This is a genomic window from Raoultibacter timonensis, from assembly GCF_900240215.1.
Classification (GTDB): Bacteria; Actinomycetota; Coriobacteriia; order Coriobacteriales; family Eggerthellaceae; genus Raoultibacter; species Raoultibacter timonensis.
This window is the reverse complement of record NZ_LT964679.1, coordinates 2,574,788-2,632,458: the sequence shown is the minus strand read 5'-3', so window position 1 is coordinate 2,632,458 and position 57,671 is coordinate 2,574,788. Positions and strand designations below refer to the sequence as shown.

Sequence of the window (57,671 nt, the reverse complement as noted above, 5' to 3'; positions counted from 1 at the left end):
TGTCGTCGCTGGTTTCGATCGTGCTCGCCGTGCCGACGGCAGATACCCTCGCTTTCGTGACCACCGTGTTCTTCGTGGTCCGAGAGGTGAAGAAGCTCAGGCGGTTGCGCGACGATGCCGACGACGCGATACGTACGGTGGCTGCGCGCCTGTAGGGGATGCGCGGCTGCTGCCTGCGAGGGCGTTCGTCTGCGAGGTTGCTTGCTTGCGCATGGCATCTGACGCTGATTCGGGGCTTCGGGCGAATATGGGCGGGCATAGGGCTGCTGATTCAGCGCCAGGCATGGCTATATTGGCTCAAAATGACGGGTTGGCGAATACATGTAAGGTATTGAGTAAACGCCATCAGGGGTTTTGGGATCGGTAATCCCGCAACAACCCAAAATCCAAGCCCATGCATTCGCCAACCCGTCATTTTGAGCCAGATCCGAGGGCTCCGTTGCGTACCGTATTGTGCGGCCTGCACGCCTTTATGCGAAGACCGCACAATGTTTTAGGATCGAATCGTTTCTGATGCGGCTTCGATCGGTGGAAGACCTTCGCATTCGGGTTGCCGCCACCTGCGCACGATGCGCGGCGAAGAGCGTTTCACAAGCGCTTCTACCCTTAATTTTTCTTAATTGAGTTTCAGCAATCTTAAACCCGAATCGGATTGAAATCCCGAGTAATAACTCCATAATAATTTTTGTAAACGGACTCGACGACCCGCTGAGCGGCTCGCCGATCCGCACAAGACGAGAGAGACGAAGTACGAGGGAGAGGAATTATGGGGAAGATTCTCGATTCCACCATCGGCAGCGATATCAGCTGAAGGAAGTTCCTGGCGCTATCCGCAGGAGCCGCAGCGCTCGCTGGAGCCGGTATGGCCGGTTGCAGTCCGAAGAAGGAAAGCGCTTCGACGGTTACCGAGCACACCGAGCCGATCGATGCCGAAGAAGGCGCTACCTGGGTTACCGCCGCTTGCTGGCACAATTGCGGTGGACGGTGCCTGAACAAGGCACTGGTGAAAGACGGCGTGGTGCTGCGCCAGAAGACCGACGACACGCATGAAGACAGCCCCGACTATCCGCAGCAGCGTGCGTGTCAGCGCGGCCGTTCACAGCGTATGCAGGTGTTCGGTGCCGACCGCTTGAAGTACCCCATGAAGCGCAAGAACTGGAGCCCCGAAGAGCCGCACGGCGAGCTTCGCGGCGAAGACGAGTGGGAGCGCATCAGCTGGGATGAGGCTTACGAGCTGGTTGCGACGGAGATCAAGAAGATCTACGACGAGTACGGTCCTGAGTCGGTGTTCGTCCTGGGCGGCTCTGAGCTGCCTCGCGTGTTCCAACTGATGGGCGGCTATACGCCCCGTTGGGGCCAGGTGTCGTGGGGCGCATGGCCCGACGCTTATGCGATGATCATGGGCAGCCCCGGCTATTCTTCCGACGCCCCCGATCGTTTGACGCTGCGCAAGCAGAAGCTTGTTATCCTGTGGGGCGCCAACCCCGCCAACTCGAGCGCGGGCAATCCTACCTACAACTATCTGCAGGCCAAGAAGGCAGGTACGAAGTTCGTCGTCATCGACCCGCGCTACAACGAGACCGCCGAAGCGCTCGACGCGCAGTGGATCCCGATTCGCCCCTCTACCGACACGGCCATGATCCTCGGTATGATCAACCACATCATCTCGCAGGGCCTTCACGACAAGGAGTACTTGGACAAGTACTGTGTCGGATTCGATAGCGAGCACATGCCCTCGGGCGAGTATCCCGAGTATACCTACAAGCCGCTCGAGCGCAACGAGTTCGTGTTCGCTTCCGAGCCTGCTGATCCTTCCCAGAACTTCTACGATTACGTGATGGGCGAGGGCGCGTTCGCCTCCGAAGGCGCTAAGACGCCCGAGTGGGCTTCTGAAATCTGCGGTGTCGACGCTGAGACGATCAAGCAGTTGGCTGAGGAGTACGCCACTACCAAACCAGCCACCATCTTTGCAGGCGGCGCTCCGGCCCGCATCAACGAGGGCGAGTGCCTGCCGCACGCGATGCTCACGCTCGGTATGGTGTGCGGTCAGATCGGGCGCGACGGTGCTTCGGTTAGCGGCACCATGCACAACTCCGCTTCGAACGGCGGCGGCGCGCTCGTATCGCCGGGCGGTGCAGGCGTCAAGGTCGAGCTTCCTGCCAACCCGTTCCCGCAGAAGCAGTACGCTCTGAACAACGGCGAAATGTGGAACGCGATCCTCAACGGATCCCACACCATGTACAAGGGCGAGACGCGCGACGTCAACATCCAGATGATCTATCAGGGTATGGGTGGGGCGCTTAACCAGCGCCAGGCCATGACGCAGGGCATCGAGGCCCACAAGAAGGTCGAGTTCGTGCTCACGATGAACTACGTGCTGAACACAAGCGCGAAGTACTCTGACGTCGTTTTGCCGGTCACCACCGAGTGGGAGCGTCCGGGCACGCTTTTGACGGGCAATCGCGAGATCCTCATTTACGGTCAGCACATCACCGATCCCCTGTATGAGGCGAAGAGCGACCAAGAGATTGCCATCGGGATCGCCGAGAAGCTCGGTTTCAAGGCTGAAGAAGTGTACGACATCGACGAGACCCAGCAGCTGTTCAACAAGCTTGCCGGCTGCACGGTGCTCGGATCCGATGGTGCGACGAAAGAGCCGCTGCTCACCATCACCCAGGACGACATCAAGGAGATGGGCGTCACCGGCGAGCCGCAAGAGGGCAAGATCGCGCTCGCGGAATTCAAGGACAAAGGCATCTACCAGGTTGAGCGCACTGAAGGCGATGCGTACACGAACCTTCCCTTCGCGAAGTTCATCGAAGATCCCGAGGCCAACCCGGTTGCCACCGCAAGCGGCAAGTTCGAGATCTGCTGCCAATCGCTTGCGGGCTACATCGATCATGTCGGTTTCAGCGAGAAGGACCCGCTGCCCAAGTACGTCCGTATCACCGAGGGCTACGAAGACGGCGTCGAGAACGATCGTCCCTTCCAGCTGCTCACCCAGCACTACCAGCGCCGCTCGCATCATGTGTTCGACAACGTGAACTGGTTGCGCGAGGCGTGGCCGCAGGAGCTTTGGATCAACGCATCCGATGCGGCGGAGCTCGGCATCGAAAACGACGATCCCGTACGGCTTTCGAGCCCCTACGGTTCAGTGGTGCGCCCGGCGTTCGTAACCCAGCGCATCATGCCGAAGACGATCGGTTTGGGCGAGGGCGCGTGGGCCGAGCTCAATGCTGACGGCGACGATATAGCGGGTGCGACGAACACGCTCTCTTCGCCGATTCCGACCGGCCAGGGACATACCGGGTTCAACTCGAACAACTGCATCATCGAAAAGTATTCCGGCGAACTTGACCCCGACTGCGAATGGCCGCAGCGAGTCATATTCGAATAGCCACAGGGAGGATGGTTTAAGTCATGGGACAAATGGGATTCTATTTCGATCAGACTGCCTGCATTGGCTGCAAGACGTGTCAGATCGCGTGCAGGGATAAGAACGCCCTGTACAAAACCGGTGAGATTTTCCGCAACGTCGACACGACCGAAGTGGGCGAGTTTCCGTCGGTCCGGTATTACAGTACGTCGATTTCGTGCAACCATTGCGCATCGCCGGCCTGCGTCGCCAATTGCCCGTCGGGCGCGATGTACAAAGACGAGGAAACCGGCGTTGTGCTGCACGATGACGATATGTGCATCGGTTGCGAGACGTGCGTAAGCGCATGCCCGTACAGCGAGCCGGTGTATATGGAGGACGAGGGGATCGTGCGCAAGTGCGATTCGTGCTACCTCCTGCGCGAGAAGGGCGAAAGCCCCGCATGCGTGGCGGCATGCCCGATGCGCGCCCTCGATTTCGGCGATCTTGAGGAACTAAAGGTGAAATACGGGAGCGATCTGGTGTCCGATATCAACGGTCTGCCCGATTCTTCGCAGACCACGCCGAGCCTGCTGATCAGCGCACGCGACGCAGCGCTCGCGTAGCCGACGATTTTGCAGCCCCCTGGCCCATCCGTGCTGTATCATGGCATGGGGCTGGGGGGCTTTGCTGCATTGATGCCGAGGGATGCGGGCGGTTTACAACCGCGGTATTCTCGTCATGATACGATTCTTATGGGGTGAAAGACGATGGATGACATCATAGTAAAAACGGCGCTTGTCGCCCGTACCTATCTCTATCGCGTGTTCCAGGCGGTCTTTGGCGACGATCCGACCGAAGAGGTGCTCGCCGCGCTGTTCTCCGATACGACCGACCAGGCGGTCGAATGCTTCGAAGCGGTCGATTCGATCGATTTCGCCAAGGCCCTCGCCCTGTTTGCTGCTTGCCGAAAGGGCTATGCCGAGGATCCCGCCGGGTATCTGGAAGAAGCAAAACAGGACTACATGCACGTGCTCGTAGGCCCCGAGGACCTTAAAGCGCCGCCGTGGGAGTGCGTGTATCTGACAAACGAACGGGTGCTTTTCCAGGAGGCCACGCTCAAGGTGCGCGAGGCGTATCGGAGCGAGAACATGCTGCCTTCGCAGTATCCGCGCGTGTCCGACGATCACCTTGCCATCGAGCTCGATTTCATGGTGAAGCTGAGCGAGAAAACCCAAAAGGCGTTCGACGAGGGGGATGCGAACGAATATCGGCGCCTGCTTTCGGTGCAGCGTTCGTTTCTGATCGATCATCCGCTTGCTTGGGTTGCAAACTATGCATCGGATCTGTCCGACGCTGCGCCGGGATCGTTGTACGAAGGCGTCGGCGCCCTGTGCTCGGCGTTTCTTCCCATCGATGTCGACGTGATCGGCGAATTGCTGGAAGAGGGCGAAAGAGGCTAGGTTGGAGCGCGTCCGCTTGAAACGAGCGGACGCGTCTGCGTTGCGAGCACGCGTTCGCGCGGAAGGTGGTGTACGATGCATGCGATTCTGGCGAAAAAGATGAAGCTTCGAGGCAAGACGACGATCATCCTGATCGTCCTGCTGGTCGTGGCGGTTGCCTTGAACGTCGTATGGAGCGATTACACCCAGCGCGAACAGGCCGAAGCCGAAATGCTCGAAAAAGCGCGCATACTTACCTACGAGATGGACGCCGTGTGGGAGTTCATGGACATGAACCAGGCGCGCATCGACACCGATTCGGACGGAACCTACAACTTCAAGGGGCTCTACTGCGCCATCGCCGGCAAGAGCATCGCCAAGATCCTTGAACGCGATACCAACTACATTATCCAGTACACCAATCTTGAACCGCGCAAAAAAGCCTCGATGTCCGACGAGTACGAATCTGATGCCATCAGGATGTTCAAGGAAGGCACGGCGAACGAAAAATACGGCATCGAGACCTATGAAGATCAAGAGGTGTTCCGCTACGTTTCGCCGATCTACCTCAAGGAATCGTGCCTCGATTGCCATGGCGATCCGAAAGGCGAACTCGATGCCACGGGATATCCCAAGGAGGGCATGGAGGTGGGCGATCTTATCGGCGTGACGAGCATCATCATGCCCATCGACATCTACATGTCGGGTATTCAGGATAACGTGACGCGCCAAATCGGATACTTCTCGTTTATCGTGATCATGGTCATCCTCATCCTCTATTTTGCGATTACCCGCATGATCACGCATCCCTTAACCGAAGTTGAAAGCGCTGTCGACCAGATCGAGGGCGGCAACTTCGAAGTCGATCTCGACGGCATCAAGGGAAACGGGGAGATCAAAGATCTTGCCATCAAGTTCGATTCCATGGCAAAGCAACTGCGCACCCTGTACAACAATCTCGAAGGTCAGGTGGAGATGCGAACCGCCCAGCTTGAATCGGCGAACGAGATGCTCGAAGAGCAGCGGAGTCAGCTCGCCCAGGTCAATGAAGAGCTGCAGGCGGAAAACCAGTACAAATCGGACTTCCTGGCCATTATGAGCCATGAACTGCGCACCCCGCTCACTTCGATCATCGCCTTTACCGAGATATGGCAGAATGCGAACACCGAGCGCAGCGAAGACGAAACCGCCGCCGTCAAAGAGGTGAAGGAGAACGGGCAGCTGCTCTTGCAGATGGTGAACAACATACTCGAGATGGCGCGGGTCGAAGCGGGACGAACCGATCTCATCATGGAGCCGTTCGATATGATGGACCTTATCGGACTCGTCGAGCGCAGCATAGGCTTTTTGGCCGATCAGCGCCACATCGCGCTCACCACGCTCGTGCATCCGGATGTGCCCATCATCACTGCCGATTGGGAAAAGATCCGGCGCATCGTCGAGAACCTCACGTCGAATGCGATAAAGTTCACGCGGAAGGGCGGCAGCGTGCATATCGAGGTCAGCTACGACGAGCGGAACGAGCGGCTTGCCATCGCTGTCACCGATACCGGCATCGGCATCAAGGAAGAGGACCTGCCGCTCATTTTCGAGCGTTTCACGCAGAGCGATAAATCGTCGTATCGACGCTACGGCGGCAGCGGTCTCGGTTTGGCGGTGGTGAAGGAGCTTGTCGAGATGCACGAGGGCAGCATCGAGGTGGAGAGCACCTACAAGCAGGGAAGCACGTTTACCGTTTTCATTCCTACGGGAAACAAGGGTGAGGAAGGATAGGCTGTGGCGAAAATACTGCTCGCAGACGACGAACCGAGCATGCGAAACCTCATACGGCGCATCGTGGTCGGCGGCGGCCACGAGTTCTGCTGCGCCGCCGACGGAAAAGAAGCGATCGAGGTGTACGGGAGGGAGCAACCTGATCTGCTCATACTCGATGTCATGATGCCAAAGCTCGATGGGTTCCAGGTTTGCCAGGAGCTGCGCGCATCCGGAGCGATCGTGCCGATCGTGTTCCTCACGGCGAAAGGGGATATCACCGACAAGGGTACGGGCTTCAACGTTGGGGGAGACGACTACCTTGTGAAGCCGTTCGACCCCGACGAGCTGCTCTTGAGGATCGATGCCCACCTCAAGCGCAACGAGCGCATCATGCCGAAGCAGCAGGACGATTGCGTCATGCTCGGTGGTTTGGAATTCGATACCAAGCGCTACCGTGTAACCACGGGGGATAAGCGCATCGATTTCACGCCCAAGGAGTTTCAGATACTCTTTCTTTTAGCGAGCCATCCCGGCGAGGTGTTCACGCGCGAACAGCTCATCGAGGCGGTATGGGGCGAGGAGTTCGTGGGCGAGACGTCGAGTCTGCCGGTGTTCATCCGCAAGATCAGGGAGAAGATCGAAAAGGACCCGTCGCATCCCGAATACCTGCAGACGGCGTGGCGCTCAGGATACCGGTTCGGGAGTTGACGATTGATCGGCTTCGTCCGACCGTTCGTCAGCCGCGTGGGTGCGGGCCGAACGATTGGCCGCAGTTCGCGTACCGTTTCGAAGTTTGCGCGGAAGCTTTCCAGTTGATCGGATGGCGAAGCAATACCATTGCGCCGCGCGCATCCTTTTTCGGGAGGATGTTCGCGCGGCGCAGAGCTTGACGTCCTAGCGTTCCGTAATCGGATCGATGGGCGGGATATCCCAGTTATCGCCTGCAAGGCGGGGCTCCATATGATCCTCGTCGCCCGCGGCCTTGAGACGGGCGAAGTAGTCCTGCGTCTCCTTCACCACGACGCCCGACAGCGCGATGAGCGCGATCATGTTCGGGATGGCCATGAGGCCGTTGAAGATGTCGGCGATGGTCCATACGGCGGCTACCGTCATGTAGGGGCCGATGAACACGGCGGCAATGTAGAGCCAGCGGTACACCTTGACCGATTTCATGTTGCCGTTGCTGAAATACTCGAGGCAGCGCTCACCGTAATAGTCCCATCCGAGGATGGTGGTGAAGCCGAACAGCACGAGGCACGCCATGAGAACGAACGAAACCACATCGCCGGGGATGAACGGAAGGCCCGCCTGGAACGCCGCGGTGGTGACAGCGGCGCCTTCGAGGCCCGGAATCTGGTAGGCACCCGTCATGACGAGGGCGAGGCCCGTCATCGAGCAGACGACGATCGTGTCGAGAAACGTGCCGGTCATGGAGACGAGGCCCTGGCGCACCGGCTCCTTGGTCTGGGCGGCAGCCGCGGCGATCGGGGCTGAGCCGAGACCCGCTTCGTTCGAGAAGATGCCGCGAGCGATACCCTTCTGCATGGCGATGATAATGGCGCCGAGCATGCCGCCGGCAACCGCCTGCAAGCCGAAGGCGCTTTCGAAGATGGTGGCGAAGGCGCTGGGCAGCTTGTCGAGGTTCGTGAAGATAAGCACGAGCGAGAAGCCCACGTAGAGTACGACCATTGCAGGGATCACGCGTTCCGACACCTTGGCGATGCGCTTCAAGCCGCCGATGACGACGAGGCCCACGAGTACCGCGAGCACGAGCGAGCCGACGACGGTTGCGATCGAGTAATCCATGCCGAGGATGTTTACGGTAGCCGACTTGTTCGGGTCAAAGAAGCCCGTAATTGCTGTAGAAATTGAATTGACCTGCGTAAACGTACCGATTCCGAACAGGCCTACGCACATGCCGAAGAAGGCGAATATCTTGGCGAGCCAACGCCAGTTCTTGCCCATGCCTCGCTCGATGTAGTAGAACGGGCCGCCGAGCACGTGGCCCGTTTTCTTGTCGATGCTGCGGTACTTGACGGCAAGCAGACCTTCTGAAAACTTGGTCGCCATGCCGAACAGCGCTGCCAGCCACATCCAGAACATAGCGCCGGGCCCACCTGCTACGATAGCCGTGGCAACGCCGACGATGTTGCCGGTTCCGATGGTGGCTGAAAGCGCGGTGCACAGCGCGCCGAAGCTCGAAACTTCGCCTTCGCCGCCCGTTTCGTTTTTGAACATGTAGCGCAGCGCACGGGGGAGTTGACGAAACTGGACGCCGCGCAAGCGCACCGTCAGGAGGATACCGCCGAACAGGATGAGCACCATGAGCGGTATGCCCCAAATAAAGTCGTCGATAGCGACGAGCGCCGAATTGATCGCGTCGAAAAAGCCTTCCACTGTTTTCCTTCCATCGTAGAGCAACGTTGCAACACTTCTGCGAAGCCCGTAGAAGCGAATCGAGGCGATCTGGAAGAGGGAAGACGAGCGTATGCTCGCGCAGAATGCGGACGCATACGTCAAGCTGAAAGCTTTGCTCTGTCCTTTGGCCTGAGAGTTTCGGCGTTTCCGCCTTGCCCCTTCGGCATCCGGTCTGGTGACCGGAATTCTCCAGAGGCCCCTTCTCGTCCTGTCTCGTATCGATTCAGGACGCATCAACGGGGTGACGCTATGTAGTTGTGCAGGCGAATTGTAGCAGCTAAATGCTTAGTTGTGAACTGGTTATTTCCCTTTTTACAGCTTGAAGGAGCTTGTTTGCCCCGCTTCGGAGCGCCCATGGCGTCCCGAAGCGGGGCATCGGCAGTCTTCGGCCGAACGGTGACCGCCACTGCCTGCTGGGCTTTTCGGCGTCGGTTTAGTGCCGAGAAGTCTTGCTGTCGATGTAGACGGAGGCATTTGCCTTGAGGCGATCGAGCACGTCGAGAAACGTATCGATTTCTTCTTGGCTGATGTTGTCGATAAGCCGGTCCGCTGCATCTTCTGCAACCGATTCTACCTGTTTGAGCAGGGTGCGCGCCTGGTCGGTCAGCGTGATTACGTGAGCCCGGCGATCGTGTTCGTCGCGGGAGCGGACGACGAGCCCCTTGCGTTCGAGCGTATCGAGATAGCGGGTGATGGTGGCCTGTTCTTTGCGCGTCCGTTCGGCGAGCGCTTTCTGGGAAAGGGCGCCTGCCCGATCGAGCTGATTGAGCAGGTTCCATTGCCCGGGCGTAAGATCATGCGGCTTGAGGGCGACCTCAAGCGTGCGATGCATCAAGCGTTGGGCATCGTAGACTTTATATCCGATGAATTGGTTGTGCTTGCCGACCATCATGACCTTTTTCACGCGAGCCGCTCGGCGGCGATAAGGTTATTTCCTCGGCAACGGTTTCGGTTAAGCCAAAACGATTGCCGAGGAAATACGTATCTATCTAAGTAATCACAATCGAACTTGCGCCGTCAAGCGATGAGGGTTTATATCGTCCAAAACTCCACGCAGACGGCAGCGCCGCTCGCAAATTGTCGAGTCTGGTTTACCATATACGGCAGACTAGATTTTCGCGTACGGAAACAGGGCGGCACAGCGCGTTGCTGCCGTCATCCGTATGCGGCAAGGCGGATATCCAGGGGGCTGCAATGGATCTGAAGACGTATCAAAAAGCGTTCGACGAGGTTGCTTCAGACTACGAGCAAACCGTTTCATCGTTCGGGCTGCCGTTCGAGCGCGAGGAATCGCAACCCCGAAGCAGGCGATTCGAAAATCCTGCGTGGGCATGTGAAAACTGCGGGAAAAGCCTGGTCGGCGGAAACGGCTGGATGTCTCCCGGGTGCATTGCTTGTCGAACAGGCGAGAAAACGGTGACGTTCTTTATTTCGCTTACCTGTCCGAAAAACTGCTATTTCTGCTTCAATCCCAACCAGGAAGACTACGAGCGGTATTGCCGAGAAGATCGAGACGCCCTTGGCGAGTTGGAGCAGGCTCATGCTGCGGGAGCTCGGCTCGATTGCATTGCGTTGACCGGGGGCGAGCCGATGCTCCGGTTCGAAAAGACCCTCGAATTCTTAAAGCGCGCTCGCGAGCTGTACCCCCAGGCCCATTTGAGGCTCTACACGAGCGGATACCGGCTCGATGAGGATGCGATGGATGCGTTGCGCGAAAGCGGGCTCGACGAGATCAGGTTCAGCATCAAGCTCGAGGATGGCGATGACGAGCGCCGAGTGGTCGAAGAGCGCATTCGTGAAGCGGTCGATCGCATCCCAGCGGTTATGGTGGAGATGCCGGTGATCCCTGGAACGATCGACGACATGAAAGACCTGCTCATGAAGCTGTCGGCATGGGGTGCTCGGGGGATAAACCTGCTTGAGTTCTGCTTCCCCCTCAGCAACTCCGAGGCATTCGCAGCGCGCGGGTTCTCGCTGCGCAAGCAGCCGTTCGACGTGCTGTATGACTACTGGTACGCAGGCGGTATTCCCGTGGCGGGCAGTGAATCCGAGGCGTTGGAGCTTCTGCGGTTTGCCCATGAGAACGATCTCGACCTCGGGGTGCACTATTGTTCGTCGGACAACAAGAATACCGGCCAGCTCAATCAGCAGAATCACATGCTCGGCCGATTGCAGCAGGCGACGGGTTCCTACCAGGAGTACCGCTTCGACAAGCGCTCCTACTTTATCGTGTGCGCTAAGGCGTTCGGCCCGTCTGTCGATGACGTGCGGCGCTCCCTTGAAGGCATGCTGCCCGATTCCTGTGGGTCGGTCTCGTTCGATGATGGGGTGCTCTCGTTTCCGGATACGCGCATCAACGACGTTTTGTCGATGGTGCCCGATGCCGAGATAGGCATCAGCCTCAATGTGATCGAGCTGGCCGATGAGGGACCGCGGTTGCGCGAAGTGGGCCTCGAAGTCGTCCAGCGATAGAACCGAACAAAGCGTCGATGCTGCGCGGCCCTCTTGGATGGAACGTCGGGGGTACGCAATGTCCTGGCCGTCCAAAGCCGGAGTTGCAGCCAGGGATGCGATGGGCGCGAGTGTGCTGAGCGAACGGAGTGACGCACGATCCGGCGGGGTGTCGTTTTATTGATAATGCGTTTTTGCGCGAAAACGGTCGCTTGATGGCGGCGAACCGTCGTTTTGCGAAACTCGAACCCGTCCTCAACGCCTACATCGCTCAGTTTGGAAAACGTGACCTGGGGTTTTCCCGAAACCTCCGCTAGCAGCAAGTTTGTCGGTCGTCTCGTTTTTCGCAAAACGACGGTTCGCCGCCATTTCGCATGGCATTTCGATAAAAACCTAATGGTTGATTGCTCGATCCGGCTTCGCGGCAATCCTGAATACTCGACAAGCCTCGCAAATTCGACGAACCGGCGAACCGGCAAACCCGGCGAACCGGCAAACCTGCGAGCAGGCAAACCTGCGAGCAGGCAAACCCGCAAGCTCCGCGACCGATGGAAACCTGCAAGCCCCATTGCCCATGCAAACGCGATAGATCCGATGCCCATCGCGCGTGCGAGGCGGCTTTTCGGCAGTGCGGGCAGAGGTTCGGCTGCAACCTTACGAGATTGCATTCAAAACCTTACATGTTTTACCCCGAGACCTTACGGAGATTGCCCTCAAATCATACGTTACAATTTGCATATAACCAGATGAAAAGCGCTTTTTATCCTATCCTAGACCGCCATTCCATGATAGCCTTGCCGTATGACGATCATTCTCTGCGACATATCGGCTTTGGAATTCTGGCGTTTCGATCGTGCCGCCAAGCATCGGCGATGCGCGTACGGCGGTGCGCTGCGGAAAAACTCTGCATCGTTCATCAAACCAGACAAAAAACAACTCGAGTCGCTTCGCGCAAACGGGTTCTCGTTTCTTTCGGAACCGATTCACGTACTCGTTCCCGATGCCAGTTTACGACCCAAGGACGCCCGAATCCGTTGCCATGTGAGACCCAAACAGCTTCCGCGCGATTCTTTCATGCGGATTAGCGAAGACGTTTTCGTGTGCCGCGCAGAGTTGGGCTTTATCCAAAGAGCGTCGGGGCAATCGCTTGCCCGACAGGTGCTCGATGGGTTGGAGTTATGCGGAACCTACCGTCGGCCGGTAGGCGGTCGTCCTACCGTGTACCAGGTGCAACCGGTAACGAGCTTCGCCGAACTCGCTTCGTATGCGGCAAAAGCCGGCGGTATACACGGTGCCGTTCTCGCACGTCAAGCTCTCCGCTATTGCATGGACGGCTCGGAATCGCCGATGGAATCTATCCTCGTCGTCCTTTTCTGCTTTCCCGTGCGCCTTGGCGGCTACGGCTTTCCGTTGCCTGTGCTTAATTTCAGGATGGACGCGACCGATCTTGCGAAGAACGCAACGGGAAAGAGTGGATTCCGGTGCGATTTGTTCTGGCCCGATGCCAAGCTTGTTGTCGAATACGACGGTCGGGAGCACCATGGCGAGCTTGATCGCAGGTCGAGTGATGGGTCGCGGCATGCGGCGCTTGTCGGCATGGGGTTCGAAGTCGTGAGGATCACAAGCGAGAACGTGAGAAACGACAAGGAGTTCGATGCTATTGCCCGGTCGATAGCCAAAAGGCTCAATCTGAGAATGCGCCCGACGAAACGGGACTGGTCTGCGAAGAGGGATCAGCTCCGCAGCGACATTCTTCCCTGGCCGATTCCCTTGTTGTAGTGCCGTTAGGGCTTGGTCGAAAAGCGTCATTGGCATCCCGGGCTACAGCTGCCTTTTACGAGCTTTTGCATCGAAGGCCGCCGACCGAGTGGGCTATAAACATGCTCGATCCAAACGTATTATCTGCAAATTAGAATAAAGTAAGTTATTGCGCTAATAGTTTCACTTAATATAATTAGCACAACAAGTATATGTCCACTAAGCATCGGCCGGGCGGTGGACATGCTTGCACAAGGTAGGAGGAAAAAGGAGGAGAGATGTCACTGAAGATGAGTCGCCGCGGCTTCTTGAAAGCCTCGGCGGTGGCCAGTGCTTCGACGTTGTTGCTCGGATCCGCATCCGCAGCAGCGTTCGCCGAAGACGAGGGAGCCGCCAACACCTCTGCCGATGATGTCCAGAAGATCCCGAGCGCGTGCCGCCAGTGCTACGGCCGCTGTGCGCTGTTCGGGCATGTGAAGGACGGACGCTTGGTCAAGATCGAGGGCAACCCCGATCTGTTCTCGGAGGGAACGCTGTGCTCGCGCGCGTTCGCCATTCCCCAGGAGATATACAACCCCTTGCGCGTGCGCTACCCGCAAAAGCGCGTCGGCGAAAAGGGATCGGGACAGTGGAAGCGCATCACGTGGGAAGAGGCCTACGAAGAGGCGGCCGAGCAGTTCACGAGGATCGGCGAGGAGCACGGCTGGCACACGATCGCCCACCAGTACGGCACGGGCCGCGACATGCTGCAGTTCCAGGCCATCAACAAGCTGTGGCTCGAACTCGGCTCGACGGCGACGTTCGGCGTGGGGAACCTCTGCTGGGTCGGCTCGTACTTCACGAGTCAGCGCCTGTACGGCGATGAGACGCAATACACCGGATGGGACGGCAACAATACCGATTGCATCCTCATCTGGTGCCGCCAGGAGCGCAGCCGCGGCTACTACGACTGGCTCACCGTCAAGCGTGCGCAGGAGCGCGGCGCGAAGGTGATCTGCGTCGATCCGCGGTTCACGTGCACGGCCTCCAAGGCCGACCTGTGGCTGCCCATTCGCCCGGGTTCGGACATGGCGCTCGTGCTCGCCTTCATCAACGAGATCATCCATTCGGACAAGTGCGCCGAAGACTTCGCGCGCTTCTATACCAACGCCCCGTTCTTCATCGACGAGGAGAACACAGGCTACCAGCTGCGCCAGTCGATGCTTGAAGAGGGCGGCTCCGACGAGCTGTATCCCGCATGGGACGAAGTCCACGACCAGCTGATCTACTGGTCGGGTGATTGGCAGAACAAGCAGGAGCTCGGCGGGCCGAAGGCCTTCCAATGGCTCGACGCCGAGGGCAACATCGTGGCAGACGCCAAGCCGGCGCTTTCGGGCAGCCGCGAGATCAACGGTAAAACCTACCGGACCTCGTGGGACATCCTCGTGGAGCATGTGACGCCGTGGACGATCGAGCGCGCCGCCGAGTTCTGCGAGCTTCCCGAGGACAAGATCCGCGAAGCCATCCAGATATACATCGACGCAAGCCCCGCCGCGTGCTTCTGTCGCGGCCAGAAGGTCGAGTTCTCCATCAACACGTCGGGTATCTCGCAGGCGTTCACCATCATGATGGCGCTCGCGGGCAACTTCGACACGAAGGGCGGCCAGAACATCGGCCGCGAACCCGCCACCGGCTACGACTCGTTCATGTTCGACGTCGTGCCCAACCAGCAGGGCCGTATGGGTAAGCGCCGCCTTGAGACCGCGAAGAACATCAAGAAACTCTCGGTTTGTCAGAACACGGGCTACCAGCAGATCCTCGTAGCCGACGATGCGACCGGCGAGCTCCAGGAGACCACGCAGAATTCAGGCGGCCAGGTCATCTACGGTCAGCAGGGCGGCTTCGGCGCGGCGACCACGAAAGCCATGGCGCAGGGCGACCCGTTCCAGATCTACGGCTACTGGCAGCAGACGAGCGAGCCGATCCTGTCCATCGAGGGCGGCCACGAGATTGTCGAGGGTTTCAAGAACCTCGATTTCTTCGTGAACGTCGACATCTACATGACACCTTCGGGCGAGCTCGCCGACATCATCTTGCCCGCAGCTCACCCCAACGAGGTCGACCGTGTCGAATGGGCCCACTCGGGCCACGGCTATCCGACGAGCCACACCTACCTCATCCGCCAGCCCTTCCACGCGCCGCTCGGTGAGGCGAAGGACGACATGGACATCTGCTTCGAGTTCGCGAAGTATATGGACGTCGACATGTTCTGGAAGGACAAGTACGAGTTCTTCGACTACATGGTGAAGGGCCCCGAGACGCTGCCCGCCGAGCTTTCGTGCGCGAGCTTCGAGGATTTCCGCGAGCGCATCAGCGTGACCGGCGTGCAGATGAGCGATGTGCGCGGCGCTCCGAAGTACGAGACGGGCTTCATGCGCAAGACGAGCGATTTCCGCCCCGGCTTCAACACGATGTTCCGCGGCAACAAGATGGGGTCGGTATACCGCTTCCCCGGCACGACGCTGCCCGACGGCACGCAGATTCCCGCGCATCCGCAATCGGACAACGGCAAGATGGAAATGTGGTCGGAGGATCTCCTGCTCTACGGCAACGGTCCGCTTCCGCTGTACATCGAGCCGCCGATCACGCCCCTTGCGCGCCCTGACCTCTTGGACGAGTATCCCTACACGCTCATCACGGGTGGCCGCTCCCATGCGTTCTTCCACACCGAGTACCGCAACAGTCCGTGGATGCGCGAGGTGCATATGTTCCCGACGGTGGACATCAATCCCGCAACCGCCGCCGAGCATGGCATCGATCAGGACGACTGGGTGTGGATCGAGACCTACGTCGACCGCATTCGCCAGCGCGCGAACCTCACCGAAGCCATCAAGCCGGGCATGATCCACGTCGAGCACGACTGGTGGTTCCCCGAGCGCGAGGCAACGGACGATCTGCACGGTGCGTTCGACTCGAACTGCAACGTGCTCTTCGAGAACAACGGCCCCTACGACCCTGCGGTCGGCACCGACAATTACGGCGGTTTGTGCAAGATATACAAGGCCGAAGAAGGTGCACCGGACAACATCTGTATGAACGAGGAAGACCTGCGTATATTCCTGCCGCTTTCGGCTGAGACCATCGCATCCGATGGACAGGACGACGGCGTCAGCCAAGTAACGGTGAGGGAAGGGGTGCAGTCATGACTCGCAACATCATCTCAGTCGATCTCGACAGCTGCATCGGATGCCATTCGTGCGCCGTCGTGTGCAAGCAGGAAAACGGCGTGGGTCTCGGCACCTACTACAACAAAGTGCTCACCGTGGGCCCCTCGGGCACGTTCCCCGATCTCGAAATGTACTACCTGCCGGTCGCTTGCCAGCACTGCGACAATCCCGAATGCGTGAGCGTGTGCCCCACGGGTGCGAGCTACAAGCGCGAAGACGGTGTGGTGCTCGTCGACCACAGCAAGTGCATCGGGTGCCAGTACTGCGTCATGGCCTGCCCCTACGGCGTGCGCACCTACGATGAGAGCCGCGATAAGGGCGTTATCGAGAAGTGCACGATGTGCGCGCACCTCATCGACAAGGGCGAGAAACCCGCGTGCGTGAAGCACTGCCCTGGTCAGGCGCGCCTGTTCGGCGACCTCGACGACCCTGAATCGCCGCCCTCGAAGATGCGCGCGACCAAGAAGGTTCACAAGCTCACCGATGTCGGCAACCATCCGGGCGTCGAGTACGGTCTCGACAAATTCACCTGGAAGGGCGGTGAGTAAGCATGGAAGTACAGTGGCCTCTGCTGGTTTTCAGCGTTCTGCTCGGTATCACCTCGGGAAGCTTCATCTTTCTAGCGATCGGTGAGCTGACCGGCAAGTTCAAGGAAGTTCGATTCACGGGAGCGCTCATCGCGCTGGTGTGCCTCGCGATCGGCGGCTGCGTTTCGGTGCTCCACATGGGGCATCCCGAGCGCGCACTGCACCTGCTTGGCAACCTCGGTTCGGGGCTTTCCAAAGAGCTCTTTGCCGTTGCCGTCATGGGCATCGTCGCCATCGTCTACCTTGTGCTCGCACGCAAGGATTACCCTGGTGCCTCGAAGGTGTTCGGCGTTATCGGCGGCGTTGTCGGCATCGTGCTTTCGCCGATTGCGGGCGCAAGCTACCTGATTGCCGCCCGTCCCGCATGGGACAGCATCGCGCTTCCGCTCATGTACCTCGGCGCGGGGCTTGCGCTCGGCTTCACCCTTATGGCAGCGCTCGTGCTGCTCAAGGGCAAGGCTTCCGAAGAGGGCGGGTTCGCACTCAAGCTTGCCCTAGCCGGCGTAGTCATTATGGCCGTTACCACGGTTGCGTACGTGATCTGGATCGCAATCGCGCCCTATCAGGCTCCGTCGCGCTCGATCGAACGGCTGCTATCCGGCGATCTCGCACTCATGTTCTGGGCGGGCGTCGTGGTAGTCGGCATTGTCGTGCCGGTGGCGCTCACCGTGCTCGCCTGCGTCAAAGCGACCAGGGGCGAAGGCGGATCGGGCATTGCCAACCCGAAGAGCCTAAGCACGTATCTGTTCGTTTCGTTTGCCTGCACGGCTGTTGGTGCCGTTGCCATCCGCATGATCATGTACGCGGTCGGCACGAGCGTCGAGCAGCTCATCTACAAGTAAACAGCACGGCGGTCTCGCGCATCAGGTGCGGGGCCGCCGCCGGTTAAGGAGCAACCATGGAAGCAACCATGCCCGCCTCTCTCGTGGAAAACCTCAGGGAGTTCGCTGAAAGCCGCGGCAACGTGTACGGGTTTCTGTCGCGCTGCTACGAGATCGAAATCGACGCTGCATTCGCCGAGCAGGTAGCCGAGCGGTTTTCCTTCTCATCCGACGACCCCCGCCTTGCGGCGTCGCTCGATGCCATGAAGCGCGATCTTGCCGATCAGAGCGAGGAGCATCTCGAGCAGCTTGCCGTTGTGTTTGATCGCGTGTTCTTCGGCATGGGGCCGCGTACCGCCCAGAAGGCCTTTCCGTACGAGTCGGTGTATACGAGCTCCGAGGGTCTTCTGATGCAGGAGGCGTACTCGAAGGCAGTTTCGGCCTATTGGCAGGAGCGGCTGGCCAAGAACCCGTCGTTTCCCGAGCCCGAAGATCATCTGGCCGTGGAGCTTGCCTTCATGCAGAGCCTGTGCGAGCGGACGGCCTCTGCGCTGTCGATGGGCGATGAGAGCGAGGCCGAACGGCTTTTCGCAGAGCAGCGCGCATTCATTGACGAGCACCTGCTCACGTGGATCGAGCGGTTTGCGAGCGATGCGAAAGTCTCGGCCGAAAGCGGGTTCTACTGGCATCTCGCTGCGTTCACCGAAGAGTTCCTGAAAGCCGATTCGGAGGCGCTTGCGGAAGTTCTCGGATAAGGGGATAGCGGCGGGCGTTGCCGAGGGCGGCCGGTTGCGGGACGCTTGGCAGGCGAAACAACGCCCGTATGGGAAAGACGAGGATGGCGAAAAGCTATGGCCGACAAAGGCATGACACGGAGGGGATTTCTTGCGGCAGGGTGTGTGAGCGCCGCAATGGTTGGCTTGGGCGATTTCGGCTTGGCGACACAGCAGGCCGATGCGGCGTATCTCAGGCCACCCGGCATGGCGTCGCAAGCCGATCTGATTGCGCGATGCGATCGCTGCCAGCGATGCTTGCAGGCGTGCCCCTACGACATCATCACGCCGCTTTCGCTGGGCGAGAGCATCGTTGGCTACGGAACGCCCACGCTTGACTTCATGCGCGGCTACTGCGATTTTTGCATGCTCTGCACCGAGGCGTGTCCAACCGGGGCACTGCGATTCGGCGCCCCCACGGAGTCGAACATCGGCATTGCCAAGGTTATCAAAGATTCGTGCGTCGCATGGGACTGGACCGGTTGCACGGTCTGCAAGGACGAGTGCCCCGTTGAGGGAGCCATCACGCTCGACGATCACGACCGCCCCGTTGTCCACGGTGACCTATGCGACGGGTGCGGACGCTGCGAGGAGGTGTGCCCCTCGGCCTCGTTGCGCGCCTACGACAACACGGTGGAGGAAAAGGGCATCGTGGTTGTATCGCGCACGAGCGTTGTTGCGCAAAGCGATGGTCCTATCGAAGGAGCTGCGCTGCGCGAGGGACGGTATGCGAAGGGCGGCGAGGACCGATGAAGGTAAATATGAAAAAGCTGCGCATCATTGCCGGGCTGGCCGTTTTGGCCATCGCTCTCATCGGCTTTCACTTCGATACGGCGATCGGAACGCTCTGCGCTCTGTGCCCTGTGGGCTTCCTGCAGATCTCCGTTGCATCGGGGTCGGTTCCCTGGGCGCTCTTGCCCGGCGTGCTCATCGTGCTGCTCATCGTGTTCGCGCTGGGGCGTGCGTTCTGCTCATGGCTGTGCCCCTCGTCCCTTCTGAAGAACGTCTTCGGTGGGCATACGCCGCGCGGGCTGACGGGGCGCACAGGCGAGCGCTGCGAGGTTCCCGAGAAGGGATGCAGATCCGTTGTCGAATCCGGTGAGTCGTATCCGGATGTCACCGACGCCGAGTCTCTCGCACCGGCGGCAACCGAAGAAACCGCGGCATCACGCGCGTCAAGGGCATGCGGTTCCTGTTCGTCGGGAGGCTCGAGCATCGCTTCGCAGGCGCTCGTGCTCGGCGTGCTGCTCATCGCGTCCTTTATCGTCAAGTTCCCGGTGTTCTGCCTTATCTGCCCGATCGGGCTCGTGTTCGGGACGCTCTGGGCGTTCAACCGCGTGTTCGTTCTTCTGGAGCCGGGATGGGAGCTCGTGGTGTTCCCGCTGATGCTCGTCGCCGAGCTGTTCCTGTTCAAGCGGTGGTGCTCGGCCATCTGCCCGCTCGGGTTCTTCTTCACCCTCATGGCGAAGGCTCGGACGAAGCTCGGTTTCGGGCTCCGTCCGCAGGCTAACTGCTCGACGTGCATATCGCGCGAGGGCTGCACGACGTGCTCGACCGTGTGCGGCGAGAACATAGACGTTGCGTCGGCCGATCGGCTCGGTCTCGAACCCTGCACGATGTGCCGCGACTGCGTCGAGAACTGCCCGACGAAGTCGATTACGGTGAGCGCGAAGAAGTAGGCTTTCCCGCTCACCGCGGGCCATGAGAAAGCCGCAAGACGCTGCAAGCGCCATCGCCCCCGATTTCCCGTATGCAAAAATGATCGGGATCCTGTGGAGCCGGAGTGGGGTCTTCGTGAGACGCTATACATATATAGGTGCAGGCACGTACAATAAGCGCAGATCAGGAACCCTACTCAATTTGCACGACAAGAAATTGAACTCCGAACTTTGAAAATCAGTAGTTTTCAGGATAGGCGAAACGGAGCTTTCAGGGCACTATACTCCACGTGCTCGGTCGAGTGCCGAGCGATAAGCAAAAGTGGCGTTACGGAAAACGTCGACGAAGCGAAATCGAATTGCAGCGAATAAGATAAGGCTGCAAGAAACGTTTGGAGGCGCAGCAATGAAAATTCTCGGCATGGGTGTTCCCGAGCTCCTTATTATCCTGGCAGTCGTGTTGCTCATCTTCGGGCCGAAGCATCTCCCCAAGCTCGGCGCTGCAGTTGGGTCGACGGTAAAGAACCTTCGCGAAGGCCTCGGTGGCGACAAGCAGATTGAAGAAGTCGCCGACGAGATCGTCGAGATGGAAGAAGAGGAGCCGGAAGAGGCTCCCGCGAAGAAGGCCGTGAAGACCACGACCGCTAAGAAAGTGGCAACGAAGAAAGCAGTCGTTGCCGACTAGTTTATAAACCCTCCTTATGGTTAGTCCCGCACCCTCGCGGGACAATATCAGCCGATGCGCCCGCACTGCATCCCTTCCCTCCCTCAGTGCCGGCGCATCGGTTTCTTTTTTCTACTGATACAATCAATGCAATCTACGCCGATACTGATATAAGTATGCGGAAAGGATTGCGTATGGCATTGCGTTCGATAGCCGATATTGAAGAAAAGGTAGCCGGTGCAGTGAGTCTGTACAATACCTCGGTTGCCGAAAGCGAACGGATTGCATCGGTTTCCCTCTTTGGCAGCTATGCTAAGGGCATGGCGCATGCCGATTCCGATATCGATCTTTTGGACGATATGTTGCACGATATGCCGCTCGAAGCTATTCTCGTTGATGATCGAGCAGAGCGCGCAGCGGCCATGAAGGCCATCAACATCGGGGAATTGGCTAAGCACCTCCTGATGGTTTCTACGCACAACACCCTGATAACGAATTGAAGTACGCTGCTAAGACTCGCGACGTCTACGCCCATGGGTATTCACCCTGTCGTTTGAGACGGTGTACAAAACTGCTCAGGAAGACTATCCGAGGGTTAAGCTCTGGATCGAAGAGCTTCTTGCTTAACGTGCGAATATGAGGTTTATAAGGCGCAGCGCGCGTCGCGCCGGTACGCCTTCGGTCGCTCGGCAATCATCCCCGGCAGTGCAAACGGGCTACTCGTCCTCTGAAACGATGGCCTCGAAGACATCGAGAAGCTGCTGGTGGCTGCTCACTTCGAGTTTCGCGTAAATATGGTAGATGTGCGTTCGGGCGGTTGCCAACGAAATGAACAGGGTGTTGCTGATGGATTCCGCATTGCGTCCCCGCACCAAGAGCTTGAAGACTTCGGATTCCTTCGGCGTGAGGCCACGCTCCTCGATGATACCCTGACAGCGTTCGTCAAGATACTGTTTGAGACTATCCGTCTGCTCGGGCGCCGTTTCGCTGCTGCTTGGTTTCGGCGCATCCGTTTCGAGGTGGGCAGCTGTGCTCAGTTCGGTACCGTAACGCGCTCTGGTCACGTAGAGGGCGGTGTAGATGAGGAAGGCGGCAACCGAAGTCACCACGAACAATTCGGTGGCGCCGAGGTCGAGGTAGAAGTACAGGGCGAAGAGAACCATATAGCCGATAAACGCCCCCGCGACATAGGGAAGCGGAACGAGCGTCGAGTGGGTGATGGGATTGAGCCTGAGCTGGTTGTTGAGGACTATTCCCAGCACGATCTTGCGCGCTTGGGCGTAGATCAGGATCGCAAGCACGATGCAGCAGCAAACGATGCGACCCTGCTCGCTCAAAAGCGGGCTGACGATCAGGAAGAAGATGGCCAGGGGCAGAAGCCTGCCGAGCAGAAGGCCAAGATCGTAATTCCTCTGATGCCTCAAAAGCGTGACGAGGATTGCGGTCAAGCCGCCAGCGATGAAGCTTATCGGCAGTATCGCGTGAGCGTGCGGACCGAAGCTCAAAACCGTGGCAACCGTGCAGCCGAGCACGATGCCCTGCACGGCATTGCTGAGCGTATCCTGCGTGATGTACGAAGAAAACTGCTGAGAATCGGTCATGAGTTGCAGCTGGTCGTCGTCTACGGATCGCAGGAGAAGCGAAACGAGCCCGGCGGCGAAGAGCGTGAGCGCGACGACGCATGCCGCAAAGGCGAGGCCGAAGGGGCGGAGCAGCACGAGCGCCGAAAGCAGCAGCGCCGAAAGCAGGAACGCAAGACAGACCTGCAGCTCGGTTTGCTTCGAGTAAAACAGGTTTCCATACAGCTCCCAGAGCGTGCGCAGCCAGCAGATGCCGAACCCGAGACCCATCCAACCGAGCGCGCCGACGAAGAGCGATCCCTCTGAGACGGCGGGTTCGATTGCCGTGAAAGCGAAGGGGACGAGCAGCACGACGGCGCCGACTAGCGCGGTGGTCGAGCGGGTTTTGAAGACCCAATCGGCGTGCTGGGACATGTAGACGTACGCCGCGCAGAAGGCGACGAAGTACAGCCCTTGGGTCGCTGCGGACTCGGCGAGCGGCAACGTGGTTGCTTCGAGAAACGTCGAGCGGAAAAACAGGCAGTAAAACTCGAGCGCGAGGCACGAGGCGAATCCGAGAATCGAAAAAGCGCACGCGATCCCCGTTGCTGCAGGGCGTGATTTCATGGCGGGCCTCTCTCTTGCGTCCCCCTGGAGGCACCCGGAAAGCAAACATCCAGATGGTAAGACATTCTCTTCTATTCTCGGAGAAAAATCAACATGCGTCTCATAAGCCGTGTATGATGCGCGTTTGACCTGCGCCACCCTATACTGCGCGGCAATGGGGGCCGCATGCGGTGCATCGCGCGAGCCGTAAGCGGAGACACCTTGGGTGCTGAAGCTGAAAAGCTGAAGCAGGACGAACGGAGGTTTGAGATGGCCGAGAAGAAGGGCGAGGAGTACAGCGGCAAAAACGTTAAGCGCCTCGACCAGTATCCTAACAACTACATCGATGAGGACGGCACGCGGTGGCGCAAGGGGCGGTGCTTCTTCTGCAGCGTTCACTGCTTGCTCTACGGTGGCGTCGATAAGAACGGTAAGCTGACTGAAATCATTCCGCTCGACGAGCAGTCGAAGCATTGCTATCGCATGGGCGAGCACGGCGAGAAGTTCATCAAATTCCATTACCATCCGGCGCGCATCAACCGACCGCTCAAGCGCATCGGAGAGCGCGGCGAGGATAAGTGGGAGGAGATATCCTACGATCAGGCGCTCGATGAGATATCGACGAAGCTCAAGGAGCTTCGCGACGAGTACGGCCCCGAAACGTTGGTGATCGCCGAGGGCACGTACCGCTCTGACCACCTGTGGGCCCGAACCCGATTCACCAATTTGTTCGGCAACCCGAGCAACATCATCGATCCCGGCACGATCTGCTGGTGCTGGACCTATACGCTCAACATGTCGATGGTGGGCTGGCCCATCGAGTGTTCGGTGCCGCCGTGGGGCGCGGAAGCGGGCTCGTCGATTCTCTGGGGTGTGCGCCCCTACGAGAACGGCGGCGAGTTCTCGGGCATTTGGCGCACGATGTCGGCGCCGGTCAAGCGCAAGGAAAACCCGGGGAACATGGTCGTCATCGATCCGCTGTGCACCGAAGAGGCGAAGGAATCGAGCCTGTGGCTGCCCATCATCCCGGGTACCGACCTCGCTTTGCAGCTGACCTGGATCAACTACATCATCGAAAACAAGCTCTACGACGAAGAGTTCCTCAAGTACTGGAGCAACGCGGTCTTTTTGATCCGCAAAGACACCAAGAAGCTCGTTCGACTGAGCGAGATCGAAGAAGGCGGCCTCGACGAAGACTTCGTCGTATGGGACGCGAAGCGGGACGGCCTGCTCGGGTGGTGCTCGGACGAGAACCGCTACTATGCCGATGGTGAGGTGGATGCCCAGCTCAGCGGCGAATTCGAAATCACGTTCAAGAACGGCGAAACGGTGACGTGCATCACCGCGTTCGACGAGCTCGCCGATCGCATGTCTCAGTACACGGTGGAATGGGCTTCGGGCGTCACGGGTTTGACCGAGACGAAGATCGTGCAATCGGTTACCGCATATGCGACGGGTGGTCCGGCCTATATCGGATGGGGCCTCGGCAGCGCCGACCAGCACGGGCCGAACGGCGCCAACTCCGGCATCGCGAAAACGATGCTGCGCATCCTGACGGGCAACATCGACGTGAGGGGAGGCGAGTACATCGGGTTCCCGGGCATCATCGATGCCGATGGCGAGAAGCGCTTCCCGCTGCGCGATTCCGAATTCGAGCTTTCCGAAATGGTCACGCCCGAAGCGCGTGCCAAGTTCCTCGGCAACGACGAATACCGTCTCATGTCGTGGAAGGGCTTCGAGCCGATCGACAAGTGCTTCCGCAAGATGTTCGGCGTACCGCGCCCGATGCTCCATCAGCTGCTCGTGACGCCGCCGAAAGCATGGGACGCCATTCTGACCGGCGAACCCTATCCCGTGAAGGCGCTCATCGCGTGGAGCTCGAACCCGCTCGCATGGGCTCCGAACACCAAGCACGTGTACAAGGCGCTCAAGGCCCTCGACCTTCTCGTCGTCGTCGACTATTGGAAAACGCCGACCGCCGCGCTCGCCGACTACATCATGCCCGCCGCGGACAGCCTCGAGCGGCCGATGGCAACGACCATCGAGGACGCCTACGACATCGTCCTCATCGGAGACAAGATCATCGAGCCCGAATACGAGCGCCACGTCGATTACGATTTCTGGCGCGGATTGGGGTTGCGCTGCGGTCAGGAAGAGTACTGGCCGTGGGAAACCTACGAGGATGCGGTAGCCCACCGCCTTGCCCGAGGCGGCGTCTCCTACGAGGAAGCGATGGAGGAGGGGGCATGGGTCAACAGTAACCCCACTCCGTACAAGCATGCAGAGGTCGGACACAACGGACAGATCAAAGGCTTCGCGACGCCGTCGCGCAAGGCGGAAATATTCTCGAGCATCATCCAGGATCTCGACTACGATCCGATCCCCGAGTACAAGGAGCTCCCCGAGACGCCGGTAAGCCAGCCGGAGCTTGCGAAGGAATACCCGTTCCGCCTGGTTACGGGCGGCAGATGGAGCCCGATGCACCACTCGGAGTTCCGCGTGCCCGGGTGCGGAACCCGTGGCGTGTGGCCCAACCCGATCGTGCAGCTCCATGTAAGCGATGGGCGCAACCTCGGGATCCGCGACGGCGATTGGGTTTGGATCGAGACGAAGCGCGGGCGCATCAAGCAGGTTGCCAAGCTCGAGTGGGGCATCGTGCGCGGAGTCGTTATCTGCCAGCCAAGCTGGTGGTATCCCGAGCAGCCCGCCGAAGAGCCGTGGTCGCTCGGCGTATTCGATTCGAATGCGAACGTGCTGACCGACGATGCGTACGAAACGCTCGATCCCAAGACGGGGCAATGGGTTACCCGCGGCATGCTGTGCAAGATATACCCGGTTACCGACGGCACCGATCGTGCGGATTTGGTTGAATCGATCGAGCCGTTCGTGAACGAGGATCCCAAGGGGTTCTGGAACAACACGTTCAACAAGTTGAACCATAAAGCATAGAGAAGGACGCACGTCATTTTAAGAGCGTTGGAAGGGAGGGAGCCGTGGCCGCACCGATTGCATGCGTAGACCGATGGTATCTGCGCGAATTGCAGATAGATGCACGAGCATGCATCGGTTGCGGCCTGTGCGCCTCCCTGTGCCCTTCCGACGTTTTGGAAATCGACGGCGAGTGCGGCACGGTGCGCGTTGCTTTGAGGGAAGCGTGCGAGCTGTGCTACCGGTGCGAATCGGCATGCCCTGTCGGTGCCGTACGATTCGCGCACGTAGCATGCGCCCGCAAGAAAACATCGCGTGCGCCTGGCGCTGCACCAGGGCAAATTTTGTAAAGGCAGATCGAAAAGAAGGGGAGTAACATGAAAACAGGTAAGCTGTTTTACGGTTGGATACTTGCCGTGATCTTGGGCGTTTGCTACTTCATGGCGAACGGGTCGTTTCTGACGGCTGCCGCAATCGGCGGCGGTTTCATGCAGGCCGACATAGGTCTGACCGGTGCCGAGCTCGGTATGGGAACGACTATCGCCATCTGGGTGTACGGGTTCGGCTCACCCGTCATCGGGTTTTTGATCGCGAAGATCGGCGCACGCTACATGCAGGTTATCGGCGGCGCCTTGATGGTGCTGTGCTCGGCGGCGCTCATATTCTTCGTCAACGACTACATCAGCTACATCGTGACGTTTGCGGTCATGGCCTTCGCCGTGATGGCGGTGGGCGAGATTTCGGTCGACACGATCGTCCCGTCATGGTTTCATCGCCAGCGCGGACGGGCGATGACGCTCACAATGGTTATCGGCGGGTTGGGCGCGTTCGTTTCCCCGCTCATCGCCAATGCGCTCATGGGAGCAGAAGCGGGCCATTGGCGCAACATTTGGTGGTTCTTCCTCGTGGCGGGCGTGCTTGCGATCATCCTTGCGTTTACGGTGATCAGGAACAAGCCCGAGGACATGGGGCTTCTGCCCGATGGAGGCGAATCGGTTAAGGCCGAGGTGGAGGAAAAGGTCGAAGAGAAGCCTTCGAAGGTGTTCAAAACCTCCATTCCCGCAACGTTTGCGCAGACGATCAAATCGCCCGCGTTCTGGTTGCTCTCGATTTGCGGCTTGGGCGGGTACTGCTACTACGTTGCCGCGGTAAGCTTCGTCCCCGTCTACTTCCAGACGCTCGAGCTCGATCAGACCATGGTCGCGGCGGCGGTATCGTCGATGGGCCTTGCCATGATGGCGGGCAAGTTCCTCTGGGGCATCATCTCTGACCGATTCGATCCCGCGAGGCTGCTGGTGCTCTGCAACGTGTTCGTGGTGATCGGCCTGCTCGTGGGCGCGTTCGCATCGAATGCCATCATGCCGTACCTCTCGTTCATCCTTGCCGGTTTCGGCTATGGCGGCATGATGCCGCTCGTACCGACCGTGCTGGCGAACTACTTCGGACGCGATGTTCTTTCCCGCGCCGTCGGAATCGCGCAGCTCGTGTTCGGCGTGCTGTCGGGCTTCATCGCGACGATCGGCTTTGCCATCGGGGATGCGACGGGATCGCTCGTGAACGCGTTCTACGTTACGGCGGTCATCGTTGGCGTATGTGCCCTTCTCGGCATGTTCGCCCGACCGCCGAAGAATCAGCGAAACAAGTAAGCGTAGACAAGGAAGGGCTATCCGGGAACACCCGTTTCTGCGAGGCCACGCTGGTTTTTGCGTAGCCTCGCAGAATGGGTGTCATACTGTTTCAATAAAGGTGCGAACATACATAGTCATTTTCTGCCAAGAGGTTAATGGGGCGAAGCACCGAAGGTCAGGGGCGTGGTATGGACGAGTCGGCATCGAAAGACGTAAGCGCAAAGCGGGCAGCGGATGAAACTCTCGGCGGTTTTCGGTTAACCGCCCTCATCGTCACCATCATTATCGGTGGCGGGGTTTTTACGCTGGCGGGGGATCAGGCTGCGGGGGGAGCCAGCGGCTATGCGATCATGACGGCATGGGGGATTTCGGGCGTTGGCGTACTGTGCCTCGTCCTCTCGTTTTATGCGCTCTCCCGCATAAAACCCGAGCTCAAAGGCGGCATCTACAGCTATGCGAACGCGGGATTCGGGGATTTCGTCGGGTTCAACAGCGCGTGGGGATACTGGATCAGCGTTCTGCTCTGCACGGTGAGCTTCCTCGCCTTGCTGTTCGGTGCCCTTACGTACTTCTTCCCGATTTTCGGGGGCGGCAACAACCTCTATTCGGCAATCGGGGCCTCGGTGCTCATCTGGTTCTACGTGTTCCTTGCATCGCGGGGCATCAAAGAGGTGACCGGCATCAACGTGGTCATCACCATTTCGAAGATCGTGCCGATATTCGTGGCCATCTTCGCGATCATATTCTTTCAGAAGTTCGATCCGACCCTGTTCGTTTCGAATCTGACGAACGGGGCAGTGACCGACATGCCGTTTTGGAACCAGGTCAGCAGCACGATGATGATCACCATCTGGGTGTTTGTCGGCATCGAGGGCGCCGTTGCCGTTTCGGGGCGCGCCAAAAGAGAAAAAGACGTTGGCAGGGCCACGGTTACTGCATTCGTCTGTGTGTTCATCATCTACCTCATGGTGTCGATGCTTTCGATGGGGGTGCTGCCCCTATCCGAACTTGCAACGCTCGATAATCCCGCGCTTGCGGGCGTTATGGAAGCGGCTGTGGGGCCGTGGGGGGCGCTGCTCGTCAACTGCGGCGTCGTACTTTCGCTTATCGGTGCCGTCCTAGGTTCGACCATGGTTTCGAGCGAATCGCCGTTTGAGGCCGCGCAGCAGGGCGTGTTCATCAAGGCGTTCGCCAAGACGAACAAGAGGGGTGCGCCGATCGTTACGCTTGTCGTCACGAACATCATCATAGAGCTCTTCCTGGTGGCCATGATCTTCTCCGAGCAGACCTACCAGTTCTTCTACTCCATTTCGTCGGGCATGATCCTGCTTCCGTACCTGCTCTCGGCAGCCTATTTCGCAAAGCTCACGTTTACCGAGCGGGAGGCGTTCGAAGGCAGGGTGGGCGGCAGTCTCCTCCTTTGGCGCGTGCTTGCGATCGTGGGCGTTGTGTACAGCCTCTTCATCGCGTACGCGAGCGGCCCGATCGGCCTGACGATCATGTCGCTTCTCTACGCGCCCGGCATTCTCATGTACATCAAGGGCAAGAGGGAGCGCAAGGAGCCCTACCTGCAAAGCACGCGCGACAAGATCGTCGTGGCGGTTATCCTCGCCGCTACGGTGACATCGATCTCGCTGCTTGCGATAGGGTGGGTGAGTTTGTAGGAGGTTGCTTGCCGTTCGACTGCGGCATGTCCGCCAACCGCCTCCGTGCGACGATTATCGGCACATTCTGATATCGTCGAGTCAAGCGACCAGGCATAAGGAACGCCATCCCGTTTTAGAGCGCTCAAATAACGTCGCACGGAGGCGGTTGGCGGACATCGGGCGACGCGCGCGGGTCGGCTGGCCGGAGGAGACCTGCCGGATATCGGCAAGCCTGCGTTTGCGCCCGCCGCTGCATGATCTGCCGCTAACCGCCATCGGCTCGAGGTCGTACGGGGCTTTGGGCGCTGGGCCGCCGTGGGCGCAATACAGGAAAATACCGATGGTGGTCTTGCGGGGGGAGCTGGGTGCTCGGAGTCTCCAATGCTTTCGGGTCTCGCTTAGTGGTCTGCTTCGTATTTTCGGGGGCGTAGCATCATGATTATCTCCTGCTGCGAGTGAACATCTATTTTTTGATAGATTCTATAGGTATGGGTCTTAACGGTGCTCGGCGAGATGACGAGCATATTTGCAATGGAGTCGCTGTTGTAGCCGCATGCGAGCAGGAAGAAGATTTCTTGTTCTCTCGGAGTGAAGCCATGGCACTCTGCAAGTGCAGTGCACTTCTTCTTGAACGAGCGCTCCTCCTCTTCGCTTTGCGCTACCCAAGGTGTGACGATGCCGTCCTCCAGATCATAGGAGATGCCTTCCTTGAACGAAATGCCCAAATTAAACGGAAGGAGTGCGTAGGTTCCGATTACGAAGACTGCGACTAAGCCTCCTACGACGATAAGATTTAGCTGCAGAGTAACGCAGAGGCAACCTAGGCACAATCCGCAAGCGAATCCGAGCATAGGGGGGAAGCGGCCTCTCGAGATGTTCGAGAGGATGTCTATGCCGAAGCACCGTCCCGAGGTGATAAGAAACGTGGTATTCGAGTGGCCTTGGTAGAAGAACAGCAGTATCGAAATCGCAAAGATCGCGGTTTGGACGTATGGATCGTCCACGGAAATTCCGAAGAGCATGGCAATGCTTGCTGGGAGATATATTCTGGCCATTTGCCCAGTCGTTCCTGCAAAATACCTTCTCTGCAAGGGGAGTGTGACATTCAGCGCGAAGGCGGCGGCTACCGTTATCGTGATAACTTCCGGCGACCAAGATGAGAATGTGACGCATATGCAGAATCCAAGTGCCATCAACTGGAAAAACAAGGCCAAGTGCATTTTAAAATCAAGATGAACATCCTGATCCGTCTGGTCCGTATCTTCCCGAACTCTTTCATCCTTGCTTTTTGGAAGAATGAGGTACAGCAGTGCCGAAACTGCATTCATCGATACGAATACCATGCCCGAAACGGCTTCGCTAAGCCAAAGAACCACTATGAGGATGACCAGTCCGAGTGAGAGGCCCCATGTCGTATAGGCGAGCATCGGCTCGATTTCCGCCGATGCGGCGCTATGCCACCGAAACATCCCTATGCCGGTGCATATGCCCATGAGTCCCGTTGTGGCAGCCGTAGCGATGGCGATGGTCTTGTCGGCGTAATACTGACCTTCGTGCAGGTATTGGATGGAGATAGCCATCACGATAGGTAAAGCAGAGACGACCAGGAACACAACATCACCTGCGGTGCGGGTGCTAACCAGCAGCTTGCGCAAACGGCTGAAGCGCATGATGAAGTGAACGAGCGCTACAGCAAGAAAATACGAGATCGTTGCGACTGCGAAAAAGGCCTCATTGAGATGCAGCGCGTTTCCCAGCATGCCCGCTTCCGTTGCGAACATGAATCCGAAGCCGAACATGTAGAGGATCTTTTTCATGCTGATCGAATAGCTTAACTGATCGGCATCTTCCGGCTTGCTCACCCTGTATGGACTTTGAACAGGTCTTTTATCTTTGTAATACAAAAAGACTACCCCCTAAATGACAAAGTTACACTCGCTCGCTTGATGCCCGACAGGCGGTTTACGCCTAATTTGAGGGCATCCGAATACTTGTCGGGATACAGGTCGGAATCCGAAAGGTTTATGGGAGGCAGCATGAGCATAGAGGATTCAGACCTTCTTAGTCAACGGACGGAGGTGACGATTCCAGAAAGTCGATCAATCCAAAGGCTACTTGAGCACTCGTTTGTTTTGGGGAAACATGAGGAGGATTTGAGCGGATGTCTACTTTTATGGGGAAGAGGGGGATTGGGATAATCATCGCGGTTCTTGCCTTTGCGGCGGCGTGTCTTATCCCCTCTGCCGAGACGCTTTCAAGAGAAGGCCTTCTCAGTCTCGGCGTTCTTGTTGCTGGCGTGGCAATGTGGGTATGCGATTCGTTCCCTGTTGGCGTCACTGGCATTATCATCTTAGCTGTCGGCGCAATTCTTGGGGCTGCTCCGGCGTCAACTGTTTTCAGCGGTTTCGGCGCTTCGACGACGATATTCGTTATGACGGTGTTCGCGTTGACTACCGCGTTCAATAAGTCACAGCTTTCGAATCGACTTGTCGGCGTTGTCGTTCACTGGTCGAAGGGAAATACCCGCAAGCTCGTACTGGGCGTCATGTGCGTTACGGCGCTCGTTTCGATGGTCATGAGCGATTCGGCTGTTATCGCGCTGTTCTTCGGCTTGTCCATCTCGCTTCTCAAGGCGCTCGATCTTTACAAGAAGAAATCCAATTTTGCTAAGTGCCTGTTTATCGGGGTCCCCTTTGCAGGAGTTACGGGTGGGCTCGCCACTCCTGCCGGTAACGCCACCAATATTGCAGCCGTTGGCATGCTCGAGGCGGCAACCGGGCAGCAGATTTCGTTTCTCGGTTGGATGATCATCGGAGTTCCTATCGCAGCCGCAATGATCCTTGTGTTGTGGCTTTCGGTCACCTTTGTTTTCAAGCCGGAGTCTTTGGGGCAGGATAAAATCGAGCGACTCTACGAATCGGTGAAATCATACGGGCCGTTTCTCGTTGAGGAAAAAAAGACCCTGTGTATCATTCTCGGCGTGCCGATTCTTTGGATCTTGGGTACATGGTTCCCTCTATTCAACATGACGGTTATCTCCGTTCTTGCTATGGGCCTTATGCTTGCACCTGGTTTTAACCTGCTCACGTTTGATGAGTATCAAAAAGGCACCCCATGGAACGTAGTCATTATGGTTGGTGCAATGATCTCTATGGGTACTTTGCTCGGAAGTACCGGGGGATCGCAATTCATCGGCGATATCGTGCTCTCGATGGGATTTGCCGATATGAGCATCGTACTTGCTTTGTTTGTTCTCGGTTTAGTCCTGTACTTTTTGCACACCGTTATGCCGATCGGTCCCGGATTCGTTCCTGTGTTCTTCCTTCCGCTGGTCACTATTTGCACCGCTGCAGGCTTGAATCCTATTTCAGCTGCAGTGATGATGTCAGCCATTATCGGCGGCAACTATCTGTTTCCGATCAATCCGACTATCGCGATTACGTACAACGAAGACACCTACGAGATCAAGGACATGTTCAAAGCAGGCATCGTTCCCGTATTCGTGCTCTGCCTGGTCATGGCGCTGTGGATCCCGTTTATTACCGATGCCTTGACGAACGTCGGTATGTTGTACGCGGTTTAGGTGGTGCTCTGATGTGTTACGGATGCAGGAGGTGCGGCAAATGCGGAAAACTTGAGGCGATGAGAGGCAAGCGGCCGGCAGCCAGGTGTTGGAAATGCGGGAAGCCTGTTACCGAAGCCGATGTGGTGAGGTGTCCTTCATGTGAGGTTCGGCTCGTGCCGGAGTCTCCGGAGGTGCCCGGCAAGCCACACCGCAGGCAATGAGAAGGCGAGGCTTCAATCGAGGGAAACCTCATTTGTTGGCAAGGGAAATGAAGAGAGAAAGGAAGGTTGATATGTCAGAGAAAGAGCCTCTGCACGTTATCAAGGTAGAGCATACTCATCCCTATCGGTACGATGAGGATGGCTTTACCGCTACGCGCGGCAATGCATGGTCTGCTCCCGGGTGCCATCTCGGCTGCGGCGTCATCATGTACTCGGACGGAGACAAGTTGGTTAAGGTGGAGGGCGATCCTGAGCACCCGTACAATCAGGGGCGCCTGTGCGTTCGCTGCCTTGCGGTTCCCGAGGCGGTAAATAGTCCCGATCGTCTTCTGTATCCTTTGAAACGCTCCCGCGAAAACCGTGGCAAGAATGTATTTGAGCGCATCACATGGGATGAAGCGCTTGATACTATCGAAGAGCGCTTCAAATACTATAAGGAAAATTTCGGTGCCGAGTCGGTTCAGTTCTGGCAGGGTACCGGTCGCGACATTGCCGCTTGGATTTCGCGCCTCGCATGGTCGTTCGGTTCTCCGAACTACACCTTCAACATAAACGCGCACTCGTGCTATTCTCCCCGCATCTTCGCATGCTCCTTTACGACCGGTACGTTCTGGGTGGGCGATTACTCTCAGCAGTTCGCCGATCGTTTCGACAATCCTGAGTGGAAATGCCCGGATGTTACCCTTGTGTGGGGAAATGAGCCCTTGGCGGCAAACTCCGATGGGGCATACGGTCATTGGGTGCTCGATGTACTTGAGCGCGGCTCCAAGCTTATCGTCGTCGACCCGCGTTTGACGTGGCTTGCCGCGAAGGCCGATATTTGGCTCCAGTTACGACCTGGAACCGATTGCGCGGTGGCGCTGGGTATGGCGAACTATGTAATTAAGGAAGATCTCTATGATCACGAGTTCGTTGACATGTGGTGCTACGGCTTCGATGAGTTCGCCGAGCATGTGAGCGAGTGGACCCCCGAGCGCACCGAAGAGGTCACAGGCGTCGCCGCTGAGAAAATAGCCGCTGCTGCCCGCTTGTATGCGCAGGCCGATGCGGGTTTGGTTCAATGGGGCGTCGCACTTGATCAGCGTATCGACAATCTGGAAAACGGTCGTGCGATCGTGTGCCTGATGGCCCTTACCGGCAACTTCGACAAACCTGGTACCATGATCCAGCCTCCCGAGCTCTTGAAGTACATCACGGGATGGGGCCGCGAGTGGTTGACTCCCGAGCAGGACGAGAAGCGTCTTGGTGCGAATTACCACCCTGCGGTTCGCGTTGGTTCGGGGGCTGCCGGCTCGTCGGACTGCATCGAGGCCCTGCTCACCGGCAAGCCATATCCCATCATGGCCGTCTGGATGCAGTCGATCAACTCTCTCGCTTGTGGTGGTGCGGATACCGAAGTTACCATGAAGGCTTTTAACAACTCGGAGTTCAACGTTGTGGCCGATCTGTTCATGACGCCCACCGCTATGGCTTTTGCCGATATTGTGCTGCCCATCGCGATGTTCCCCGAACGCAACGGCATTCGCTGCGGCGATGGTTGTCAACGGGGCGAAACCATCAATCAAGCCGTCTCTCCCGCGGGAGAGTGCCGAAGCGATATGGAGGTGAATCTCGAGCTCGGACGCCGTTTTAATCCCGAAGCGTGGCCGTGGGAGAACGTCGAGCAGATGTTCTCGAGCATCGTCGAGGAGACCGGCTATACCTTTGAGGAGTTGCGCGATGTTGCGCCGGCGTACCTGCCTTTCGAGTATGGTCTGCATGAAAAGGGAAAACTCCGTAAAGACGGCGGAGTTGGATTCCCGACTACGACGGGACGCATTGAGCTGTGGTCCCATGCGTTCAACAATATCGGCATGGATCCCATGCCCACCTATTACGAGCAGGATAACTCGCCGATGTCTGCGCCTGAACTTTGCGAGGAGTTCCCCTACATCCTGAGCACCGGTGCTCGCCAGTGGGGCTACTTCCATTCCGAACATCGTCAGGTACCGCACCTACGTGCGCTTCACCCCGAGCCCACGGTGCAAATAAACCCCGAGGACCTCGCGGACCTCGGTTTCGAAGAGGGGCAATGGGTCTGGCTTGAAGGACCGATCGGAAGAACGGGCCGTACGGGTCGATGCAAGCGCAAGGTTGAAGCATATCCGGGTATGGCAAGGGGCGTCATGTGTACGGAGCACGGTTGGTGGCATCCGGAAGGCGATCCGGAGAAGCTCTACGATGCTCTTGAGCTCAATTGCAACAACCTTATCACGTGGGATTACGGAACAACGGGGTGGGGCGCCAACCACAAAGCCCTCGCTTGCAGAGCATACCCGGTAAAGGATGGTGAGTAACATGTCGAAGAAAGGCCTTTTGGTAAGCTACAACTGGTGTACGGGCTGCCATTCCTGCGAGATCGCATGTCAAATGGAAAACGGGCTGCCCGTCGACCAATTCGGTATCAAAGTATCCCAAATCGGTCCATGGCAATACGGCGAGGACAAGTGGCAATACGCTTATATTCCCACCATAACTGATCAGTGCACGTTGTGCGGCAAGCGCGTTGAGAAAGGCAAGCTGCCCTCCTGCGTGCAGCACTGTCAGGCGAAATGCTTGAAGATCGTATCGGAAGAAGAAGCTGCTGCGGCAATCGCCGAGAACGGCAAACAGCTTTTCATGACGCTTTAGCGCGAGTTCATCGGGAGGACGGTCCTGGAAGGTTTCAAATCCTTCCAGGACCGTTTGGAAAAACAAAGGAGCCCCCTAGTTGCTCGGGAGGTACGAGGCATGCCGGTCGAAACGATCATCACGATAGTACTTGCAGCGGCTCTTATCTTGAGCGTCACGTTGCACATGCTCGCCAAGCGCGCGAAAGCCTCTTCGGAGGAGGTTTCTTGCGAAAACGGATTGGGTGAGGGGGGGCCAAGCGGGGAGGATGCAAAGAGAGTTCGGCCTTCCCGCTGACTCTAAGGGCTTGGATTCGGACTACGCGGCAACGAAGGCGATTTTTAACGCCGTGTTGTCCGAAGGCAAGAGTCGATCCGCTGATCGCAGAAGGTAAATTGCATGCCGTATAAGTCTTATCGGTTCGTGCGGTGAAAGAATTTGAAAGGGGATGTAACATGGTCAAAAGAATGATAGGCGTAGTGTGCTTTGCGATCTGCATTGTTCTGGGATCCACTTTGCAGTTCGAAGGTCTGACGCCTGAAGGCTGCAAAGCTCTGTTTACGCTTCTCGGTTCGGTATTTTTGTGGGTATGCGGATCGTTCCCGCTTGGCGTTGCCGGTCTGCTCGGCGTGCTTACCCTGATTGTTACGGGTGCTGGCGATGTGAATGCAGTTCTAGCCGGGTTCATGAACTCGGCGGTACTCTTCCTCATCTTCTGCTTTAGCTTTGGCGTGCTTTTCGAAAAGACTACCTTCTCCGATAAGATCGTCGGATTTATTCTGAAGGCGTGCAAAGGCAATTCGAAGGTCTTGCTCTTAGGCTTTCTGTTTGCTGCTACGTTTGTTTCCTATTTCATGCACAATCTGGTCGTTATCGCCGTCTTGTTGCCCATCGGCTGTCGCGTCCTTGAGACTCTCGGCCAAGAGAAGCTGAAATCAAACCTTGGTAAGGGCATGATGATCGGTCTGGGTATGTGTGCAATGATCGGTGGCTGCGGTACCCCCATCGGAGCTTCCATGAACGTTTTGGTGCTGGGCCTTCTCGAAAACATGGTTGGTTACACGATCAACTTCGGGCAGTGGTGCATCGTGGCTGTTCCTGCGACTATTGTCATGACGCTTGCGGTTTATTTCGCTTTCCTTGTTATTTGCAAGCCCGAAGAGCTCGATCCTAAAAAAGTTGAGCAGGTTGTTGCAGATTTTGCCAAGCTTCCGGCAACGACAAACCGAGAGAAAGCAATCCTCGCCGTTATGATCCTCATGGTGGTCATGATGGTATTGGGCACTTGGGTTCCTATGTTTACCATTATGAACGTTGGTCTGTTCTTCTTGGTTATCTGCACCTTCCCCGGTGTTAACTTCCTTACGTGGGACGAAATCAACAAGGGCATGAACTGGCAGGTTCTCGTTATGTTTGGCTGTGTGAACTGCATGGTCGGTATGATGCTCGGCACTGGTGCCGTTGCGTGGTTGTCCGGCCTGCTTTCCGGCCTGCTTTCCGGCCTTCCGGTTATCGCTATCCTGCTTCTGTTTGGCGTTATCACTCAGATTCTGCATAACTTCTGCCCGGTCGGCCCTGCTCTGTGCGCCATGGTGTTTCCGGCGTTTGCCGGCATCGCCCTGGCTGTGGGTGGGTTCCCCGTTGCAGTTGTTGCGTTCATCTGCGTGTTTTCTTTGGGGGCTGCATACTTCCTTCCGATCAACCTTCCTTTGCTCGTCGCGCAGGGCTCTGGTTATTGGGAGACGAAGGATTGCTTGATTCCGGGCCTTGTGCCGACCGTTGTCATGATCGTTCTCATGGCTGTTTGGTTCCCGGCTGCGTTTAGCATGCTCGGATTCGCGTAAACCCCTCGCTTTGAGCGGTTGCTGGTAAGTGGCCAGTCGGAAGAAACGGCTTCTTCCGACTGGCCACGTTTTCTCTCGATCGCCTTGCAGCGCGAAAGCGAGAGCGCTGAACCTTGCACCGTACAGCGCTTTTCCTATGCGCAGTCCATCCCTTGGATGCGGCAGCCCAAGGTCCTATATTCCCATCGCTTAAGCTTTGATCGCTTTTGCTGCTTCCTCACCGGCGATTAGTCCCGATCCGACCGCGAAGCCGTTCGCGGATCCTGCGGCGTAATACGGAGACGTGAACAGATCGGCGTCGGCGCCGGCCACGAACAGTCCGTCGATGACTTTGTTGTCGGGATCGACCGCCTGGCAGCGCGCATTGCATTTGATACCGCCGAGCGAGAGCCATCCCGCAGGCATCGATTCGACGATGTAGAAGGGACCTTCTTTGATGGGGGTGAGGTACTTGGCATCCTTGAAGAACAGCTCGTCGACGCCCTTGTCGCAGTACTCGTTGTACTGCGCGATGGTCTGTTCGAGGTTCGGCAGATCGAAGTGCTCTGCGAGTTCGGCGAGCGTATCCGCCTTGTATGCCCAACCCTCATCGACCGCTTTGTCGAACTGCTCGCGGATATCGGTTGCGACAATGTCGGCAAACATGCCCCTCATACGCTCGTCGCCGAGGAACTGCGGGAGGGGCTCGGATTCCCAGCGCTTCATAAACGCTTCGTCGCAAACCGCGTAGTAATACGATTCGCGAACCAGCGGCTCGCAGCAGAACATGGTCTTTTCGCACATGACGCCTTCGTTGACGAATCGATCGCCTTCGCCGTCGAGAAGGATGCCGCCGAATACTGGCAGACGCATCGCTTCGTTGGTCCCCGATGTGGGGCGAAACGAGTACGTCGGCGAAGCTTTGGTGTTGGCTCCGCCGTATTCGTTCATCGAGATGCTAAAGCATTTTCCAAGCTGCGCTCCTGCAGACATGGCCATATTGATGCCCGCGCCGGTGTTGAGCATGTTGCCCATGCAGACGATCTTGGCACCGGCGAAGTGCTTGGCGGTTTCTTCGGCGCTGCCAAGGAACCCGCCCGTGGCAAGGATCACGGCTTTCGCTTTGATGTCGATGACGTCCTTGCCCGATACGCATTGCAGCCCGGCAATCGCTCCGTCTTCGATGATGAGGCTTTCGGCGGTTGTATTGAAGAGGCATTCGACTCCTGCGTCGTCGGCTATCTTGGTGAAGTACTCGGCGCGCTCTTCGCCGGCAACGCCGTATACGCATCCGCCGCGCACCATCATCGCATCAGCCGAGGTGCTGTTGGTGAAGTCGACGTTGAAGGGCATTCCCGCATCAACGAATACATCGACGGCCCTCCCCGACGCTTCGATGATTGCGCGAAGAGCTTTGTTGTTCGATTGGTAGTTCGTGCCCGTGTTCACGTACGCCATGAACTCCTCGATGGTGAGGGGCTCCGGACTCGGATCCTGAAGCGATGATCCGACGGCGAACGCGGCCGAGGTGCGGGTGTTCGTTGTTCCGTCCATCGAGGCAGCGGCATCGACGGCGATGACGGAGCAACCCTCATGGGCCGCCCCGTATGCCGCAAGCAACCCGGCGGCGCCGAGTCCCGCGACGACGACATCCGCTTCCCTCGTTTGCGTTGCTTCTTTCAGAGGCGTCTCTTCGGTCGTCGTCTCCGCCGGGCTTTCGGCAGCCGGACTGCAGGCGGCAAGCATTCCTGCGCTCATGATTCCTGCGGCGGCGACGCCCGAGCCAAGGAGAAAATTCCTGCGCGATAGTTCTTTCATAGTGTCTCCCTTCCTAAGAAAACTGTGTACGGTCCCAACCCGTATGCAGATGACCTTAGGAAACGACGGCCTTTCCCGAATCAGATTTAAAATCTGATTTGCCGCGGGGCATCATCGTTACAATCGTATTCTTGAGAACTTGCTATGATGGTCGCTATTGGATGAGGGAGGTCGATGGCTGAGAAGTCGAAAGAACGAATCTCGGATGGTCGTTGGCTGGTGGCGGCAACGGTTGGCTTGGCTCTGTGCGTTGCGGGCACCGAATACGAACGCTATACGGCGCTCTGGGTATTCGAGACGCGTTCCGTTGCGGAGCTGGTGTCGATCGTCGTGTATTTTGCTGCGGTTCTTGCGGTGCTTGTGCGTCGAACGCTCAAGAGCAAGAGCCGACTCTATCGGTGCAAGCCGCTTCTTGCCGGACTTGCCGTCGTGCAAACAGCGGGTCTTGCCGGACGCTGCATGCAGGCAGCCGGCGTTTCGCTCGGCGAGCCGTTTTCCGTCGTCGTATCGGTGTCGATGCATTGTGCAAGCATCCTTTTCGTACTGTATGCCGAGTTCTTCCTCGATGTGGGCGTGCGTAAAGCGGTGAGTTCGTTCGCCTTTGCCATTGCGGGTGCGGGTGTCCTGCAAATTCTCGTATTGGGATTCGACCGGACGGTGTCCATTGCGCTGCTGTTTCTGTTCGTGCCGATCTCTATCGGACTTCTTATCTGGTCGGATAGCCGCTATGGCGCAGGGGCTCGCGAGGTGGAACGGGAGGACATCGCTGCCGAGGTTCGCGACAGCGAAAGCTTTGCGCGCGATTATCCGTTTTGGGAGTACTGTACGAGCATCGCTTTGCTCGAAGTGCTTCTCATTGCCCTGCATAGCACCGTTATGGTGACCCAGGATAGCGGGGGAGCTTCGTTCACCATCCAGGTGACATCGGGTATCGGCACGCTGGTGGCGGGTGCGATCTTTTACGCGCTGCTTCGCTACCTTCAGGAAACGGAGTTTCTCGAACTGCTTCGCATACTCGTGCTGCCGCTCGTTTTAGTGGCGCTCTACATATCGGCTTTGTTCGGAGCTTCGGGCGTCCCCCTGTACCTCGTTCCGCTTGCCGTTGCGTACTCTATTTTGCTGCTGTTCGTATGGACCGTGCCGCGCAACTATCGCAAGGGGAATGCGCCGTTCGTTTTTACATGCATTGCGTACTTCTCGTATCGGGCGGGATGGGCTTTAGGAATATTCGGAATCATGATTCTACCGAATCGTTATGGCGAGCTGCTCGAAACGGGCATTATCCTCGCGGCATTCAGCATTCTTCTGGTGTCGAGCGCCATACGTTTGCTCAAGTACCGGCGAAACAGTGCGCAGCGGCTCGATGAAGCCCGGGAGGTTGCCGAGCTGCAAGCCAATACCGATATAGCGTTTTCCGAAGCGTGCGCTCGCGTGGCAAAGCGGTTTCAGCTTACGTCGCGTGAAGGCGAGGTGCTTGTCTTGCTTGCCCGGGGTCGGAACGCCCGCCACATAGCCGAATCGCTTGTGATTTCCGACGGTACTGCGCGAACCCATATCATGCACATCTATCAGAAAATGGAGATCAGCTCGCAGCAGGTGCTCATGGACATTGTCGACGATGAGCTCAGAGCGGTGATGGGAGAGCGCGATGGTGCGACTTCTTTCCCGATATCTTCCGATCGCCGATAAACATGGAGCCGTTGTCGGTTTGCCCCCGAACTGCCTGATGTGAAGCGAACTCCTGCTATCATAATCGGCACGGGAACCCCGAACGAGACAGGAGGAATACGATGGGACAACCAGCGCAAACAGCTGGGAATCTATCCTTGCGTCGCATCCTCGGTTTTGCGTGCAACCAGGGGTTCGTATTCTTCCTGTTCTATATGGGATCGAATCGCGCGATACCGATCGGGTCGTTCAACTTCGAACGGGCCGAACTGTTCGGCACGTTGCTGTTCATGGTCGTGGGCTTTTCTGTACTCAGGCTCGTGCCGACGAAGACCCGCAATGCGTTGCTGGCGCGTCCGATGCTGCTCGTGTATGCGGTTATGGGCGTGCTCGGGTCGTTCATTCCCCTGTTCCTCGGATCGCCCTCTGCCTACTGGCTTCCCGTTGAAGGCGCACTGATCGGCTTGCCATGCGCCTTGCTTCTTGCAACGTGGGGCAGGGAGTTCGGGGAGACATCGACGAAGATATCGGTTCCCGAGGTGTTCGTCGGGTCGACCGTCGGCGCGCTCGTAGGGCTCATCGTTTCGCTGATCCCGATCGAGGGCGCAACGCTTGTGCTCCATCTGCTGCCGATCGCGAGCGCGGCGGCGCTCATGGCTGCTCCGAAGGCTGCCGATCATGCGCAGGCTTCTGCTGTTACCGAAGCGGCGGCTGGGGGCGATACGGCAAAAGATACCGTTCTGCTGTCGGCGAAGATCATCGCGGGTACGGCGCTGTTCGGCATGGCAGCGGGATTCATGGAAACGTTCAACACCGATCCCGGCAATGCTGCGATGGCCTCGTATCCGGTGAGCCTCCTTCTGTTCGGAGCGTTCGCGCTCGGCACGCTCTCGCTGCTTCGGTCGGACGGTTTCGGGCGCGGAGCGGCGCTCAACAAAGCGTACCGTCTGGCGCTGTTCATCATGATGACGGGGTATCTGCTCATTCCCGTACCGCAGTTCGCCGAATCGCTCGTACCGGGCGAGGCTGTCGTTCTGGCGGGATATCTGGGACTGTCCGCTGTGCTCATCTCGTTGTTCCTCGTGTTGGCGAAGCTGACCGCCACCGATGCTGCCATGTCGTTCTCGCGCGGATTTGTGGCGCTGTTCGGCGGCGAGCTCATCGGCGTGGCGATCGCCAACGCCTTTGACTACGCCCAGCCCGGCTACGTGACGCCGTACTCGGTCGTGGTGTTTGCGGGCATCCTCGTTCTGTTCTCGTACGTGTTCTTGTTTACCGAGCGCGATTTCGGCAGCTTGTCCGAGATCGTGACGAGCACCGATTCGCTCGAAGACGCCTGCGAGGCGATAGCGCGCGAGTACGGGCTGTCCGATCGCGAGGGCGAGATTCTCCCGTTTGCGCTCAGGGGCCGCACGAGTGAGCGCATCTCCCAGGAGCTGCACATCTCGAAGAGCACCGTCGACACGCATCTGCGCCGCATCTATGCGAAAGCGGGCGTCCACAGCCGCCAAGAGCTCATCGATCTGAGCGAAGGAAAGCGGGGATAAGGGTTTATACTAAGCTCGTGCATCATGTTTACAACATGCGTGCATGCTCGCAACCCGCATTCCGGCAAAGGAGAGAAGTATGGAGCTAGGCGCACAGCTTGAATGGACCCTTGTATCCGAATGTCCGATTCCCCGTGACGTTCAAGGAATTCTCGTGCATGGCGAGGAGCCGATCGCTGCATATAAGACCTTCCGCGACTCCGCGATCTTTACGACGAAACGATTGATCGTCCGCGATGCCCAGGGCATTACGGGCAAGAAGGTCGAAATCTATTCCTTGCCGTGGAAATCGGTCGACATGTGGTCTTCCGAGAACGCGGGTCATGTTGATATCAACACCGAGATGGAGTTCTGGACGCGTGCAGGACACGTCAAGGTTAACCTCAAGAAGGGGATCGATATCAGAAGGCTCGATGCGATCGTTTCGGCGTGCGTATTGAGCTCGTAGAAATTGGATAGCTGGCGCGCAGAGGTGCAACGTCGGGGTTACTGCAAAGGAGCTTCGCTTCGCGTCTAACAAAACAAGCCGCCCGTCGGACGAGGCGGCTTGTTGTTGCTCATGGTGCCCCCGATAGGATTCGAACCTACGGCACTCGGTTTAGGAAACCGATGCTCTATCCCCTGAGCTACGGAGGCATGACGCGAGATGTATTCTACCATTAACCGCGCGGTTGCGGGAGATGGTCGACGATCAACATATCGGCTACGCTGCTTGCGAGCTTTCTGGCGATATCGAATCGACCGCAGTAAAAAAGCGGACCGCATTTGCGATCCGCTTCCGTGGGTTTCTATAAGGGTTTCGAGTGGGACGTCGCCTTATGCCCCCGTCCCTGTTTGGGTATTGTTCGAGTCGTCTCCGCTGGGATCCGGCGGCGTCGGCGTCGGCGTCGTTGCCTGGAACGTTACGTTGATCGTCACGTTGCTGGTAACGGTGATGGTGAACGTCCCGCCGTTCGCACCCACGCCGTCCAACCCCTTGACAGAGGCAACTTCGTAGCCGCTGTCGGGTGTGATGGTGATGGTGACGCTGCCTCCCTCGTCAACCGAGGAACTCGATGCCGATACCTTTCCGCCGCCGTTGGAGTTGACGCTGACCGAATAGGTAGCGGTCTTCTTGCCCTGGCTGATGACGAGATGCACCGTATCGCCCTCTTTGAGCTTCTCGCCCGCGTTGGGAGTCTGGCCGATGACGGTGCCCGACGCTTCGTCGCTGTACTGGTACTCGGTGGTAACCTTGAAGCCCTTGTTCTCGAGCGTGGTCGTTGCGGAGCCCTCGCTGTCGCCGATTACGTTGGGCACTTCGGTACCGTCGGAGCCGAGCGAAACGTAGTAGGTGATGGTATCGCCCTTCTTCACTTTGGTTCCCGCTGCAGGATCTTGCCTGGCAACGAGATCTTTATCTACCGTTTCCGAGTATTCGGCGGTACCCGCCTTGTAGTTCAGGCCGGCTGCCGTCAGCTCTTTCTTTGCGTCATCGGCGCTTTTGCCCGTAAGGTCGGGCACGGTTATCTCCTCGGCGCCTTTCGATACGAGCAGGTTGACCGTCGAGCCCTTCTCGCGCTTCTCGCCTGCCTTCGGATCGGTTCCGGTGACGTTTCCGGCGGCGATATCGTCGTCGAACACCTCGGTAGTTTTGCCTATCTTGAAGCCTGCGTCCTCGATGATCTGCGTTGCCTCCTCGACGGACTTGTTCTTCACGTCGGGAATCGGGTCGCCCGACGCGAACATGCCCGAGAAGGCGAATACGGCTACGCCGATCACGACGAGTGCGGCGACAACCGCAACTACGATGCCGATGGTCTTCTTGTTGTTCTTGGGCTTGTTCGAATCCGATGCGCGGTAGTTAGACGGGGTGTTGACGGGCTTCACGCCGCCGTTTCCCGCGACGGGCATGACGGCCGTTCCGTCGGCCATTGCGGCACCGGCGCCCATGCCGACACCTGCCGCTGCGCCTATGACTGCGGTCTCGGCGGAACCGAATCCGCCGCCGAGCATGACGGGGCGTCCGGCGAGGTAGTCGTTCAGCGCCTGCTTCATGTCGTTTGCCGTGGCAAAGCGCTCGAGCGGGTTCTTCGCAAGCGCCTTCATGATGATGGCTTCGAGCGTGGGGTCGATGTCGGGGTTGATTTCGTGGGGCGCGACGGGCAGGTCGTTGACCTGCTTCATCGCCACGCTGACCGCATCGGGACCGTCGAAGGGAAGGCGTCCGGTGGATGCCTCGTACAGCACGATGCCGAGTGAGTAGATGTCGCTTGCGGCGGTGAGCTCTTTGCCCTGCGCCTGCTCGGGCGAGATGTAATGCGCCGTGCCGAGCACCGAAGAGGTCTGGGTTTTGACGGAGTTCTTCGCGCGGGCGATGCCGAAGTCCATGACCTTCACATTGCCGTCGGGCTGGACCATGATGTTCTGCGGCTTGATGTCGCGATGGATGATGTCGAGCTTATGGGCGACGCTCAGAGCCTGGCATACCTGCGAGCCGATTTCGGCCACTTTGCGCTGGTTAATGGCACCGCGTTCGTTGATGGCGGTTTTGAGGTCGCTGCCGCGCACGTACTCCATGACGATGTAGTAGGTATCGTCATCATGGCCCCAGTCGTACACGTTTACAATGTAGGGGCTCTGCAGGTTGGCGGCTGCAGCGGCTTCTTGCTTGAAACGCTGGGTGAAGCTTGGGTCGGCTGCGTACTGGGGCAGCATCGTCTTGACGGCGACAAGTCGTCCGAGCACGTTATCCTGTGCACGGTACACTTCGGCCATACCGCCGATACCGATGCGCTCGGTTATCTGGTAGCGGTTGTTGAAAACCTTGCCTATCATGGTTCCGGTCACGTTTTAGCTCCTCTTGGTCACATGTGTTCGGCGATTGGTCGTATTATCGCCAACAGCATACCGTATTTACAAAAGACCTTGCACTTCCAGAGCGGTTCTTAACACATTTTGCGCTTTCAGTGCGGCATCCCTCTCCGAGCTTTCCTCTATCACGATGGCGACGACGACACGCGGATTGTCGGCGGGCGCGAACCCGATGAACCAGCTGTCGTCGAGCTCCTTGCCCGTTTCCGCAGTGCCGGTCTTACCTGCCACGTCGATTCCCGAAATGGCTGCGGCGGTACCGGTGCCGTTCTGAACGACGCCTACCATGATATCGGTCACGCGGTTTGCGATCTCTTTCGAGATCGGCCGCGAGTACTCCTTGGACGATGCCGTGAAGCTCTTCTCGCCGTTTGCGTTGTAGATGCTGTCGACGATGTAGGGCGTTTGGATTGTGCCGTCGTTGGCTACCGCGCTTGCGCCCATGGCCATCTGCAGGGCGGTCGCCTGGGGGCCGGGTTGGCTCTTCTGCGCGGCGTCGCCGCCGGTGACGGGCTGACCGTCGGCAGCCCATGCGGTCTCCCATTCGGACATCTCGGCGGGGTCGGCCATAACCGATTCGACGAGCGGCAAATCGAATGAGATGAGGTTGTTGAAGCCGTAATCCTCGGCGGCGGCAACGAGCCTATCGGCTCCAAGTTCCACACCGAGCTGGCCGAACACCACGTTCGACGAGACTTCGGTAGCACGTTCGACCGTGATGTCGCCGTAGTCGATGTCGCCGTAGTTCGAGACTTTCGCGCCGCCGATCTCCATGCTCGAAGGCGAGCTGTACACGCTGTCTTCGGTGGCAACGCCATCGGACAAAGCGGTGGCGAGCGTGAGCACTTTGAAGGTGGAGCCGGGTGCGTAGAGCGCTTGCGTAGCGCGGTTGATAAGCGCGCTCGAACCCGATGAGTCGCCTTGCTCGAGCAGCGTTTCGACGTCGGCCGCGTCGTAGGTGGGGGCGGACGCCATGCCGAGCACCGCACCCGTTTCGGGGTCGAGCACCACGCATGCTCCCGCCGAATCGCCGAGGGCATCCTGCGCGGCTTGCTGGATCTTCGAGTTCAAGGTGAGCGTCACGTCGTTGCCGGGCGTATTGATGCCGCTTGCGGCGTTGATGACGTCGGTGAGTGTTGCGAAGTTCTGCTGGCCCTTGAGCGTCGAGTTGTAGGCGGCCTCGATGCCGCTTGTGCCGTACTGCTGCGAATAGTAGCCTACGACATGGCTCGCGAGCGTTCCCGCCGGATACACGCGATCGTAGGTCCCGTTGTCGTTTCTCACGCTCTGCGCGAGTACGACGCCGTCGTAGGTGGAGATGGTGCCGCGTTCGGTTTGCGCCTCGCGCGCCATCGTGTGGTTGTTGCCGGGCATGTTCTTGTAGTAGTCGGCCTGTACGACCATGATGACGGTGAGACTGGCAACGAGCAACGCGAACATCACGGCGAAGATGCGCATGCAGTTCGTGAGGCGCTTGCCGAGCGATACGCGCCCGAGTACGCTGTTCGGGTTGAACGAGGCGGTACCCGTTTTCATCTCGGTTCCCACACCCGTGCCTTCGTCGCCGCAGCGCAAGAGGAAGCCGACGATGATAAAGCCGGCGAGGAGCGACGAGCCGCCTTGGCTTACGAACGGCAGCGTGATGCCGGTGAGGGGGATGAGGCGTGTGATACCGCCGACGATGATGAACGCCTGCAGCACGATGATCGAGGTGAGACCGACGGCGATGAACGAGCTGACGTCGCTCTTCGCGCGTGCCGCGGTCACGATGCCGCGGATGGCGAAGCACAGGTACAGGAGCAGCATGCCCGCCGCCCCCAAAAGGCCCGTCTCCTCGGAGATGGCGGTGAAGATGAAGTCGCTCTCCACAACGGGGAGGCGTCCGAAGCCGTCCAGGCCGCCCGCCATGCCGCGTCCGATGCCGACGCCGAACAGATCGCCGTCGGCCATCGAGTAGATCGACTGGACGAGCTGGTAGCCCTTGTTGTTCGCATCCGCGAACGGGTCGAGCCAGATGTCGACGCGGTCCTGCACGTGCGAGAACAGCGACCAGGCCGCTACCGCCCCGATGGCGATGAGGATGCCGCCCACGACGAGGTAGAACTTCTTGCCGGTAGCCACGTAGAGCATGGTGAGGAAGATGAAGAAGAACAAAAGCGCGCTGCCGAGGTCCTTCTCGAATACCACGATGAGCAACGCCACCACCCACATGAGGAGCAAGGGGAGAAGCGTGCGGATGTCGGGCAGGTTGAAAGGTCCTACGCGCCACGTGAATACCGAGAGCATCTCGCGGTTCTGCGCAAGATATCCTGCCAGGAACAAGACGATGACGATCTTGGCGATCTCGCCCGGCTGGAACGAGAAGACGCCGCCGATGTTCAGCCAGATGCGGCTGCCGTAGATCTCCTGGCCGAGTCCGGGGATGAGCGGGGAGAGCAGCAGCGCGAAGCCGATGATCATGAACGTGTACTTGTAGTTGGCAAGCTTATCGAGGTTCTTGATGAACGCGAGTACGAGCACCATGCAAACGACGCCAAGGAACAGCCACATGACCTGGTTGGTAGCCATATTGGGGGAGTCGGAATACGGTGCGATACGCGTAACGAAAGCGATGCCGATGCCCGAGAGGGCGAATACGATGGGCAGGATGGCCGGATCGGCGCCCGGCGTGAACTTGCGTACCGCCAGGTGCGCGACGATGAACGCCGCGAAGATGCCGACGGGCACTCCGAGCGTGTTCATGTTGAGCGATTGCCCCTGGTTGACGGCGATCATGGCGAACATGAGCACCACGATGGGTGCCGCGACGCACAGGAGGATGAGTTCTATGTTGCGTCTCGTCATCGGCCGGCCGCGCTTCTGTTCGCATCGTCGTCCGATTTCGCGGTGTCATTTGCGGTGCCGTTGGCGGCACCTGCAGAAGAAGATCCGGTAGAGCTGCCCGTTTTAGACGAGCCGCTGCCCGCGTCGGTTTCGCTATCGGTGTCGCTTTCGCTCGGCGTGGCGCTCTTCGCCTCGATCTCCGCCTTGTATTCGTCGATGAGCGCGTTTGCGGCGTCGACGTTGTCGACGCGAATGCCGTCATCGAGTCGGTTTGCAACGCCTGGCTGCAGATCGGATACCGATACGTCGGTTGTATGGTCGAGCTCGTTGAACTGTATGCCGAACAGCGTGCCGGGGATTCCCCGGTATACGACAACCTTGCCGTTCTCGTTTGCAAGGTAGGCGACCGTGTTCGCATACGAGCGAAATCCGAAGAAAGCCCCTGCGAACACGAGCAGGAGTACGAGGACCGTGGCGATCATCGAGGCTTTCACCTTGCGAGCCGAGCGCTTCTGCCTGATCTCGCTGTGGCCCGTCACGTCGACGACGATGGTGGTGGTGTTGTCGTAGCCGCCCGCGCCGTTCGCTTCGCTCACAAGCGTGCTCGCGCAGCGCTGCGGATCGGCGATGCGTCCGAGGATGCCCTCGATTGCATCGTCTTCGAGCATGGTGGTGAGTCCGTCGGAGCAGATGAGCAGCCTGTCGCCCGATTCGACGTTCAACTCGTAGAGGTCGGCGGCCATATGCGGATCGCTGCCGAGCGCGCGGGTGATAACCGAGCGGTTCGGATGGTATCGCGCTTCTTCGGGGGTGAGCTGCCCCGCTTCGATCATATCGGCCATGAGGCTGTGGTCGCGCGTGAGCTGCTGGAGCTTTCCCTTATGGAGCAAATATGCGCGCGAATCGCCCACCTGGGCGAGCACGAGACGTTCGCCTTCGAGTATGGCGGCCGTCATGGTGCAGCCCATGCCCTCCCGCCCGATACCGTCTTTCACGCCGCGGATGACGGCGCGGTTCGCTTCCGCCACGGCAAAGCCGAGCGCTTCGCTATCGGCGCGGTCGGGGGCGTATTCCGCCAGGGTATTAACTGCGATTTCCGAAGCGATCTCGCCTGCGGCGTGGCCTCCCATGCCGTCGGCGACGGCGAACAAGGGAGGTGCGACGATGAGGCTGTCCTCGTTGTGGTCGCGCACGCACCCGATGTCGGTGCGGCTGCCGAAGGTGGGGGCGGTATGCGATTTGGCGGCCATTAGGCGTACCTCACCTTGATGGCTACGTCGCCCACGTTCACCACATCGTTGTTGCGCAGTGCCGTCGGTTCGGTGATGATCTGGCCGTTTACCGCGGTACCGTTTGTGGAGCCGAGATCCTCGATGAAGAGGTTCTGCCCCATGAGGGTGAATCGGGCATGTCGGCCCGATACGTAGCCTGCGCCTATGACGATATCGGAACCGGGATTGCGCCCGACGATGACCGGCCCGTGAACCGTGATCTGGATACCGCGCAGCTCTTTGGGCCCGCGTTCGACCGAAATGCTCCAGGCCTTCTCTTTCTTCCTTTGACCGCGTACGAGGCCGATTCCGGTTCTCATGATAGCGAACAGGAAGAGGTAGAGGAGGGCTACGAACAGAAGACGCCCGATCAGCAATGCAACATCAATCACGAGATTTTCCTTATGGCTGCTGTCCTAAACGTTGTATGCACGCGCGGCTCGGTTCGCTTACGAAACCGAGAACGCGAAGTTCGTCATGCCGATGGTGATGCGATCGCCGCCGCGCAGGGGCTGCGAGGTGATTTCGGCTCCGTTGACGTAGGTGCCGTTCGTCGATCCGAGNGCCGTAGTCGTCGTATCCGTCCTCATCGTACCCAGCGTCCGCGTATCCGTCGTCGTAGCGATCGTTGCGGGCGATGGGACGTGCGGCGGCGCCGTTTTCACGGTAGTCGTCGAAATCCTGGCTGTCGAACGTGTACTCGCCGTAGTCGATCGAGTAATCGATCTCGTCGTCGGGCACGTAGGGAAGCGGAGGCTTGTTGTCGGGTTGCCCGTACGCGTCGGCGTAGGGCTGCTGGGCTTGACCGTATGCGGCCGCAGGCGCTGGTGCAGCTGCGGTGTACGGATCGAGCCCGCGGCCCGGCGCATAGGGGTCGGCTGCCGCGGCGTTTTGCGCTCCGTAGGGCTGGGGCGTCGGCTGAGCGTAGGCGGCACCTGCACCCCGCGCGGGTGCTCCGCCGAGGCCGTAGCGCTGCATCTCCTCGGCGCGAAGCTGCGCGATGATGGGGGCGGCAACCGGTTCGGCGATGATGTCGAACTTGCCGTGCTTGAGCTCGTCGTCGACGATGAAGCGCACGAGCGGTTGCCCGTCCATGACGAGGCCTTCGTTCGCGGCCTTGGCCGCGAGGTAGGTTTCGGTCTCACCGGCGAGGGTGGGATAGTATCCGAACAGGCGCTGGTCGTCGTCGGGGTTGACGAGTACCGTGTAGAGCGTGGGCGCGTACTGCTTGCCGGCGCCGACCATCTTCTCGCGGCGCATCATCTTCTCGGCTTTTTTGGCTATTTGCACAGGGGAGATTGGCGCATCGAACATTTTGTCGGCGGCGCCTTCGAAGGCATCTTCCATGCGGCCCTCGAATTTAGAGAAAAAGCCCATTGATCCTCCCTTAATGACCAGTGCGTTTCGGGTTCGGTTTCATGTCGGTTCAAGGAAACTCCATCTTGCCATAAACGCAGGGCATTTGCCCATACTTTACGCAATCGTCATTTTTATGAAGATGAAAAGCTGCGTGTCTGGGCGGGTGGTGGCGCAGCAGCGAGAGGGCAACCGACGCGTTGGCCGGGAGGTGGTGTCGTCGCAGTGAGTCGGCAACCGCCTCGTATACCGCCCCGTTGCGACTCCCCTCGGTTGCTCCTTGCAGTGGAGCAGGTCGATTTCGCCGCATTGTCTCGACAATCCTGCTGCGTATTCCTTTACGGAGTATTTACGAGCAATGCACGGTCAATCGACCTGCGTCTTTACGAACGCCGAAGCGGGAAGCCGTTTTTAGCCTGCGTAAGCCTTCGATCTAGCGGGATTGTCGAGACAATGCGGCAGAAAAAGGCCTTGGCCGCTGTCATCCGGGGTCGTCGATGCGATTCGGTTCAGCCGACGGCCCTCGTCGCGGCAGATGGCGGGCATTCCAGCAAGTCTTCCTCATTCCACCGGCGCGCATGCGAGGTTCGTCATCGATGTCTCATCGGCGAAGATCGCTGCCGCCATGCTGTGGCCGCTTTCTGCGATTTCGCAAAAATAAACCTGTAAGGTTTACGTCCGAATCGATCTGCGGTGCATTTTGACCGACGGGGATAATAGCCAAAACACCCCATTCGCCACATCCTTTGTTTCAGAGCCGACGCCGGCCGTTAGGCATAGGCGAAGACGGTAGCGAGAACGAGTGGGAGGAGAGAGCGATGGAAGAAATGAAGGCGAAACCTGCTGTGCCGCTTCCGACTCTCGGCGAAACCAATGATCTTGGTAAGCCGTGGAGATGGGAAGAAGACGGCTGCACCGTAACGCGCAGTGCTCCATGGTCGCCTCCGGGGTGCCACCCCGTAGGTTGCGGTGTCAAGCTGTACGTTGACGAGAACGGCAAACTCGTGAAGGTTGAGGGGGACGAAAACCAACAGATTACGCAAGGGCGCCTTTGCGTGCGGTGCTTGACGCTGAGGGATTTCGTCTACAATCCGAGCCGTATCATTCATCCCATGAAGCGAGACCCGAAGTACCGCGGTCAAGCCGACAAGTGGGAACAGTGCACTTGGGAAGAGGCGCTCGATATCATTGAGGAGAACTACCGTCGCATTACGGCGGAATACGGATGTGAGAGCGTCGTGTTCTTCGTGGGCACTGGTCGCGAGGGCGGCACGCTTGGACCGTACGGAACCTACATGCTCAGATCCCCCAACATGTGCTATACCCAATCGGGTTACGCGTGCTATGTGCCGCGCATGGCTGCAGCAGCTTACAACCTGGGAAGCCCCTACCCCGAGATCGATTACGCGGGAGGTCTGCCAGGGCGCTACGACGATCCGGCTTTTGTAAATCCCGAATGTATCATGATCTGGGGTAAAGCTCCGCTTGCATCGAACCCTGACGGGTTCTTCGGCCACGCGGTCGTTGACATGATGCGCCGTGGCGCGCGTCTTATCGTGGTCGATCCCCGCATCACGTGGCTCTCTTCGCGCGCCGATTACCATCTGGCACTTCGGGCGGGTACCGATACGGCGCTTGCCATGGCAATGCTCGACACTATCATTCGGGAAGATCTCTACGATCATGATTTTGTGGAGTACTGGTGCTACGGATTCGAGCAGCTTGCCGAACGCGTTGCCACCATGCCCGCTGAAAAGGCGGGGGAGATCTGCGGCATCGATCCCGAATACATCAAGGATGCGGCACGCATGTACGCCAATGCCAAACCGGCTTCTCTGCAATGGGGCCTTGCGTTTGATCAAAAGGCCAACGGTATGCAGCTATCGCACAGCGCCATCTGCCTCATGGCCATTACCGGCAACATCGATGTACCGGGCGGACAGATCCTCGGGAACGCGAGTTCCGGGCAAAACGAGACGGGATTTGGGTTCGAGGAGGCGCTTGGCAAGGATCTCATCAGCAAGATGATCGGTCTTAAAGAGTATCCCGCCTATGCAAACACGATTCTCGATGCCCATGCGGACCTCACGTTGCAAGCCATGGAAACGGGCGAACCGTATCCCATCAAGATGGGTTTCTTTGCGGGCAACAATCTCATGTCGTGCACTTCGGCCGAGCCGAAGCGCTGGCATGACGCTATGTGCAAAACGCTTGATTTCTGTTTTACGCTCGAATGCTTTATGACGCCATCGGCCCAGGCGGTCTGCGATGTGTTTTTACCTCTTGCAACGGCCGCCGAAGAAGACGGCGTCGATTTTGCGCATTACGGAGCTACGCCGGTGGGCACGGGTTTCATGAACAAGGCGCTTTCGGTTGGGGAATGTAAGACCGACATGGAGACATGCATGATCGTGGGCAAGCGTCTTAACCCTCAGCTTTGGGAGAACTACCACGACGTGTACGATTTCATCGACGATCTGCGCCTGCACAACAACCATCGGTTCAAGGACGTGTGCAAGGAAGTGTACGTCCAGAAAGACGTCGAGTACTACAAGTACGAAACCGGCCATCTGCGCAAAGACGGTCAACCCGGCTTCAATACGCCAACCGGTCGCGTTGAGTTGTGGTCGACTATGTTCGCTCAGTTCGGGGATGATCCTCTCCCGTATTACGAAGAGCCCCAATACAGCCCCCTGAACACACCGGAGCTGCTCGATGAGTATCCCTATGTGCTGACGACGGGCGCTCGCGCTTACGCGTTCTTCCACTCGGAAAATCGTCAGATACCGTTCTGCCGTGAGCTCAATCCCGATCCGCTGGTTGAAATCAACCCCAAGACGGCGGCGAAGCTCGGCATAGCGGACGGTCAATGGTGCGAGGTGTGGAACCAGTTCGGCTCGGCCAAACTCAAGGCGAACGTCACTATCGCCGTAGACGAACAAACCATTCACGCCCAGCATGGATGGTGGTTCCCCGAAGACGACCCAAACGAACCCAACCTGTACGGCACGTTCCGCTCGAACATCAACAACCTCGTTCCGAACTTCCATTTCGGCAAACTCGGTTTCGGTGCCCCGTTCAAGTGCCTTCTATGCAACATCAAGCCTTTGGCGGAAAACTACGATACCGATATGCAGCTGGTTTGGGAGAAGTTCAAAAGGGAGGACCAGTAATGGAGAACACATACGGACTTCTTATCGATTACGGGTACTGTACGGGTTGCCAGTCCTGCGAGGTCGCCTGCAAGGAAGAGCACGGGTATCCGGTTGGGAAATGGGGGATCCGCGTTCATGACGATGGCCCTTGGGAGATCGAAGAGCATATGGTCAACTGGAACAAGCTTCCGTTCCCCACCGATCTGTGCGACCTGTGCGCTGCGCGCACGGCTATCGGACGCGAACCGACTTGCGTGCACCATTGCTTGGCAAACGTCATTTACTACGGCACCGTTGCCGAGCTCGCGCCGAAATTGGCAGAAAAGCCGAAGCAGGTGCTTTTTGTTCCCGAGTACAAACCCCTCGAGGCGAAAGGGCCGTTCGAGCCAAAGAACAAGCTTGCCGGAAGGGTTCATCATGCTGCCGCTATTGCGGTGACGGAGAACGAGAACTTCACCACGAGCAGCCAGCGTAGCGATAGCCGAACCGATGTCGGTATCGAGTGAGGCATGAGGTCAGCGTTCGTTCTCGGCGCCTGCCGTCTGTGGGCGGCGGGCGTGAGGGGGGATACCATGAGACACAGGGAATACAACGGACTTACGGCTCTTGTCTACTATCGGGGAGGAGTGCTGGGCGAAGGGGAAATCGAGGATCATTCGCCTGGAGCGCAGGGAGAGCCCGAGCGCATTTTGCTGGGCAGCGGGGAGGTTCCGCGCGGTGTGAGCGAAGTTCTTTACGATATGGAAATCGGGGAGGAGCGCACGGTGGTCATTCCTTTCGAGAAAGCATATGGGCGGCATGATCCTGCAGGGGTTCAGCGATATCCGCGCACGTTCATCCCCGGCGGAGGCGAGCTGGAGATCGGAACCGTTTTCTCATGGCGGCATCCTGTATCGGGCAAAAACGTGCCTGTTGTATGCACGGAGGCGACAAAAGACGTTGTGACCATCGACTTCAACCACCTGCTTGCAGGCAAAGACCTCGAGTACTGGTTCAAGTTGGTCGATGTTGTCGACGATGCCGGCGTTTCTGTTGTCGAGAAAGGGCAATAGACCCATGTGCTATCCATGCACCCAGTGCGGTGCATGCAAAAAATACGAGAGCGACTTGTTCGTACTGTCTCGGGAACCCGTTACAACGTGCCTTGCTTGCGGCAACGTATTCGAGGCCAAACTGGGGAAATGCCCTTCGTGCGGAGAAGAGCTTGCTCGTCCGGGCAAACGAAAAGGTGCCCGTCCAGAGTTGCCCGACAGAATAAAGCGGTAAAGCGTTGCGGCCAAGGTGTCGCAATCGGAAAACAACCATCGTCCAAGGAGGTATTGCCATGTGTTTTAGGCCAGCAGCGGTTGAGATCAAAAAAACCTGCACCGAATGCGGAACGGAAAACGAGTCTTCGGCAACGGTGTGCGTACAGTGTGGGGCAGAACTGCCCGCCAGCGCATTCGGTGCGCCGGGGTCGCCGGGGTCGCTGGGATCTCCAGGTGCTCCCGGAATGCCCGGCGCGCCGGGTGCACCCGGCGCGCCCAAAGCTCCCGGCGCACCCGGAGCCCCCAAAGCTTCAGGCGAATAGCAAAACGCCATTACGTGATAAGCCCCGTCCGGCGCAAGCCGAGGCGGGGCTTTGCCGTGCGTCCGATGCGATGGCATTTTATGCGGGAAGCTGTCGCCGCGGTTAGTGCAATGAGGATTTCTGACCGGCCGGAATCGTTTCTGGGGCGGGGTCTTCTGCGTTTTCGACAAGATTGATGAGTTCTTGCTGAGAGTGAATGTCGAGCTTGCGGTAGATGTTGTGGATGTGGGCTTTCGCCGTACTGTTCGAAATAAAGAACTTATCGGCAACGTACTGGGCGTTGCGTCCGCGTACCAACATGCGAAACACCTCCTGCTGGCGAGCGGTCAGTTCGTAGTGCTCGATGACGCGATCGATTTTGCGTTGCCACAGCGCGGGGCGACTCTCGTTCTTCAGGAGGCTAGAGCTCGCTTCTGCCAGGTCGGCGAGCGACTCTCCGCTCGGGTAGCTGTCCTGGAACACGTAGCTGCTGCACCAGATAATGAGCAAGAGCGATCCGAAGCAGATTGCGGCAAGCGGAATTGGCTGTTCTTGGGCGAACGCCCATTCGAATCCAAGATACCCGATAAAGGCGCCTGAGAAATAGTACGCAAGGCTGATGCCGAACACCCAGTAAGGCGATATCTGATTGAAGCGCGCTACTTCCCCCATGGCCGAAAAGCAAACGATGGTATCGAAGGAGAACGCGAGAAACAGGTATGCGCCCAGCAGTTGCTGCACCCATTCGGGGACGAAGGGCAAGGGGGCGATGGCGACGAACGCCGCTGTGGAGAAGATCCTCAACAGCGAATGCTCGGATATCTTCTTCCATTTGAACAGGTCGATAATGCTGATCAACCCGGCAAGGGCGATGGGCAGGGCGAAATGAAGGGGTGCAGCCACGGTGGGATGATAGGGCTTTGCGATGAGACAGAAGGCAATCCCCCAGATAAACCCGGTTACCGCTGTGGTGAACAAAACGGTGACCGAAAAGCGATGGCTTTTACGCGATGCGGCGAGATCGGCAAACGAAAAGGTGCCCTTGTTCACCTTGAGAACGCAAAGATGCAACGCGGTCAGCAGGGGCAGTATGATCGAGATGGCGAACATGGCCGTGTCGTTCAGCGTTGCGGCGATGGCGATTACGGCGGATCCGACAAGAAACGCTGCCGATAGCTGGCAGATGCGCTCCTGGTGATCGTAAAACGCCAGATTCTTCCCAAGGATCAAGAAGAACGTTACGCAACCCAGAAGCGAGAGGAAACCGCCGAAGGCAAACAAGATGGAAGCAGAAGGTATTTCGAGCAGCATCGCTCCAATCGCGCACAGGACGCAGGCGATAACAGAGAGTCTCGCCGGTCCAATTCTGTCGAGCCTGTCCGCCAGATGAGCGCAGAGTACAAAAATGATGACGAACAGTATGCCGACAGCGGTAGCGTAGGGAAGGTAGAGGCCGGTCATTTCTTCGGTATGCCTGAAAAAAAGCAAAGCGAAGTAGGCAAGGAAACATGAGGTTCCGAAAGAGCGCTCAAAGCTTCTCTGGATGCTCTGCGCGATCATATGACCCCCTTTCATAATGATTCGCTGCTCCTGTTTATTCTACCTGCCTCATGAGGAAAATCGCTGAGGATTCTTTTGGCGAGCTACCCTGTTTTGCTGGGGTTTCTTTGAAATAAACCTCTAGGGTCTATGAAAAAACGCCCCGATTTTCGCGAAGAGACCTTATCGGATAATGCCGTTTTCGGCTCTGGGCGCTATCTTTCGTGCCATGAGAGGCGGGAGGTTTTCGAGACTGCCATTATCGGGCAGCGTCAACGGGGGCGGTCGAGGCAATCGGTGCTTTCGGCTGGAACTCCGCCTCCGGTTTCGGCAGATCGAGAGAAAGCGAGGAGCTATGGCGAATTATCAGGAATTCCTTGATGGCATCGACCGTGCAGCTTACCACGAGGGCGAGCTTACATGGGAAGAGGACGGGTTTACCGTTACGCGCACCTACCAATACTCACCTCCGGGCTGCCATGACAGCTGCGGTGTTCTGTTCTATGCGAAGGACGGGAAGCTCGATCACGTCGAAGGCGATCCCCTGAGTCCTTTCACGAACGGCAAGCTATGCATGCG

General features: G+C 58.2%; 43 protein-coding genes, 1 tRNA gene, 1 pseudogene and 1 riboswitch (2 of these 46 running past the window's edge). Of the genes and pseudogenes, 32 read left to right on the top strand and 13 right to left on the bottom strand.

Going from position 1 to position 57,671, the window contains the following annotated elements:
• From C1722_RS11350 to C1722_RS11325, 6 genes are all read left to right on the top strand, one after another.
• Positions 1-155 carry the 3' portion of an MATE family efflux transporter gene (locus C1722_RS11350; RefSeq protein ID WP_102379336.1) on the top strand. Its footprint begins 1,303 nt before the window's first position, so 155 of the gene's 1,458 nt are visible here — the last part of the coding sequence; the start codon falls outside the window, past its left edge; its stop codon occupies positions 153-155.
• Between the two features lie 707 nt (positions 156-862).
• A complete protein-coding gene (locus C1722_RS11345) occupies positions 863-3,397 on the top strand; it encodes a molybdopterin-dependent oxidoreductase (protein ID WP_244902534.1) in 2,535 nt (844 codons plus the stop codon).
• 23 nt (positions 3,398-3,420) lie between these two features.
• On the top strand, positions 3,421-3,981 hold the full coding sequence (locus C1722_RS11340; RefSeq protein WP_102379335.1) for a 4Fe-4S dicluster domain-containing protein: 561 nt from the start codon (positions 3,421-3,423) through the stop codon (positions 3,979-3,981).
• Positions 3,982-4,125: 144 nt separating this feature from the next.
• Positions 4,126-4,818: a TorD/DmsD family molecular chaperone gene (locus C1722_RS11335; RefSeq protein WP_102379334.1), complete on the top strand. Its 693-nt coding sequence runs from the start codon at positions 4,126-4,128 to the stop codon at positions 4,816-4,818.
• Between the two features lie 75 nt (positions 4,819-4,893).
• Complete coding sequence (locus C1722_RS11330) at positions 4,894-6,570, top strand: ATP-binding protein (RefSeq protein ID WP_102379333.1); 1,677 nt, start codon at positions 4,894-4,896, stop codon at positions 6,568-6,570.
• A 3-nt stretch (positions 6,571-6,573) separates the two neighbouring features.
• Positions 6,574-7,260, top strand: coding sequence for a response regulator transcription factor (locus tag C1722_RS11325; protein WP_102379332.1), 687 nt, complete (start codon positions 6,574-6,576; stop codon positions 7,258-7,260).
• Between the two features lie 186 nt (positions 7,261-7,446).
• On the opposite strand, the gene C1722_RS11320 is transcribed toward C1722_RS11325, so the two are convergent.
• Together C1722_RS11320 and C1722_RS11315 are read right to left on the bottom strand one after the other, a co-directional pair.
• Positions 7,447-8,949, bottom strand: coding sequence for an alanine/glycine:cation symporter family protein (locus C1722_RS11320; protein ID WP_102379331.1), 1,503 nt, complete (start codon positions 8,947-8,949; stop codon positions 7,447-7,449).
• A 128-nt stretch (positions 8,950-9,077) separates the two neighbouring features.
• A riboswitch (glycine riboswitch) is annotated at positions 9,078-9,173 on the bottom strand.
• Between the two features lie 230 nt (positions 9,174-9,403).
• Positions 9,404-9,874 carry a MarR family winged helix-turn-helix transcriptional regulator gene (locus tag C1722_RS11315; protein ID WP_244411512.1) on the bottom strand — a complete coding sequence of 157 codons (471 nt, stop codon included), beginning with the start codon at positions 9,872-9,874 and terminating at the stop codon, positions 9,404-9,406.
• Between the two features lie 290 nt (positions 9,875-10,164).
• On the opposite strand from C1722_RS11315, the gene C1722_RS11310 reads away from it, so the two are divergent.
• The 10 genes from C1722_RS11310 (at position 10,165) to C1722_RS11265 (ending at position 21,388) form a co-directional block, all read left to right on the top strand.
• Complete coding sequence (locus C1722_RS11310) at positions 10,165-11,442, top strand: radical SAM protein (protein ID WP_102379329.1); 1,278 nt, start codon at positions 10,165-10,167, stop codon at positions 11,440-11,442.
• A gap of 1,053 nt (positions 11,443-12,495) precedes the next feature.
• Complete coding sequence (locus tag C1722_RS11305; protein ID WP_180995169.1) at positions 12,496-13,200, top strand: endonuclease domain-containing protein; 705 nt, start codon at positions 12,496-12,498, stop codon at positions 13,198-13,200.
• A gap of 257 nt (positions 13,201-13,457) precedes the next feature.
• The gene (locus C1722_RS11300; RefSeq protein WP_102379327.1) at positions 13,458-16,364 is read left to right on the top strand and encodes a molybdopterin-containing oxidoreductase family protein; all 2,907 of its coding nucleotides are present in this window, start codon (positions 13,458-13,460) and stop codon (positions 16,362-16,364) included.
• Positions 16,361-16,933 (top strand): 4Fe-4S dicluster domain-containing protein, encoded by a 573-nt coding sequence (locus C1722_RS11295; protein WP_102379326.1) that lies wholly within the window; start codon positions 16,361-16,363, stop codon positions 16,931-16,933. The genes C1722_RS11300 and C1722_RS11295 overlap by 4 nt, the downstream gene beginning before the upstream one ends.
• Positions 16,934-16,935: 2 nt before the next feature.
• Positions 16,936-17,814, top strand: a complete 879-nt coding sequence (locus C1722_RS11290) for a dimethyl sulfoxide reductase anchor subunit family protein (protein ID WP_102379325.1) — start codon at positions 16,936-16,938, stop codon at positions 17,812-17,814.
• Between the two features lie 56 nt (positions 17,815-17,870).
• Complete coding sequence (locus C1722_RS11285) at positions 17,871-18,548, top strand: TorD/DmsD family molecular chaperone (protein WP_102379324.1); 678 nt, start codon at positions 17,871-17,873, stop codon at positions 18,546-18,548.
• Positions 18,549-18,644: 96 nt separating this feature from the next.
• Positions 18,645-19,319: a 4Fe-4S dicluster domain-containing protein gene (locus C1722_RS11280; protein WP_102379323.1), complete on the top strand. Its 675-nt coding sequence runs from the start codon at positions 18,645-18,647 to the stop codon at positions 19,317-19,319.
• 8 nt (positions 19,320-19,327) lie between these two features.
• The gene (locus C1722_RS11275; protein ID WP_244411518.1) at positions 19,328-20,245 is read left to right on the top strand and encodes a 4Fe-4S binding protein; all 918 of its coding nucleotides are present in this window, start codon (positions 19,328-19,330) and stop codon (positions 20,243-20,245) included.
• A 385-nt stretch (positions 20,246-20,630) separates the two neighbouring features.
• Positions 20,631-20,909, top strand: coding sequence for a twin-arginine translocase TatA/TatE family subunit (locus C1722_RS11270; RefSeq protein ID WP_102379321.1), 279 nt, complete (start codon positions 20,631-20,633; stop codon positions 20,907-20,909).
• A 173-nt stretch (positions 20,910-21,082) separates the two neighbouring features.
• A complete protein-coding gene (locus C1722_RS11265) occupies positions 21,083-21,388 on the top strand; it encodes a nucleotidyltransferase domain-containing protein (RefSeq protein ID WP_102379320.1) in 306 nt (101 codons plus the stop codon).
• Between the two features lie 216 nt (positions 21,389-21,604).
• Here C1722_RS11265 and C1722_RS11260 read toward each other — a convergent pair whose 3' ends face one another.
• Positions 21,605-23,074, bottom strand: coding sequence for a helix-turn-helix domain-containing protein (locus tag C1722_RS11260; RefSeq protein WP_180995168.1), 1,470 nt, complete (start codon positions 23,072-23,074; stop codon positions 21,605-21,607).
• Between the two features lie 249 nt (positions 23,075-23,323).
• On the opposite strand from C1722_RS11260, the gene C1722_RS11255 reads away from it, so the two are divergent.
• From C1722_RS11255 to C1722_RS11240, 4 genes are all read left to right on the top strand, one after another.
• Positions 23,324-26,002, top strand: coding sequence for a molybdopterin-containing oxidoreductase family protein (locus C1722_RS11255; RefSeq protein WP_180995167.1), 2,679 nt, complete (start codon positions 23,324-23,326; stop codon positions 26,000-26,002).
• Between the two features lie 44 nt (positions 26,003-26,046).
• Positions 26,047-26,331 carry a 4Fe-4S dicluster domain-containing protein gene (locus C1722_RS17885; protein ID WP_180995166.1) on the top strand — a complete coding sequence of 95 codons (285 nt, stop codon included), beginning with the start codon at positions 26,047-26,049 and terminating at the stop codon, positions 26,329-26,331.
• Between the two features lie 27 nt (positions 26,332-26,358).
• Positions 26,359-27,627, top strand: a complete 1,269-nt coding sequence (locus C1722_RS11245) for an MFS transporter (RefSeq protein ID WP_102379316.1) — start codon at positions 26,359-26,361, stop codon at positions 27,625-27,627.
• A gap of 170 nt (positions 27,628-27,797) precedes the next feature.
• Positions 27,798-29,273 carry a basic amino acid/polyamine antiporter gene (locus C1722_RS11240; RefSeq protein WP_102379315.1) on the top strand — a complete coding sequence of 492 codons (1,476 nt, stop codon included), beginning with the start codon at positions 27,798-27,800 and terminating at the stop codon, positions 29,271-29,273.
• Between the two features lie 380 nt (positions 29,274-29,653).
• Here C1722_RS11240 and C1722_RS11235 read toward each other — a convergent pair whose 3' ends face one another.
• Positions 29,654-31,159: a helix-turn-helix transcriptional regulator gene (locus tag C1722_RS11235; protein WP_146040657.1), complete on the bottom strand. Its 1,506-nt coding sequence runs from the start codon at positions 31,157-31,159 to the stop codon at positions 29,654-29,656.
• Positions 31,160-31,416: 257 nt separating this feature from the next.
• Here C1722_RS11235 and C1722_RS11230 point away from each other — a divergent pair, with 257 nt between their 5' ends.
• From C1722_RS11230 to C1722_RS11215, 4 genes are all read left to right on the top strand, one after another.
• Complete coding sequence (locus tag C1722_RS11230) at positions 31,417-32,838, top strand: SLC13 family permease (protein ID WP_102379313.1); 1,422 nt, start codon at positions 31,417-31,419, stop codon at positions 32,836-32,838.
• A gap of 274 nt (positions 32,839-33,112) precedes the next feature.
• On the top strand, positions 33,113-35,377 hold the full coding sequence (locus C1722_RS11225) for a molybdopterin-dependent oxidoreductase (protein ID WP_102379312.1): 2,265 nt from the start codon (positions 33,113-33,115) through the stop codon (positions 35,375-35,377).
• 1 nt (position 35,378) lies between these two features.
• The gene (locus tag C1722_RS11220) at positions 35,379-35,711 is read left to right on the top strand and encodes a 4Fe-4S dicluster domain-containing protein (protein ID WP_102379311.1); all 333 of its coding nucleotides are present in this window, start codon (positions 35,379-35,381) and stop codon (positions 35,709-35,711) included.
• A gap of 434 nt (positions 35,712-36,145) precedes the next feature.
• The gene (locus C1722_RS11215; RefSeq protein ID WP_102379310.1) at positions 36,146-37,534 is read left to right on the top strand and encodes an SLC13 family permease; all 1,389 of its coding nucleotides are present in this window, start codon (positions 36,146-36,148) and stop codon (positions 37,532-37,534) included.
• Positions 37,535-37,723: 189 nt separating this feature from the next.
• On the opposite strand, the gene C1722_RS11210 is transcribed toward C1722_RS11215, so the two are convergent.
• On the bottom strand, positions 37,724-39,331 hold the full coding sequence (locus tag C1722_RS11210) for an FAD-dependent oxidoreductase (RefSeq protein WP_102379309.1): 1,608 nt from the start codon (positions 39,329-39,331) through the stop codon (positions 37,724-37,726).
• Between the two features lie 174 nt (positions 39,332-39,505).
• On the opposite strand from C1722_RS11210, the gene C1722_RS11205 reads away from it, so the two are divergent.
• From C1722_RS11205 to C1722_RS11195, 3 genes are all read left to right on the top strand, one after another.
• Positions 39,506-41,020 carry a helix-turn-helix transcriptional regulator gene (locus C1722_RS11205; RefSeq protein WP_102379308.1) on the top strand — a complete coding sequence of 505 codons (1,515 nt, stop codon included), beginning with the start codon at positions 39,506-39,508 and terminating at the stop codon, positions 41,018-41,020.
• Between the two features lie 101 nt (positions 41,021-41,121).
• On the top strand, positions 41,122-42,546 hold the full coding sequence (locus C1722_RS11200; RefSeq protein ID WP_102379307.1) for a helix-turn-helix transcriptional regulator: 1,425 nt from the start codon (positions 41,122-41,124) through the stop codon (positions 42,544-42,546).
• Positions 42,547-42,625: 79 nt separating this feature from the next.
• Positions 42,626-42,994, top strand: a complete 369-nt coding sequence (locus C1722_RS11195) for a PH domain-containing protein (RefSeq protein WP_102379306.1) — start codon at positions 42,626-42,628, stop codon at positions 42,992-42,994.
• A gap of 112 nt (positions 42,995-43,106) precedes the next feature.
• On the opposite strand, the gene C1722_RS11190 is transcribed toward C1722_RS11195, so the two are convergent.
• The 7 genes and pseudogenes from C1722_RS11190 to C1722_RS17450 all read right to left on the bottom strand — a co-directional run.
• Positions 43,107-43,182, bottom strand: a tRNA-Arg gene (locus C1722_RS11190).
• 180 nt (positions 43,183-43,362) lie between these two features.
• Positions 43,363-45,363, bottom strand: a complete 2,001-nt coding sequence (gene pknB / locus C1722_RS11185) for a Stk1 family PASTA domain-containing Ser/Thr kinase (protein WP_102379636.1) — start codon at positions 45,361-45,363, stop codon at positions 43,363-43,365.
• A gap of 78 nt (positions 45,364-45,441) precedes the next feature.
• Entirely contained in the window at positions 45,442-48,243 is a 2,802-nt protein-coding gene (locus C1722_RS11180) for an FtsW/RodA/SpoVE family cell cycle protein (protein WP_102379305.1), read from the bottom strand.
• Positions 48,240-49,472 carry a Stp1/IreP family PP2C-type Ser/Thr phosphatase gene (locus tag C1722_RS11175; RefSeq protein ID WP_102379304.1) on the bottom strand — a complete coding sequence of 411 codons (1,233 nt, stop codon included), beginning with the start codon at positions 49,470-49,472 and terminating at the stop codon, positions 48,240-48,242. The genes C1722_RS11180 and C1722_RS11175 overlap by 4 nt, the downstream gene beginning before the upstream one ends.
• Positions 49,472-49,885, bottom strand: a complete 414-nt coding sequence (locus tag C1722_RS11170; RefSeq protein WP_102379303.1) for an FHA domain-containing protein — start codon at positions 49,883-49,885, stop codon at positions 49,472-49,474. Before C1722_RS11170 ends, C1722_RS11175 begins: the two co-directional genes overlap by 1 nt.
• A gap of 57 nt (positions 49,886-49,942) precedes the next feature.
• Positions 49,943-50,083: an FHA domain-containing protein gene (locus tag C1722_RS17455; RefSeq protein WP_244902565.1), complete on the bottom strand. Its 141-nt coding sequence runs from the start codon at positions 50,081-50,083 to the stop codon at positions 49,943-49,945.
• Positions 50,084-50,582: 499 nt separating this feature from the next.
• Positions 50,583-50,807, bottom strand: a pseudogene (locus C1722_RS17450) (FhaA domain-containing protein); the annotation flags it as partial.
• A gap of 860 nt (positions 50,808-51,667) precedes the next feature.
• Here C1722_RS17450 and C1722_RS11160 point away from each other — a divergent pair.
• From C1722_RS11160 to C1722_RS17880, 4 genes are all read left to right on the top strand, one after another.
• Positions 51,668-54,022 carry a molybdopterin-dependent oxidoreductase gene (locus tag C1722_RS11160; protein WP_180995165.1) on the top strand — a complete coding sequence of 785 codons (2,355 nt, stop codon included), beginning with the start codon at positions 51,668-51,670 and terminating at the stop codon, positions 54,020-54,022.
• Positions 54,022-54,510, top strand: coding sequence for a 4Fe-4S dicluster domain-containing protein (locus tag C1722_RS11155; RefSeq protein WP_102379302.1), 489 nt, complete (start codon positions 54,022-54,024; stop codon positions 54,508-54,510). Before C1722_RS11160 ends, C1722_RS11155 begins: the two co-directional genes overlap by 1 nt.
• A gap of 66 nt (positions 54,511-54,576) precedes the next feature.
• Entirely contained in the window at positions 54,577-55,056 is a 480-nt protein-coding gene (locus C1722_RS11150) for an FKBP-type peptidyl-prolyl cis-trans isomerase (protein ID WP_102379634.1), read from the top strand.
• A gap of 272 nt (positions 55,057-55,328) precedes the next feature.
• Complete coding sequence (locus C1722_RS17880; protein ID WP_102379301.1) at positions 55,329-55,574, top strand: zinc-ribbon domain-containing protein; 246 nt, start codon at positions 55,329-55,331, stop codon at positions 55,572-55,574.
• A gap of 102 nt (positions 55,575-55,676) precedes the next feature.
• Here the strand turns inward: C1722_RS17880 and C1722_RS11140 are convergent, their stop codons facing one another.
• Entirely contained in the window at positions 55,677-57,113 is a 1,437-nt protein-coding gene (locus C1722_RS11140) for a helix-turn-helix domain-containing protein (protein ID WP_180995164.1), read from the bottom strand.
• 334 nt (positions 57,114-57,447) lie between these two features.
• Between C1722_RS11140 and C1722_RS11135 the strand changes: the two genes are divergently transcribed.
• Positions 57,448-57,671, top strand: the beginning of a protein-coding gene (locus C1722_RS11135) for a molybdopterin-dependent oxidoreductase (RefSeq protein ID WP_102379299.1). Its footprint extends 2,233 nt past the window's final position; only the first 224 of its 2,457 coding nucleotides appear in the window; it begins with the start codon at positions 57,448-57,450; its stop codon lies beyond the right edge, outside the window.

Bases quoted from the DNA above. Each gene is read 5' to 3' on its own strand.
- C1722_RS11345 (WP_244902534.1), top strand. From the start codon at position 863: ATGGCCGGTTGCAGTCCGAAGAAGGAAAGCGCTTCGACGGTTACCGAG.
- C1722_RS11340 (WP_102379335.1), top strand. From the start codon at position 3,421: ATGGGACAAATGGGATTCTATTTCGATCAGACTGCCTGCATTGGCTGC.
- C1722_RS11335 (WP_102379334.1), top strand. From the start codon at position 4,126: ATGGATGACATCATAGTAAAAACGGCGCTTGTCGCCCGTACCTATCTC.
- C1722_RS11330 (WP_102379333.1), top strand. From the start codon at position 4,894: ATGCATGCGATTCTGGCGAAAAAGATGAAGCTTCGAGGCAAGACGACG.
- C1722_RS11310 (WP_102379329.1), top strand. From the start codon at position 10,165: ATGGATCTGAAGACGTATCAAAAAGCGTTCGACGAGGTTGCTTCAGAC.
- C1722_RS11305 (WP_180995169.1), top strand. From the start codon at position 12,496: ATGCGGATTAGCGAAGACGTTTTCGTGTGCCGCGCAGAGTTGGGCTTT.
- C1722_RS11300 (WP_102379327.1), top strand. From the start codon at position 13,458: ATGTCACTGAAGATGAGTCGCCGCGGCTTCTTGAAAGCCTCGGCGGTG.
- C1722_RS11295 (WP_102379326.1), top strand. From the start codon at position 16,361: ATGACTCGCAACATCATCTCAGTCGATCTCGACAGCTGCATCGGATGC.
- C1722_RS11290 (WP_102379325.1), top strand. From the start codon at position 16,936: ATGGAAGTACAGTGGCCTCTGCTGGTTTTCAGCGTTCTGCTCGGTATC.
- C1722_RS11285 (WP_102379324.1), top strand. From the start codon at position 17,871: ATGGAAGCAACCATGCCCGCCTCTCTCGTGGAAAACCTCAGGGAGTTC.
- C1722_RS11280 (WP_102379323.1), top strand. From the start codon at position 18,645: ATGGCCGACAAAGGCATGACACGGAGGGGATTTCTTGCGGCAGGGTGT.
- C1722_RS11275 (WP_244411518.1), top strand. From the start codon at position 19,328: ATGAAAAAGCTGCGCATCATTGCCGGGCTGGCCGTTTTGGCCATCGCT.
- C1722_RS11270 (WP_102379321.1), top strand. From the start codon at position 20,631: ATGAAAATTCTCGGCATGGGTGTTCCCGAGCTCCTTATTATCCTGGCA.
- C1722_RS11265 (WP_102379320.1), top strand. From the start codon at position 21,083: ATGGCATTGCGTTCGATAGCCGATATTGAAGAAAAGGTAGCCGGTGCA.
- C1722_RS11260 (WP_180995168.1), bottom strand. From the start codon at position 23,074: ATGAAATCACGCCCTGCAGCAACGGGGATCGCGTGCGCTTTTTCGATT.
- C1722_RS11255 (WP_180995167.1), top strand. From the start codon at position 23,324: ATGGCCGAGAAGAAGGGCGAGGAGTACAGCGGCAAAAACGTTAAGCGC.
- C1722_RS11245 (WP_102379316.1), top strand. From the start codon at position 26,359: ATGAAAACAGGTAAGCTGTTTTACGGTTGGATACTTGCCGTGATCTTG.
- C1722_RS11240 (WP_102379315.1), top strand. From the start codon at position 27,798: ATGGACGAGTCGGCATCGAAAGACGTAAGCGCAAAGCGGGCAGCGGAT.
- C1722_RS11230 (WP_102379313.1), top strand. From the start codon at position 31,417: ATGTCTACTTTTATGGGGAAGAGGGGGATTGGGATAATCATCGCGGTT.
- C1722_RS11225 (WP_102379312.1), top strand. From the start codon at position 33,113: ATGTCAGAGAAAGAGCCTCTGCACGTTATCAAGGTAGAGCATACTCAT.
- C1722_RS11220 (WP_102379311.1), top strand. From the start codon at position 35,379: ATGTCGAAGAAAGGCCTTTTGGTAAGCTACAACTGGTGTACGGGCTGC.
- C1722_RS11215 (WP_102379310.1), top strand. From the start codon at position 36,146: ATGGTCAAAAGAATGATAGGCGTAGTGTGCTTTGCGATCTGCATTGTT.
- C1722_RS11210 (WP_102379309.1), bottom strand. From the start codon at position 39,331: ATGAAAGAACTATCGCGCAGGAATTTTCTCCTTGGCTCGGGCGTCGCC.
- C1722_RS11205 (WP_102379308.1), top strand. From the start codon at position 39,506: ATGGCTGAGAAGTCGAAAGAACGAATCTCGGATGGTCGTTGGCTGGTG.
- C1722_RS11200 (WP_102379307.1), top strand. From the start codon at position 41,122: ATGGGACAACCAGCGCAAACAGCTGGGAATCTATCCTTGCGTCGCATC.
- C1722_RS11195 (WP_102379306.1), top strand. From the start codon at position 42,626: ATGGAGCTAGGCGCACAGCTTGAATGGACCCTTGTATCCGAATGTCCG.
- pknB (WP_102379636.1), bottom strand. From the start codon at position 45,363: ATGATAGGCAAGGTTTTCAACAACCGCTACCAGATAACCGAGCGCATC.
- C1722_RS11180 (WP_102379305.1), bottom strand. From the start codon at position 48,243: ATGACGAGACGCAACATAGAACTCATCCTCCTGTGCGTCGCGGCACCC.
- C1722_RS11175 (WP_102379304.1), bottom strand. From the start codon at position 49,472: ATGGCCGCCAAATCGCATACCGCCCCCACCTTCGGCAGCCGCACCGAC.
- C1722_RS11160 (WP_180995165.1), top strand. From the start codon at position 51,668: ATGGAAGAAATGAAGGCGAAACCTGCTGTGCCGCTTCCGACTCTCGGC.
- C1722_RS11155 (WP_102379302.1), top strand. From the start codon at position 54,022: ATGGAGAACACATACGGACTTCTTATCGATTACGGGTACTGTACGGGT.
- C1722_RS11150 (WP_102379634.1), top strand. From the start codon at position 54,577: ATGAGACACAGGGAATACAACGGACTTACGGCTCTTGTCTACTATCGG.
- C1722_RS17880 (WP_102379301.1), top strand. From the start codon at position 55,329: ATGTGTTTTAGGCCAGCAGCGGTTGAGATCAAAAAAACCTGCACCGAA.
- C1722_RS11140 (WP_180995164.1), bottom strand. From the start codon at position 57,113: ATGATCGCGCAGAGCATCCAGAGAAGCTTTGAGCGCTCTTTCGGAACC.